A 55,922-nucleotide genomic window follows, 5' to 3' on the forward strand; every position below is an offset into this window, starting at 1 on the left:
CAGTGCGGGGCCATGCCGTAACGGGGCAGATAGCGCGGCATGAGGTTCAGCAGACCGGCCATGGCGGAGGCGCCCGCGAACCACAGGATCGCGATCGTCGAGACGTCGTAGACCGTGCCGAACCCGCCGCCCAGATACTGGTGCGCGAGGTAGGCGAGGGCACGGCCGTTGGCCGGGCCGCCGGCCTTGAAGTCGTTCGCAGGGATCAGCAGAGTCGTGATGAAGCTGGTCGTGATCAGGAAGACGCTCATGATGACGGCGGCGGTGGTCAGCAGCTTTCTGGTGTCCCGGATCCGGCCGGTGGGCCTCTCCTCGGTGTCGTCCGGATCGCCCTGCACATGGGGCATCACGGCGACACCGGTCTCGAAGCCGGACAGGCCGAGCGCCAGCTTCGGGAACACGATCAGGGCGAGGCCGACCATGATGAAGACGTTGCCGTGCTGGGTGGTCAGGGCGCCGGTCCAGTCGGTGACCACGTGTTCGGCCGTGATCACGTGCCACAGGCCCTCGGCGACCACGACGGCGTTGAGGACGAGGTAGATGCCGACGAGGGCGACCGCGACCCCGATCGCCTCCAGGAACCCTTTCAGGAACACCGCGCCCAGCAGCGCCACCAGCAGCAGGGTGATCAGCACCTGGTGGCCGTGGAGGACGCCGGTGAGGTGGGGGTTCTCCACGAGGTGGGTGGAGGCGTCGGCGGCGGAGAGGGTGATGGTGATCAGGAAGTCGGTGGCGGCGAAGCCGAGCAGGGTCAGGACGAAGAGCTTGCCCTGCCAGAAGGAGAGCAGGCGCTCCAGCATGGCGATGGAGCCCTCGCCGTGCGGGCTCTCCTCGGCGACGCGGCGGTAGACGGGCAGGGCGCCGGCCAGGGTGACGATCACCAGCACGATGGTGGCGATGGGGGAGAGCAGACCGGCGGCGAGCGCGGCGATGCCGGGCTGGTAGCCGAGGGTGGAGAAGTAGTCGACACCGGTCAGGCACATCACCCGCCACCAACGCTGCCCCTTGTGCGGGGGTTCCGGCTCGGCATACGGGCCCTGTGAGGTGCCCTTGCCCATGTCGGACAGCCCCTCCAGCATCCACGCCCGCAATCGGCTCGGGCGGGCGTGCTCCGTAGCGGCCATCGGCGTGCTCTCCTGGCGTACGGCTCTACGAACGATTCCGGCCATCGGGAAGACCGCGTTACCAGCCTAGGCAGAGTGCGTGCCGGGGGCCTCCGCACGGGACCGGCCGATGCGCCGAGACCGCCAAGCGGGCTGGGGGACACAGCGGTCCTCGGACAAACCACCCCCCACCACAGCCGAGTTCGACGCGCGCCCGCCCCGGCCGGCCGGGATGTCACGCTGCCGGGTCGGCGACGTCCTTGCCGAGCCGTCCACGGGGTGCTCCGAGGCCGGATCACATGAGGCGAAGGTAAGAACTGGAACCCTCGTAATTACGGAAATGACCTGGGTGTATCACGTTCAGTGACGGCTTTGGGGGTTCTTTCGTTACTGCAATCCAGTGACGGCCGGGTCGCCGCCCGGTCGCCTCCATGGAAGCCTCAAAGGTGCGCGCAGTTGGGGGAATCCGTCAGGGGGGATCTGTCACAGCACAGGAGAGAAACGTGAAATCCTCGCTTCGTACCCGCTCCGCCCGTGTCCTCCCCGCCGGTGTGCTCGCCGCCGCTCTGCTGGCGGCCGGGGCGCCCGGTGCCTTCGCCGCCACGCACACGCAGGCGAAGAGCGTGAACGTGATCGCTGCCTCGATTACCGTGCAGCCCTCCAAGACCGAGCTGACGCTGGGCGAGTCGGTGACCTTCACGGGTCGCACCCAGGGCCTGAAGGCAGGCGACGTACTGAACCTCCAGCGGTTCCACGGTGGCAAGTGGGTCATCGTGAAGACGGTCAAGGTCGCGCAGGGCGACACCTACGCCATCTCGGCCACCAAGCTGCCTGCCAGGGGCACGGAGAAGTTCCGTGTCATCCACGGCAACACCATGTCGCCGACGGTGACCCTCACCGTGAAGTGACCTGACGCCACTGGGTATCACACGCGAGTGACGCCGCGAGGCATCACCTCGAAGTGACGCCGAGAGGCTGAAGGGGCGCCCCGGGCCCGGGGCGCCCCTTCCCGTGTCGAGCGAGTTCAGTCCTCGCTGCAGAACTGTTTGGCGGCCAGGGCCGCTCCGTCCTTGAAGCCCTTCTCGTAGTTGGGGTCGACTCCGACGATGCCCTGCTTCATCTTGCCGCCGCAGTTCTTCCTGATCGTCGTGAAGCCGTCCTTGAAGCCCTTCCTGTACTGGGCCTTGGCGTCCTTGGACTCCTTGGTTCCCTTGGACTTCGGTGTGCTGCCGCAGTTCACCTTCCCGTCCTCGTCGCTGGAGGCGGTGTAGTGGCCCGCGGGCAGGCCGCCGACGGAGAAGGACCCTGTGGAGGTCTTGACCCCTCCCCCTGCCTTGGTGCCGGAGAACGACACGGAGCCGGGCTCGAATCCCGACCCGACGAGGGTGAACGAGGGATTGTCGGCTGTCGACTTGGTGTCCTCGATGAGCAGACACCTCGCCTTGGTGGGAACGGTGGTGGGTGCCTGTCCTGTCGCTGCGTGGGCGGCGACCGCCGGTCCGAGGGCCAGTGAGGAGACCACCAGCGGGGCGATCATCGCGAGACGGCTCGTGCGGATCATGTTCTACCTCCCGTGAACGGGAAGGGGCCTGCCGAGGGGGCGGCGGCCCTCCTTGCGGAAGGCACAGCGCGGCGAAGGGTGTGCAAAAGGTCGCGAGAAACGCGATGACCCGGACTCGGGCGTCACCGCGCGGCCGGCCACCGACCCATGGGTCCGAGCCGCCCTGGAATGCGCCCGCCACGCCCCGTGCCCGGACTCGGGGCACCGGATGTGCGGTCGTACGGGGCGACACGTGTCTGCCGACGCAGCGCGTCCACGCGGTCACCCTCGAACCGGTGTGCCATCGCCTCCATGCTGCGACGCCCTGCCGGGCATGTCCACCGGAGGCCTCAGAAGCCACTCTGTCACCAGGCGTAACGTTACGGGGCTCTGACGTGGGCCGTCCGCGCCCGTACGGCGCTCCGCGGACACGGTCCGGAGATGCCTGCCGTACGGGCTGACGGTTCGTCAACACTCCCTGTCGCTCCGCCTCCCGGCGCCGCCGGACACCCCGCCGTCCGGCGACCGGCCGGTGGAGGCTACCTTCGCCCTGGGAGCCGAGTCGGCTCGCCACGGTACGGGCTGAAGGAGGACGATCCGCATGGTTGATCACGCGGCGGCCGGTATGTCCGCTCTGTCCGCAAGTCCGCTCGCGGAGCTGACCACGGGACGCCTGCTGTCCTCGTGGCAGGTGGACGTCCCCGCGCTGCTGCTGGTCCTCCTCCTGGGCGGACTCTACGGCTGGGGTGTCGCCCGGCTGCGGCGACGGGGCGAGCCCTGGCCCGTCGCCCGTCTCGGCGCCTTCGTGCTGCTCGGACTCGGCGCGCTGGTGGTGGCCACGATGTCCGGGCTGGCCGTGTACGACCATGTGCTGTTCTGGCCGGCGGCCGTGCAGAACATCCTGCTCGACCTGGTCGCGCCCCTCGGCCTGGCCCTCGGCGATCCCCTGCGGCTCGCCGTCGAGGCGCTGCCCGAGACCGCCGCAGGCCGGGTCCGCCAGGCGATGACCGGCCGGGTGGTGCGGATTCTGACCTTCCCCCTGGTCAGCACCGCCCTGGTGCTCGTCACCGAGCTGACCGTCTACTTCACGCCGTACTTCGCCACGGCCCTGCGCCTCGGCTGGCTGCACGAGCTGATGTATCTCCATCTGCTCGCGGCCGGCTGCCTGTTCGTCGTGCCGGTGCTCACCCACGAACAGACCCTGCCCGCCTGGTGCACCCATCCGGTCCGGGCCGCGCTGGTGTTCCTGGACGGCATCGTCGACGCCGTGCCGGGGGTCGTCGTCATGACGCACGGCACGCTGATCGCGGGAGCCTGGTATCTCCACCACGCCCCGTCCTGGGCGCCGGACGTCCACCGCGACCAGCAGATCGGCGGCGGGGCGATGCTCAGCATCGCCGAACTCGTCGCGCTGCCCTTCATGCTGGCCATCCTCGCGCAGTGGGCGCGCGCCGAACGCGTCCAGACGGTGGCCTTGGACCGCCGTCTCGACGAGGAACTCGTCCCCGCCGCCCCCGTGACCACGACCCCGCACCACGACGAGACACAGCCCGCCGAACGCGTACGCCCCTGGTGGGAGACCGAGGAGAACGAGGTGGCGACCCGAATCCGCCGCCAGCACGGCGCCGACTGATCGGACGGAGGGTCAGAGACCGTCCGTCCGAGCGCGCCTTTCACCGCGGGCGACGCCTCACTTGGTCGCCGAACGCGCGCCGTGCGTCAGGGCATCGGCGGCGCCGGCGGCCAGCTTCGTGACCTCGGCGGCCGCGCGGGCGGCCCGGCCGGACACCCGCCAGGCGAGCATGCGCAGTGCGGTGGCCGGAGCCGGCGGGAAGACGCCGAGCTGGCCGAGCATGGTGATGTCGTCGCGGAGTGCCTCGTGCCGGACCACCTTCCCCTCGCGGATGTCGAGCAGATGGACCTGCTCGAAGTCGATCTCGCGTCCGGTAGGGGCGACGGCCTGGTCGAGTCGGCCGTCGCGGAAGCGCACGAACGGGCCGGTGTGCCGACCCTGCATCCGCAGCCGGACCCAGACCTGATGGTCGTTGCGGGCCATGCCGAGAACGGGGAGGCGCAGGTCGCTGAAGGCCGACCGCAGCCACGCGCCGGAGGCCAGGGTGCCCGGCGGGATCCGGTACTCACCAGGTCTTGACTGGCAGCGCGTTACGCGACAGCGAGCCCTTATGTGCGCTTCTCGCGCACCTGCACTCCGTGGGCGCGACGTGTACACATCAAATGTGCAGTTGCGCCGTGATCACCACCCTCCCCCCACTCAGCCTCGCCTGATGTCAGCTGTCGTTCGCGCACAGGAGTCGGGCACCGCCACCGTCACCGGCGAGTCGTCGCACGTCGGACGACCGTGGACTGGCCACTGCTGGTGGTCTGTGCCGTGTCTGGACTCGTGGTGGGCCTGCTGTCGCCCGCCGACACCTCGCAGGAAGCGTGGGGCCTGGCCGCCTCATTGGGTTACGGCTGTGCCGCGCTGGTCGCGGCAAGGTCGTCCGCGCCGTGGGCACCGGCCCCCGCCGTGGCCGCGGTCGTCGGTGCGGTCGTCGTGCCGCTGCTGTACCTGACGGTGATCAGCAAGGAGCAGATGAAGGCCGGCGTCGTGGAACGGGCGGCCGACTTGCTGTTCGCTTCCGGAAGCCCGTACCACCCCACACCGCACGTGGTGCGGGACTTCAATCCCTACCTCCCCGGTATGGCGCTCTTCGGCACACCGCACATGCTGTTCGGCGACATCCCGTTCACCAGCGCCCGGTTGTGGTTCCTCGTCGGTTTCCTGGCGGCCGTAGCGGGCGCGATACGGGTGCTGACCGACGGCCGGGACGCGGACGCCGGTCGGGTCAGCATCCCGCGCGCGGTCACCGGCAGGGCGGGCGTGTTGTGGCTGATCGCCTGTCCCGTCGTCGCGCTGCCGCTCACCATCGGTGGCGTGGACCCTCCGGTCATCGGGTTGATGTGCCTGGCCCTGGCCTTCACGCAGCGGGGCGATGCCGGCCGGGCCGGGCTGGCCTTGGGCGCGGCGGCCGCGCTGAAGTGGACCGCCTGGCCGGCCATCCCGGTGCTCGTCGTGTGCTGGCGGTACGCGGTGGACGGCGTGCCGCGGTCGAGTGCGCAGGGGGAGCCGTGGGGATCGCCCTGCTCGCCGTCCTGCCCGCGGCCCTGGTGGACAGCAGTGCCTTCTACCGCAACGAGGTTCTCTATCCGTTAGGTCTCGGTCCCACGGCATCGTCCGCGCAGAGTCCCTTGTTGGGGCATCTGATCGCTGCGCTGGTCCCACACGGCGAGGCGGTGACGGTGGCACTCATCGCGCTGAGCGCCGCGGGTGTGGGCCTCTCGCTCCTGATCCGCCCGCCGCGGAGTGCCGTGGCCGGTGCCGACCGACTGGCACTCGGTTTGATCCTGGCGATAGTGCTGTCCCCGGCGACCCGCATCGGCTACGCCATCTACCCGATCGTCCTGCTGGCTTGGCCCCGCTTCGCCGCCGACCTGTCGACAGGCCTGCCCAACAGACAGCCTCGCGGGACGGACCGGGCGGCCGACCAGCGGGCCTGACGGCGCGCAACGCCGACAGCGCGGACGGGAAGTGAGTATGGGCATGAGGTGCACATTCCAGATGCCTTGCTGCGCTCCGCGGTTGAACCCGGTGCGAGGGATCCGGTCGCTCCCCAAGCGGTACCTGGCCGACCGCGCTGCGGCTGACCACGGTTCCGCGATGGGCGGCTCGGCACCGTGGTGCTGACCGAGGCCGGTGATGGCCTTGCATGAAGCGACGCCTTCGGCGGTGTGCCTGGTCTGGGCTCGGGCCTTGAGATATCTCCAGGCGGCGCCGGAAAGTGGCATGGGCGCCCTCCGGCACGCGTCGCCTCCGCCCGCCGCTCAGGGCGCATCGGTGTCCTCGCTCGAACCCATGCGCCCTCAATGGGTCCTGGTGCCGCCTGACGGCCCCCTCGGCGCATGAAGAGGGCGGGACCCGAAAGTCCCGCCCGAACCCCACGAAAGCCCGGCTCAGGGCCAGACAAGGCAGTACGGCTGGTGCCCGGCCTCATGCAGCCGATGGCTGAAATCCTGCCATTCGTGCAGCAATTGGTACACATTGAACGCATCCCGCGGGCCACCGCGGTCCGGGACCGTGGACCAGATGAACGCCGCAGCGCCCACCGCCTCCTCGCCGATGCCGCGCAGCGGGTCCACGACCGTCATGGGGAGCTTGACCACCGCGTAGTCGGGGTGCAGGACCACCAGTTCCAGCGGCGGGACCTTGTGCAGCGGGACGCCCTCGATGCCCGTGAGGACCATGGCCGCCATCGTCTCCGGCTTGATCTTGGTGAACATGCCGCCCATGCCGAGCTCGTCACCGCCCAGCTCCTCGGGCCGCATCGAGATCGGGACGCGGGCTGCCGTGGCGCCGTCGGGCGCGCCGAAGTATTTGTACGTCACCCCCACCCGACCACCATTCCCGCTCCCTACCTCGAGCCGATCCACCGCGCGGCCTCTGCGGTCCATACGTGCCGCACGCTCGATTCGCTCAGGATCGGCCGGCGAAGCCTTGGAACCCTGCGCGCCTTGCGCACCCTGTGCATCCTGCGAACCCTGCTGCTCGCGAGCCTCGTAAGGCCCCTGCGTCCGATGTGTCTCCGTCGTCTCCTCCGCGTCGCGCCGGTGCCTTCCCCGCCGGGCACGCCGAGGACCCAGACCATCGGTCCCCTCGCCCAGTCCGCCACCGCGATGCATATCTCCACCCGACTGCTGTTCTAGGACGCGTGGCCCCCGCCGCGCAACCCGATCATCGTGTCAGTGACCTCCCCCACGGCCGCCCGCCGAAACGTGCGGTGAAACACCTGTCCGCAGGTTCTCCGCTGCCTCTGACACCATGGCTAGTGTGAGCTATCCGTACGAAGCCCCAGTTTCGCAGACTCTTTTCGAGCGCGCGGCGGCCGTCACGCCCGGCGGCGTGAACTCTCCGGTGCGCGCCTTCCGCGCCGTGGGCGGTACGCCCCGGTTCATGGTGTCCGGTACCGGTCCCTATCTGACCGATGCCGATGGACGCGAATATGTCGATCTTGTTTGTTCGTGGGGGCCCATGATTCTCGGGCATTCCCACCCCGAGGTGATCGCCGCCGTCCAGGAGGCCGTCTCGCGCGGTACCTCCTTCGGTACGCCCGGCGAGGGCGAGGTCGCGCTCGCCGAGGAGATCGTCGCCCGGGTGGCGCCGGTCGAGCAGGTGCGGCTGGTCTCCAGCGGCACCGAGGCCACCATGTCGGCGATCCGGCTCGCCCGCGGCTTCACCCGGCGGGCCAAGGTGGTCAAGTTCGCCGGTTGTTACCACGGCCATGTCGACTCGCTCCTCGCCGCCGCCGGCAGCGGTGTCGCGACCTTCGCCCTGCCCGACACCCCCGGCGTCACCGGTGCCCAGGCCGGGGACACGATCGTGCTGCCGTACAACGACCTCGACGCCGTGCGTGCCGCCTTCGCCGCGCACCCCGGTGAGATCGCCTGTGTGATCACCGAGGCGTCGCCCGGGAACATGGGCGTGGTGCCGCCGCTGCCCGGGTTCAACCAGGGGCTGAAGGATCTCTGCCACGAGAACGGTGCCCTCTACGTCTCGGACGAGGTCATGACCGGCTTCCGTACCAGCCGCGCGGGCTGGTACGGCATCGACGGCGTCGAGCCCGACCTCATGACCTTCGGCAAGGTCATGGGCGGCGGTTTCCCCGCGGCCGCCTTCGGCGGGCGCGCCGACGTCATGGCGCACCTCGCCCCGGCCGGGCCGGTCTACCAGGCCGGCACCCTCTCCGGGAACCCGGTCGCCACCGCCGCCGGCCTCGCCCAGCTGCGGCTTCTCGACGATGCCGCGTACGAGAAGGTCGACGCGGTGTCGGCCGAGATCCGTACGCTCGTCACGGACGCGCTCACCAAGGAAGGCGTCGCGCACCGGCTGCAGAGCGCCTCCAACATGTTCTCCGTGTTCTTCACCGACCAGCCGGTGGTCAACTACGAGGACGCGAAGGCGCAGGAGTCCTTCCGGTTCACCGCCTTCTTCCACTCCCTTCTCTCGCAGGGCGTCTATCTGCCGCCCTCGTCCTTCGAGTCCTGGTTCGTTTCCACCGCCCACGACGAGCGGGCGGTCCAGCGGATCGCCGACGCGCTTCCGGCGGCGGCCCGTGCAGCAGCGGAGGCCACGGCAGCATGAGTGACATCACCGTCGTCCACCTGATGCGGCACGGCGAGGTCGACAACCCGAGCGGGGTTCTGTACGGGCGGCTGCCCGGCTACCACCTCTCCGAACTCGGCCGGCAGATGGCCGAGCGGGTCGCCGAGCACCTCTCCACCCGGGACATCACCCATGTCGTCGCCTCCCCGCTTGAGCGGGCCCAGGAGACGGCCACCCCGATCGCCAAGGCACACGGCCTCGACCTCGCCGTCGACGAGCGGCTCATCGAGGCCGAGAACGTGTTCCAGGGCAAGACCTTCGGGGTCGGGGACGGCGCGCTGCGGCGGCCGGAGAACTGGAAGCACCTGGTCAACCCGTTCAAGCCGTCGTGGGGCGAGCCGTACGTGGCGCAGGTGGTGCGGATGACGGCGGCGCTGGACGCCGCCAAGGACGCCGCGCGCGGTCATGAGGCCGTGTGCGTCAGCCACCAGCTGCCGATCTGGATCGTGCGCAGCTTCGTGGAGAAGCGGCGGCTGTGGCACGACCCGCGCAAGCGGCAGTGCACGCTCGCCTCCCTTACCACGTTCACGTATCAGGGGGACAGAATCGTGTCCGTCGGGTACAGCGAGCCGGCCCGGGACCTGGTGCCGGCTCATCTGCTGGCGGGCGCCAAGCCGGTGAAGGGCGCGGGCAAGGCGTTCGGGGCCTGACACGTACGGGACCTGAGAGCGTCGTAGGTGTACGCGTTTCGTTGCCGCGTACACCTACGACAAGGCCTGCGGCTTACGCGAAGGCGTACGCTTCGTCACAAAGCGTATTCGGTCCCGTCATCCGTTGGTATCTTCGTAAAATCCGCTACATATAAGCGCGTTCGGGGGAACCGCGATCTCGGTCGGGTCCTCTCATTGTGTGACCACTGAGAGGACGCTATGAGATGGGGACGGGATGCGGGACATCAGCCGACGGGGACTGATAGGGCTCGGCGCGGGCGCAGCGGCCGCCATGGGACTGGCCGCGTGCGGCACCCAGGGAGGGAATGACGCCCAGGCCGGTCATGGATCCGGTAAGGGCGGCTCCGACGCCCCCGACAGCCCCACGGCCAGCGCGCGTCCGCTCGGGGACGGCTCCACCGCCAGCACGGGCAAGCAGCCGCACCAGCCGGACAAGCCGGTGCCCCTGGAGCCGGGCGAGACCCCGCCGCAGTTCGTGGTCTTCTCCTGGGACGGCGCCGGCGAGGTCGGCAACGGTCTCTTCCCGCGCTTCCTGGACCTCGCCAAGGAGCACGGCGCGTCCATGACCTTCTTCCTCTCCGGGCTCTATCTGCTGCCCGAGTCGAAGAAGCGCAAGTACCTTCCGCCGAACAACCTGCCCGGCGCTTCCGACATCGGCTACCTCAACGACACGCATGTCAGGGCCACGCTCGACAACGTGCGCCGTGCCTGGCTGGAGGGCCACGAGATAGGCACCCACTTCAACGGGCACTTCTGTGGCGAGGGTCACGGCTCGGTGAAGTGGTGGACGCCCCAGCAGTGGCACAGTGAGATCCAGCAGGCCAAGGCGTTCGTCAAGGAGTGGAAGACCAACACGGGCTGGCACGACCTGCCGCCCCTGCCCTTCGACTACGACAAGGAGCTCGCCGGCGGCCGTACGCCCTGCCTGCTCGGCCAGGACAACCTGCTGCCCACCGCCCGCGAGCTCGGCTGGCGCTACGATGCCTCCTCGCCCGGCGGCCTTCAGGTGTGGCCGACGAAGCGGCACGGCCTCTGGGACCTGCCGCTGCAGGAGGTGCCCTTCCCGGGGCGCAAGTTCCAGGTCCTGTCGATGGACTACAACATGATGTTCAACCAGTCGCAGAACTCCACCAAGGCGCCCGCCTACAACTACCCTGCCTGGCGCCAGCAGTCCGCCGGAGCCTACATAGCCGGATTTGAGCGGGCATACCAGACAAACCGCGCGCCCTTCTTCATAGGCAACCACTTCGAGCACTGGAACGGCGGCATCTACATGGATTCCGTCGAGCAGGCCTTCAAGCACATCGCGCGTGAGAAGGAGAAGGGCGCCGACGTGCGCCTGGTCTCCTTCCGGCAGTTCGTCGACTGGATCGACGTCCAGAAGCCCGAGGTGATCGCCAAGCTGCGCACACTCGGAGTCGGCCAGCAGCCGATCGGAGGCTGGAAGGAGTTCCTCGCGGACAGCGGCAAGTCCACGTCGAGCGACCCGTCAAAGGCCGCCTGAAATGGGTTTTTCCGCCCGCAAGGGGGGTGCGCAAGATCCCCGGAACGGACATGCGAAACTTTTCACATGAGTGCCGCCTGCCGCGCCCCCCAGCGCCTGAACCGCACCCGTAGCCGCAGCCGCCGCCGCGCCGCCCTCGCCACCGCCGGGGTCGCCGTAGCGGCGCTTGTGCTGTCCGCCTGCGGTTCCGGCGGCACCTCCGGGGGTTCGGGCAACACCAACTTCATCACCGGCAAGGACGGCATCGCGACCGTCAAGAAGGGCGAGCGGGCCGCCGCCCCCGACCTGTCCGGCACGACGATCGACGGTCAGAAGCTGGACGTCGCCTCGTACAAGGGCAAGGTCGTCGTCATCAACGTCTGGGGCTCCTGGTGCCCGCCCTGCCGCGCCGAGGCGTCGAACTTCGTCCAGGTCGCCAAGGACACCGCGGGCAAGGGCGTCCAGTTCGTCGGCATCAACACCCGCGACACCAGCACCGAGCCGGCCCGCGCCTTCGAGAAGCAGTACGGCGTCACGTATCCGAGCCTGTACGACCCGACCGGCCGGCTGATGCTCCGGTTCAAGAAGGGCACCCTGAACCCGCAGGCGATCCCCTCCACGCTGGTCCTCGACCGGGACGGGAAGATCGCCGCGCGGACGCTGCAGCCCCTCACCGAGGAGAAGCTGCGCGAGATGCTCGACCCGGTCGTCGCGGAGAAGTGACGTGAGCGGAGTCTCCCTGCTCGCCGCCGCCGGCGACCCGAACCAGACGGTCCTCAACGGGGCGCTGCTGGTCGCCCTTCCGGTCGCCCTCCTCGGCGGTCTCGTCTCCTTCTTCTCGCCGTGCGTGCTGCCGCTCGTGCCCGGCTACCTCTCGTATGTGACCGGTGTCACCGGCACCGACCTCGCCGAGGCGAGGCGGGGCCGGATGGCCGCCGGTGCCTCGCTGTTCGTGCTCGGCTTCACGGCGGTGTTCGTCTCCGGCGGGGCGCTGTTCGGGTACTTCGGGCAGACGCTGCAGGAGAACAAGGACACCCTGACCAAGGTGCTCGGCGTGCTCATGATCCTCATGGGCGTGTTCTTCATGGGCCTGATGCCCTGGATGACCCAGCGCGAGTTCCGGTTCCACCGCAGGCCCGCCACCGGCCTGGTGGGCGCGCCCCTGCTCGGCGCGCTGTTCGGGATCGGCTGGACGCCGTGCATCGGACCGACCCTCTCCTCCGTCCTGGCGCTCTCCTCCCAGCAGGCGAGCGCGGGCCGCGGGGCGGTACTGACCGTCGCGTACTGCCTCGGCCTCGGCATCCCCTTCGTGCTCGCCGCGGTCGCCTTCCGCAAGGCGCTCGGCGCCTTCGGCTGGGTCAAGCGCCACTATGTCTGGGTGATGCGCATCGGCGGCACGATGATGATCGTGACCGGCCTGCTGCTGCTGACCGGTGCCTGGGACGGGATCGTGCAGCAGATGCAGAGCTGGTCCGGCGGCTTCACGGTGGGGGTCTGATCCATGAGCGACACACGGAGCACCGACGTGCACAGCGAGACGACGGACACCACCCCCGACGGCGATCTCGGTGAGGCCGGCTCGCAACTGTCCACCGCCCCCGTCGAGGTGGCCATGCCCGGCTCCTTCGGCGGCTCCCGGGCACCCGGAGCCTGGGGCTGGATCACCTGGACCGCACGCGAGGTCACCGGCTGGGTCCGCTGGTTCTGGCGGCAGCTGACCTCCATGCGGGTCGCGCTGATCCTGCTCTTCCTGCTCTCGCTCGCCGCGATCCCCGGCTCGCTGATCCCGCAGACCGGCAGCGACGCGCTGAAGGTGCAGGACTTCAAGGACAGCCACAAGACGCTGGGCCCCCTCTACGACAAGGTCGGGCTGTTCCATGTGTACAGCTCGGTGTGGTTCTCGGCGATCTACATCCTGCTGTTCATCTCCCTCGTCGGCTGTATCGTCCCGCGCACCTGGCAGTTCATCGGCCAGCTCCGGGGCCGTCCGCCGGCCGCGCCCAAGCGGCTGACCCGGCTGCCCGCGTACGCGACCTGGCGCACCGACGCCGACCCCGAGCACGTCCGCGAGGTCGCGCTCAAGGCGCTCAGGCAGCGCCGCTTCCGGGCGCATGTGGACGGGGACGCGGTCGCGGCCGAGAAGGGCTATCTGCGCGAGGCCGGCAACCTGGCCTTCCACATCGCCCTGATCGTGATGCTGATCGCCTTCGCCTGGGGCCAGCTCTTCAAGTCCGAGGGCAACAAGCTGATCGTCGAGGGCGACGGCTTCTCCAACACCCTCACCCAGTACGACGACTTCAAGTCCGGCAACCTCTTCACCGACGACGACCTGGTGCCGTTCAGCTTCCGGTTGAACAAGTTCATCGGCACGTACGAGCGCACCGGCCCCAACAAGGGCACCCCGCGCACGTACCAGGCGAACATCACCTACAACGTCGGCGCCTACGGCAAGGACCAGAAGACCGCCGTCAAGGTCAACGAGCCGCTGAACATCGGCGACGCGAAGGTCTATCTGGTCAGCCACGGGTACGCGCCCGTCGTCACCGTCCGCGACGGCAAGGGCGACGTCGTCTACCACGACGCGGTGCCGCTGCTGCCGATCGACTCCAACGTCACCTCCCAGGGCGCCGTCAAGGTCTACGACGGCTACCGGAACGCCCAGGGGCAGACCGACCAGCTCGGCTTCGCCGCCTTCTTCGTGCCGACCTTCGCCGGCGCCGGCAAGGGCACGATGTTCTCCCAGTTCCCGGCGCTGGACTTCCCGGTGCTCGCGGTGTCCGCGTACCACGGCGACCTGGGCGTCAACTCGGGCATCCCGCAGAACGTGTACCAGCTGAACACGAAGAACCTGAAGCCGTTCAAGGACGCCAAGGGCGACCTCGTCAAGGCCCGCCTGCTGCCCGGCGAGACCATGCAGCTGCCCGGCGGCAACGGCTCGATCACCTTCGACAAGCAGGTCAAGGAATGGGCCGGCTTCCAGATCGTGCAGCAGCCGGCGAGCGGCTGGGCGCTCGGCGGTGCCGTCGCCGCCATCTTCGGTCTGGCCGGCTCCCTGTTCATCCAGCGCCGCCGCGTCTGGGTGCGGGCCACGGCCGGCCCCGACGGGGTCACCGTGGTGGAGATGGGCGGCCTCGGCCGCAGCGAGTCCGCGAAGCTGCCCGAGGAACTCGGCGACCTGGCCGGTCTCGTCCACGACCGGGCACCCACCAAGACCGACGAGAAGGAAGACGCCGACCCCGATCAGGAGCCGGGCGCCGAAACCCCCGTACCCGCCGCTGAAGGGGCTCAGAAGAAGTGACCCTCGCCACCGCCACCAACGAACACCTCGCGAATATCAGCAACACGCTGATCTACTCCGCGATGGCCGTCTACACCCTGGCCTTCTTCGCGTACATCGCCGAATGGCTCTTCGGCAGCCGCAGCAAGGTCGCCCGCACCGCCAACGCCCTCACCGCGGGCACCGAGCAGCGGGCCAAGGTGCCCGCCGTCACGGTCAAGAAGGCCGGGGGCACCGCGGTGCTGGAGCGCCCGAAGGTCGTCACCCGCGCCGCGTCCGGCGCCCGTGACGTGCCGGACGGCCCCGGTGCCCACGGCGGTGACGCCCAGGGCGACCTCTACGGCCGGATCGCCGTGTCCCTCACCGTGCTCGCCTTCGTGGTGGAGGTGGCCGGTGTCGTCGCCCGCGCGGCCTCCGTGCAGCGGGCGCCGTGGGGCAACATGTACGAGTTCAACATCACCTTCTCCACGGTCGCCGTGGGCGTGTACCTCACGCTGCTCGGCCTGAAGAAGAACGTGCGGTGGCTGGGCCTCTTCCTCACCACCTCGGTCCTGCTCGACCTCGGTCTCGCCGTCACCGTCCTGTACACGGCCAGCGACCAGCTCGTCCCCGCGCTCCACTCGTACTGGCTGTACATCCACGTCTCCACCGCCATCGTCTGCGGTGCGGTCTTCTACGTCGGCGCGGTCGGCACGCTGCTGTACCTCTTCAAGGAGTCCTACGAGAACAAGCTCGCGAACGGCGGCAAGCCCGGCACCTTCGCCACCTCCGTCCTGGAGCGGCTGCCCGCCTCGGCGTCCCTGGACAAGTTCGCCTACCGCGTGAATGCCGCCGTCTTCCCGCTGTGGACGTTCACGATCATCGCGGGCGCCATCTGGGCCGAGTCGGCCTGGGGCCGCTACTGGGGCTGGGACCCGAAGGAGACCTGGGCCTTCATCACCTGGGTCGCGTACGCCTGCTATCTGCACGCCCGCTCCACGGCCGGCTGGAAGGGCCGCAAGGCCGCGTACATCGCGCTCATCGCCTTCGGCTGCTGGCTGTTCAACTACTACGGCGTGAACATCTTCGTGGGCGGCAAGCACTCCTACGCGGGCGTGTAAGCCCTCTTCGGCGAAGGCCGGTTCCGGTGACCCGAGTCACCGGAACCGGCCTTCGCCGTACCGGCGGACGGGGACTGCGGCTGATCTTCGACCCGAGGGCCTCCGCCTTCCTCGGGGAGTGGCAGGTGGATGCGAAGGGCCAGGTCCGGGCGACCGGGCGGGCCGGCGTCCGTAACACGTGCGGAACCCCGGCCGCCGCGCCAGGCTGGTGTCATGACCAATCCCATCGAAGAGGGCATCGCCGAGCATCGGGGGGATCTGCACGTACGCCATTACCTGCTGCGCCTGGCCCGGCCCGTGGAGGAGGTCTGGCCGGCCCTCGCCACCTCCGCGGGGCTGGGGGAGTGGCTGGCCGCCGCCGAGCCGTTCGAGCCGCGGCTCGGCGGAGCGGTGGCGCTCGGGCTGCCGGAGGGCACGGCCCGGGGCCGGGTCACGGCCTGGGACGTGGAACGGGTCGCCGAGTACACCGTGGAGGGCCGCGGCCGGATCCGCTTCCATCTGGAGCCGGACCGCCCGGCCGGCACCGTCGTGCGGTTCACGCACGAGAGCGAGCAGGACGTCGACCCGGGCTGGCGGGAGCGCTTCGAGCGGCTGCTCGCCGTCGTGGAGGCCGACGTCCTCTGACGGGAGGGGCTCATGCCGGCGGCAGGCAGTCCTTGGCAGGCGGCTTGCCCTCCGGCCAGGCGAGCTTCACGAACCGCGACCCGCCCGACGGTGTCAGCTCCACGATCGCCACGGCCTTGTCGTAGGGGTTGCCGTGCCCGTCGAGACAGATCCATCCGCTCGCCCCGTTCACCCGGTGCGACCCCTTGATGTACGCCCACTCGTTGACCACGTCGGTCAGCGGCGGAACCGCCCGGCCGGTCGGGGTGGCCTCCCGCAGCCCCTGCACCGCGAGCCGCATCCCGTCGTAGGCGATGATCAGCTGACCGTCCTCCAGGGCCGTCGGCCCGATCGGTCCGACCGGCTGGGACGTGCCCCGGGCGATCAGATCGTCCAGCGCCCGTGCGTCCGCGGTGCTGCCGCCCGTCGCCGGGGCCTGCTGCTTCCAGGCGTCCGGGTGGGCCAGCGAGGTGTAGCGGAGGGCGAGGTTACGGGTGAGGGCGTCCCGGTTGAGCTTCTTGTCGCCGGTGAGATACGAGCCCTCGTCGCCCGTGAGCACGGTGAGCTTGCGGTCCGTGCAGCCGCGGTCCCCCAACGCGTTGATGAACTGGCGCAGTTGGGTGTGCCGGCCGGCGAACAGGATCGTGTTCATGGACGGCGGGGTGTCGCACACGACGGACGCGATCTGCCGGAACTGGTTGCCGGTGGTGCCGTCCAGGGTGCGGTCGGCGGGCGGGGCGAAGGACTGCGGCGCGATCCGCGATCCGGTCAGCAGCCGCTGGAAGGAGTCCTGGAGCGTACGGGTGTAGGGGTCGCCCGGCTTGTCGTACACCAGCAGCGCCTGCCCGCCCGACACCCTGGCGAACGACGCGAGGGCGCGGGCCTCGTCCGTGTTGGTGGGGGAGACCCGGGCCAGCCCCGGATAGGGGTCCTTGCCGTCCTGACCGTTGGCCAGGTCGTCGGCGGTGATCGAGGTGCCGATCACGGGGATGCCGTGGCGGGTCAGTGAACCGACCGCCTGCTTGTTGGCATCGGTGCTCTGCCCTATCCCGATCACCGCCCGCAGGGTGTCGGGGCCCTTGGCCATCGCGGCCAGCCGGTCGACGACGGTCTGCCAGTGCGCCCCGTCCGCACCGGGGTTGGCGAGCACGAGCCGGATCGACGGGGACTGGTCCGTGGTGTCGTGGTTGGCCTGGTACTGGGCCAGATAGGCGCCCTGCAACTGGTGCTGGATGTCGTTGAGGCTGGCCGGGGCGGACGCGGTGAACGGCAGGAACAGCGCGACGGTCACATAGCTGCCGGGCTTGAGCCGGCGGTTCTCCCGGTCGATGGCCCGCACGGTGGCGCTGAACGGGGCACGGCCGAAGTCGTACGCCGTCGTCGACACGCCCACACAGTCGTCGCTGTTCTGGGGGCGGGACACCCCCGGCGCGCAGGAACGGTCATCCTTGGTCATCACGAGACCGGACCACACGGCCGCGGCCACGACCACAGCGGTCAGCAGCAGCGCCACATATCGGCGGAAGCGAATCTCCCAGACGTCCTCGCGCAGCCATCTCCACAGCCGTGCCGCCATCACCGACCCCCGTTTTCGTACGAACCCGTCGCCTGCGTGCCGTTCACCCCCGTGGTCCCGCCCGCCTCATCCCCGTTCCCCGTCCTCGTCGTCGGCCGGGATGCGCAGCGGACGGCCGGCCAGCGCGTCCGAGGGCCAGTCGCGCGAGGCGCGCCACAGCAGGGCCGTGCCCCCGGGCCGCAGGTTCGACAGCTGCTCCAGTTCGAAACGCAGCCGCTCGGCCACCGCGGGGTCGGGCAGCACCAGCGGATCGGTCAGCTGCCACACCGCGTGCAGCAGCCGCCTAACGCGCAGGTGCAGAGCGGCGTCCACACCCTCGGGCGGCTGCTGGGCCGAGTCCGTACGGCCGAGCGCCACCGCGGCCCGGTGGTCGTGGCCGTCGAAGTCGCGGCCCTCGGGATCGTGTGCGTGGTAGTAGGGCGCGGAGGCGATGAAGACCAGTTCGGACAGCCAGGCGCCGACCTCGGTGTCCGGGAAGGTGTCCCGCAGCCGGGCCACCGCGAAGTCGGCCTTGCCGAGGGCCAGTTCGTGGTGCAGCCGGTAGCGGGCCGCGTCCGGGGCGTGCCGCTCGCCGTAGTGGTCGATGACCGCCCGGTGGGTCGCCTGCCACTGCGCGTGGCCCGTGCCGAGATGGTGCAGTCGCAGCAGGAGCAGGGCCCGCAGGAACGGGTCGCCGACGAACTGCCCGGCCGCCGTCGGCCACCCCTCCTCGGTCAGCCGCTCCTGGAGGCCGAGCACCCCGGCCGCGCCGAAGTCGTCCGGGAGCCGGTCCTCCGCCAGTGCCAGCGCAGAGTCCCGGTCGTGCGCGGCGGCGAGCACGGTCAGCTCGTCGAGCCGGCCGCCCGGCACCAGCCGGTCGAGCAGTTCCCGGTAGGCGGGGCGGCCGTCGTGCTCCGCGTGCAGGGCGACGTCCGCGGTGAGCAGCGCACCGAGGGACCGGGCCCCGCGCGGCAGGTTCTGCCGGGCGGACTCGGCGAGCAGGGTGATGCCGAGCGGGCTGCCGCCGGTCAGCCGGTGGGTGGCGTGCGGCAGCTCGGGCGGCATCTCGAGGCCCCGGCACGCGGCGCCCACGATGTGCAGGGTGTCGTCGGGTGTGAGCGGCGGCAGCGTGACGAGCAGCGCCCGGGAGGACGGGGAGGCGCCCGGCTCCCAGCTGGTGGCGCGGGCCACCTCGGTGAGGGAGCGGCGCCCGGCGTTGCGCAGCGAGACGGGGGTCCCTCCGCCCGAGTGCGGGCGGGAGTGGGGGAGGCTGTAGCCGCGCAGGGCGGAGAAGAAGACGACCTGGTCACGGATGCCGTCCGCGCGATCGTGCAGCACCGACTCCAGGAGGCCGCGTCCGGCGGGTGCCTGCACGTTGTCGATCAGCACGACCGGGCGGCCCAGCCGGTGGGAGCGCTGCATGACCCCGGTGTAGGCGTCGTCGAGGTCGGCCAGCAGGGCCCGTACGAGATAGCGCTCGGCGTGGGCGCGGGAGTCGCCGCCCGCCCGGAAGTGCCCCGAGAGCAGGATCAGCCCCAGCTTGGGGTTGCCGCCCGCGTTCGGGTAGTCCCGGTACCAGGTGGCGGCCCTGCGTAACCGCCGGTGGGTCGGCGAGACCCCCTCGCTGAAGGACTCCAGGGTCGCCTCGATGATCGGCTCGACGACGGGGCCGGTGTTCGACATGGAGGCGACGAGTTTGGCGACCACCTTGCCGACCCAGCGCCCCGCGAAGCCGTCGAGGAAGGAGCGGGCGTCGTTCAGCAGCAGGATCCGCTCGGCCTCCTGCCGGATCCGCGGCACGTCCCGGTCGCTCCAGCCGCCCGCCGCGACGGCCAGCAGCCCCGAGGCGAGCCGGGGGAAGTTGATCCGCCCGGCTCCCTTCACGGGCTCGGCGAGCTGTTCGGCGACGGTCGTGAGGGCCTGGGCGAGGGGCGACCACGCCTCGGCGGGCCGCTCCGGGGGCGGCGCCGTGAACTGCGCCTCCTCGGCGTCGACCAGCGCGACGGGCGTATGCCCCTGGTAGGCGGTGCGCACCTCGGCGAGCAGGGCGGTCCTGCCGATGCCGCGCCCGCCCGCGAACACCACGAACGGCAGATCGCCCTGGTGTTCCTGCGGCGAGGAGCGGAGCTGGTACGGACGCAGACCGACCAGCCGTGCGGCGAGGCCCGGCGGATCGGCGTCGAACAGCGGCCCCCGGCCGTGCAGCGATCTGTGCACCGCATCTCCCCCCGGAGCGGTCCGATCCGATGTGCTGCTGTGAGGTCTACCAAGAGCAGTGTAAAAAGGGGGAGTTGATTCGGACTAGGGCGCGCGATGTCCGTTGGGTTACGAAAGCCGCCCGAGGTTGTCCGTCGGCGGGCCGTGAATGATCGCCCCGCGCTTCAGCCGATCGTCAGCCGTGGCAGATGAGGTGCAGACCGGCCCAGGAGTTGTTGGCGTACCCCCTGGGGTTCCAGACCGTCGCCGGCGATTCGGGCTCCACGGTTCCGGTGGAGTCCCAGGCGCGGGCGAGGAGCTCCGTCTCGCCCACGGGCAGCGTGAACGTGGTGCGCCAGTGCTGCCAGGTCCAGGGGTTCTCCGGGGCGTCCAGATGGGCGTGGGTCCAGCTTCTGCCGTTGTCGGGGGAGACGTCCACGCGTGCCACGGTCCGGTCCTCCCCGGCGAGGGCGTACCCGGTGACCTCGGTCGGCCCTGCGGGCAGCCGGGCGTCCCGGTCGGGCTGCAGGATGGCGCAGTGGAGGGCGAGCGGGCCCAGCGTGATGCCGTCGTCCGGTCCGGCCGTGCGGGGGTCGGCCTCCGGCGGCAGGATGCTGTACTCGGTCTGGAAGTGGTTGTCGGACGGTTCGAGCTGTGCGGTGATGCGCCGGAGCCATTTGACGCTGCGGGCGCCGATCCAGCCCGGGACGACCACGCGCAGCGGGGCGCCGTGTGCGGCGGGCAGTGCCTCGCCGTTCATCACCCAGGCCAGCAGGACCTCGTCGGAGGTCGCCTTCGCCACCGGGACGGAGCCGCCGAAGGGCTCCGGCGGGTCGGTCTGCGGTGACACGTCGGTGCCGGTGAAGGCGATGTGGGCGGCCTCCTCGCGCAGTCCGGCCGCCGCCAGCACATCCGCCAGGCGTACGCCGCTCCAGCATGCGGTGGAGGTGGCCGCCGGGCCCCAGGGGACCTGGCCCGGGATGTCGCGGAACTCCATGAGATCGGCGCGGCGGTTGCCCGCGCACTGCAGGGTCGCCACCACCGTCCGCTCGGGGAAGCGGTGCCGCAGCTCGTCGAACGACAATTCAAGCGTGTGCTCGACAAGCCCCTCCACTCGCAGCCGCCAGCGGGTCACGTCGACACGGGGGATCGGCGCGTGGTTGCGGCCGTAGAAGCTGTCCAGAGGGGTGAGCTGGGCGAGAAGGGCGGCGGGAGGAGGCTCGGCGTTGTACGGCTCGACCTCATGCACCAGCATATTGTCGCGCTTGTTCCATATGCCCATATAGTTCCCGTTCCCCGAACCGGCCGAGGCGATACGTTCGCCTCCTCCTGGGTTCGGTCCCTCCGGGACACGGCGGCCGCGGCCATCGGCGGTGCCGATGGGCCCATCGGGAGGACGCCCCAGCGGCGCGTGGACCGGTCGTGCGGCCCGCTCGTAGCGTCCTGGGCATGACCCCTGAGAACAAGGGCACGGCCCAGCTGACGACCGCGATGGTGCTCTCCGGCACCCTCGGTGTCTTCGTCGTCGAGTCGGGCGCCTCGCCTTTCGACGTCGTCTTCTTCCGCGTGCTGTTCGGCGCCCTCGCCCTCGGCACCTATGTCGTCGCCCGCGGCTGGCTGCGCGGCCACGGCTTCACCCCGCGCACCCTGGGACTGGCCGTCCTCGGCGGTGTGTTCATCGTCTTCAACTGGGTCCTGCTGTTCGAGGCGTACCGGAACACGTCCATCTCCGTGGCCACGGTCGTCTACCACACCCAGCCGTTCTACGTGGTCCTGCTGGGCGCCCTGCTGTTCCGCGAGCGGCTCACCGCCGCGAAGGTCGGCTGGGTGGCCGTCGCCTTCGCCGGGCTGATCCTCGTCTCGGGCGTCACGCCCCGCGACCTCGCGAACGGCGGCTCGTACCTCCTGGGCGTGGGCCAGGCCCTCCTCGCCGCGCTGCTGTACGGGCTGTCGACCCTGGTCACCAAGCGCATCACCGGCGTACGGCCCCACCTCATCGCGCTGGTGCAGGTCCTCGTCGGCATCCCGCTGCTCCTGCCCTTCGCCGACTTCGGCGCGATGGGCGGTGTGGGCGTGGACTGGGGCTGGCTGGTCGGGCTGGGCGTCATCCACACCGGTCTGATGTACGTCCTCATGTACGCCGCCTACGCCGAGCTGCCGACCGCGAAGATCGCCGTACTGGCCTTCGTCTACCCGGCGGTCGCGATGGTCGTGGACTGGGCGGTGTACGGCCACCACATCGGACTCGTCCAGGCCCTCGGCGTCCCGCTGATCGTCCTGGCGAGCCTGCGCGTCACCCTTGCCTCGGCTCCTCGGCCTCCTCGGCCACGAGCCGGCGCGCCTGATCCACGAACAGCCGGGCATGCGCCGGAAGCCGCTTCCCGGCCCGCCACGCCAGCTGCGTGCGAAGCGTGAACGGCGGCTCCCACGGCAGACGTACGAGAGAGCCCTCCGCGAGTTCGGCGGCGACCGTCACCTCGGGCAGCAGCGAGATCCCGAGACCGGCCGCCGCCGCGCGTTTGGTGGCCTCGATGGTGCCGAACTCCCTGAAGTCCACGGGCGCGAGAGCGCCGAGTTCCCGCTCGAACAAGTCCCGGTAGGCGCAGCCGGGTTCGGTCGCCAGCAGGGGCTGCCCCACGAGATCGGCCGTCGTGACCGGCCCCAGGGCCAGGGGATGTCCGGGCGCCGCCACCAGGGCCAGCGGCTCCTCGGCCAGCACCACCGTCTCCAGCCCGGCGTGCCCGGTCTCCTCCTCCATCAGGAAGCCCAGGTCGTACGTCCCCAGCCGCAGCGCCTGCCGGGTCTCGTCACCGATGGTGGTCCGCAGCGACAGCCTCACCCTGGGGTAGCGGTGGTGGAACAACTCCAGCAGCGGGGGCAGCCGGTACGAGGTCAGCGACTCCATGGTGCCGACGGTGAGGGCGCCGGCCGGCTCCTCCGCACCGGTCACCGCCGCCCGCGCCTCCTCGCTCAACTCGATGATCTGCCGCGCGTAGGGCAGCAGCCGCTCGCCGGCCTCGGTCAGCCGGATGCGGCCGCCGAGCCGGTCGAAGAGCTCCGTGCCGAGCGAGGACTCCAGCGCGCGGACCTGACCGGTCACGCTGGACTGCGCGTAGGCCAGTTCCGTCGCGGCCCGGGTGAAGCTGAGGAGGGTGGCGACCTTCTCGAAGGTGACGAGCAGCCGGAGTTCCATCGGACGGTCCCGGTTCGCTCAGTCCTTGGGGTCCTCGCCGCGTTCCCGGCGGCGCAGCTCCTCCTCGCGGCGGCGCAGATCGGCCTCCCAGTCCTTCAACAGCGCCTCGTCCTTCTTGGTCTCTTCCTTCAGCGACTTGAGGAACTCGGGATTGTCGTCGGGCGCGACCCAGTCCATACGGTGGTTGCGGTGCCACTCGGAGGGGGTGGAGCCGTTCGCCGGGGCCTGGCGCACCTTGCCCGCCACGAGCCAGGCGATCGGTCCGACCAGCACCTCGCCGAAGAGCAGGATGATGATGACCCACACCACCTTGGGCAGCCCCCGGACCTGCTCCTCGGGGGTGTTCAGGCAGTCGATGAAGGCGTATATCCACAGCGCCAGGACCAGCAGGTAGGGCAGATACCTGAACATGGTGGTGGGATCCCCCAGGAGACGACGGCGGGGCGTGGGACGGCCCCGGTGACGGGGTCAGGTTAGCCGGTACCGGATACTGGACCGCATGGCTTACGACGATCTTCGGACCCTGCTCCGGGCGCTGGAACGCGAGGGCGACCTCAAGCGCATCAAAGCCGAGGTCGACCCCTGTCTGGAGGTCGGGGAGATCGTCGACCGGGTGCAGAAGTCGGGCGGACCCGCGCTGCTCTTCGAGAACGTGCGCGGGTCGCGCATGCCGCTCGCCATGAACGTGTTCGGCACCGACCGCCGTCTGCTGAAGGCGCTCGGCCTGAAGTCCTACGGCGAGATCTCCGAGAAGATCGGCGGCCTGCTCCGCCCCGAGCTGCCGCACGGGTTCGTCGGCATCCGCGAGGCCTTCGGGAAGCTCGGCGCGATGGCCCATGTGCCGCCGAAGAAGGTCAAGGCGGACAGCGCTCCGGTGCAGGAGGTCGTGCTGCACGGCGACGACGTCGACCTCGACGGCCTCCCGGCCCTGTTCACCTGGCCCCAGGACGGCGGCTCCTTCTTCAACCTCGGGCTCACCCACACCAAGGACCCCGAGACCGGGATCCGCAACCTCGGGCTGTACCGCCTCCAGCGCCACGACAAGCGCACCATCGGCATGCACTGGCAGATCCACAAGGACAGCCGCAACCACTACCAGGTGGCGGCCCGGCGCGGCGAACGGCTGCCGGTCGCCATCGCCTTCGGATGCCCGCCCGCAGTGACGTACGCCTCGACCGCGCCGCTGCCCGGTGACATCGACGAGTACCTCTTCGCCGGGTTCATCGCGGGCCGGCGGATCGAGATGGTCGACTGCAAGACGGTCCCGCTCCAGGTGCCCGCCAACGCCGAGGTCGTCCTGGAGGGCTGGCTGGAGCCCGGCGAGATGCTCCCCGAGGGGCCGTTCGGCGACCACACCGGCTTCTACACGCCGCAGGAGCCCTTCCCGGCCCTGAGGATCGACTGCGTCACCATGCGCAAGCGCCCGCTGCTCCAGTCGATCGTCGTGGGCCGTCCCCCGACGGAGGACGGTCCGCTGGGCCGGGCCACCGAGCGCTTCTTCCTGCCGCTGCTCAAGATCATCGTGCCGGACATCGTGGACTACCACCTGCCCGAGGCGGGCGGCTTCCACAACTGTGCGATCGTGTCGATCGACAAGAAGTACCCCAAGCACGCCCAGAAGGTGATGCACGCCGTCTGGGGCGCGCACATGATGTCGCTGACGAAGCTGATCGTGGTGGTCGACTCCGACTGCGATGTGCACGATCTGCACGAGGTCGCCTGGCGCGCCCTCGGCAACACGGACTACGCCCGCGACCTCACCGTCGTCGAGGGTCCCGTCGACCATCTCGACCACGCCTCCTACCAGCAGTTCTGGGGCGGCAAGGCGGGCATCGACGCAACGCGGAAGTGGCCCGAGGAGGGCTACACGAGGGACGGCGGCTGGCCCGAGATGGTCCTGTCGGACCCGGATACGGCGGCGAAGGTGACCCGCCGCTGGAAGGAGTACGGCCTGTGAGCAGCGCCTCCGCCGCGATCCCGCAGCCGGGACGCACCAAGGCGTTTCTGCGCCTGGTCATGATCGAGCACTCGGTCTTCGCCCTGCCCTTCGCGTACATCGCCTCGCTGACCGCGATGTACCAGTGGGACCGGAACATCCACTGGGGACGGCTGCTGCTGGTCACCGTCTGCATGGTGGGTCTGCGTACGTTCGCCATGGCGGTCAACCGGATCATCGACCGGGAGATCGACGCCCGGAACCCGCGCACGGCGCACCGGGAGCTGGTGACCGGAGCGATGTCGGTCCGCCATGCCTGGACCGGCGCCCTGATCGCCCTGGTGATCTTCCTGGGCGCGGCGGCCCTGCTGAACCCCCTCTGCCTGGCCCTGGCCCCCATCGCGGTGATCCCGATGGTGGTGTACCCGTACGGCAAGAGGTTCACGAACTTCCCGCAGGCCATCCTGGGCCTCGCCCAGGCCATGGGCCCGATCGGCGGCTGGCTGGCGATCAGTGGCAGGTGGGACTGGGACGGGGTGATCCTCGGTCTCGCGGTCGGCGTCTGGATCGGCGGCTTCGACCTGATCTACGCCTGCCAGGACGTGGAGACGGACCGTGAGATCGGGGTCATGTCGGTGCCGGCCCGCTTCGGCATCCCGGCGGCGATCCGGGCGGCCCGGGCCTGCCACGCGATCGTGACGGCGCTGTTCGTCTGGTACGCGGTCGTCACCGGCGCGGGCTTCTTCTTCTGGTTCGGCCTGGCGATCGTGGCGGGTGCCTTCGTCTACGAGCACTCGATCGTGCGGCCCCACGACCTGAGCCGCCTCAACCGGGCGTTCTTCAGCGTCAACGGGTTCATCGGGATTGCCCTGTTCGTGTGTGCGCTGCTCGATCTTCTGGTTCGGGGTCTGAGCGTCTGAGCACGGTGCGGCCTACCATCGAGGGCAGGAACCCAGGGAGGCCACCGTGACCGTCTCGGGCATCGACCGCCTGCACTCGCAGCTCAGCAAGCTGGAGGACATGTTCCCCGGCTATGTGACGGAAATTGTCGAGGGCAGCATCGTGATGAACCCGGTCAGGCCTTTCCACGGGAAGACGATCCAGAGGGTGTGGGCACTCCTCGAGGACCAGTTGCCGTCGGCGTGGGCCCTGGTGAGCGATGTGGCGTTCCCGTTCGACGACGCCAACGAGTTCTGCCCGGACATCGCGGTCATCCCGGTCGAGGCGGAGGCCGAGAACCGCAGCGCGTACCCGGCCGACCTGATCGAGTTCGTGGCCGAGGTGGTCTCTCCGGAGAGCGTGCGCCGCGACTACGAGGTCAAGCCCCGCTGGTACGCCTCCCGGGGCATCGCCAACTACCTGGTCCTCGACCCGCTCAAGGGCCATGTCGTCACGATGTGGAACCCCGCGTCCGACGGCTACCGCGGTCGCGACACCATCCCGTACGGCCCCGACCTGACCGTCGACTCCCCGCTGGGCAAGCTGACGCTCGCGACCCGCCGTCTGCCGGTGGACCCGAAGGCGCGCGCCAGCTCCTGACCCCGGCCCCGGTCGGGGCCCCGAGCCGGGACCTTGGCCGGTCGGTCGTGTGCGACGCCGGATAGGCTCGGGGGCGTGAACCCAGTCAAGCCAGGAGAGACGGCGCGTACGCCTTGGATCGTGGGGGTTTCGGGTGCTTCGGGCACCCCCTACGCCGCTGCCGTGCTGCGCGGACTCCTCGACGCGGGCGAGAGCGTCGATCTCGTGGTCAGCCGGGCCTCCCGGCTCACGCTGCTCGACGAGACGGGCCTGCCGTTCCGGGACGCCCACTGGCAGGACGATCTGCGGGCCTGGCTGTCCCGCGGCGCCGACGGAAAGCCCGGGACCTTCGACGTGGACATCACGGGGGTACGGCACTGGAGTGCCGGGGACCTGGCCGCCGGGCCGTCCTCGGGCTCCTATCCGGCCAAGGGGATGCTGATCGTGCCGGCCTCGACGGCGTGCGTGGCGGGGGTCGCGCTCGGGCTGTCGAAGGACCTGCTGCAGCGGGCGGCGAGCGTGACCCTCAAGGAGGGCCGTCCGCTGGCCGTCGCCGTACGGGAGACCCCGCTGAACGGTCAGACGCTGCGTCACCTGGTGACGCTGGACGACGCGGGCGCGGTCGTGGTGCCCGCCTCGCCCGCCTTCTACGCCGGGGCCACGCACATCCAGGACCTGGTGGACTTCGTGGCCGGGCGGGTGCTCGACACGGTGGGCGTGGAGCACGGGCTCTACCGCCGCTGGAAGGGCGAACTGGGCGGGGGAAGCCGTACGACGTGAGAGCCGGCCGAGCGCCTCACGGGGCAGGCCACGGCGGCCCGCGACACCTTCAGGACCTCTTCGCACCTCTGCAACAGATCTCTTCGGACCCTCTGCAACAGATCTCTCCAGATCTCTGCATCAGACCTCTTCAGTGGAAGGCTTCGATCGCATGGACGCGGTGGACAGGCAGCTCATCCAGGCCCTGAGGGAGAACGGCCGGGCCTCCTACGCGGAGCTGGGACGTCTTGTCGGCCTGTCCGGGCCCAGCGTCACCGACCGCATCAACCGGCTCGAGGCGGCCGGGGTCATCACCGGTTACCGTGCCACCGTCGATGCGGCCTCCCTCGGACTCGGGGTCACCGCCCTCATCGGCATCTCGCTCTCCGACGCCGCGGACCACGAGGACGTGGCGCACCGGCTGAAGGACCTTCAGGAGATCGAGGACTGCTGGTTCATCGCCGGCGACGACTCCTTCATGCTCAAGGTGCGCGCGAACGACGTGGACGGTCTGGAGAAGACCATCCGCCGGCTGTCCGGCACCAAGGGCGTCTCCCGTACGCGGACCACGATCGTGCTGTCCACCAAGTGGGAGAACCGGGTGGGGGAGCTTCCGGAGACGCGCTAGTGCCCCGGCGGGCAACGTTTGCCCGCGACGGGGCGAACGTTGCCTGTTGGGGCACTAGACGCAGGTGCCGTACGAGGGCCGCCCGGTGGAGGTGCCGGGTGGGGCGCGGGCCGTTCGCGCGGCGGAGGTACGGTGGGGTCGGTTTTGTCCAGAGGGAGAGGCAGAAGCATGGATGTCGGGCTCAAGCGCGAGCTGGAGGACAAGGTCCGGGCCGGTGAGCGGCTGACCCGCGAGGACGGCATCGCGCTGTACGAGTCGGACGACCTGGCCTGGCTCGGCGGCCTCGCGCACGAGGTGCGGACCCGTAAGAACGGCGACGTGGTCCACTTCAACGTCAACCGTCACCTCAACATGACCAACGTGTGCACCGCGTCCTGCGCGTACTGCTCGTTCCAGCGCAAGCCGGGCGAGAAGGACGCGTACACGATGCGCATCGAGGAGGCGGTCAAGCTCGCCAAGGCGATGGAGTCGGACAACCTCACCGAGCTGCACATCGTCAACGGGCTGCACCCGAACCTGCCGTGGCGTTACTACCCGCGGTCGCTGCGCGAGCTGAAGGCCGCCCTGCCGAACGTCTCGCTGAAGGCGTTCACCGCGACGGAGATCCACCACTTCGAGACCATCTCCGGCCTGAGCGCGTCCGAGATCCTGGACGAGCTGATCGACGCGGGTCTGGAGTCGCTCACCGGCGGCGGCGCCGAGATCTTCGACTGGGAGGTCCGGCAGCACATCGTCGACCACCGGACCCACTGGGAGGACTGGTCGCGCATCCACCGCCTGGCGCACGAGAAGGGTCTGAAGACCCCGTGCACCATGCTGTACGGCCACATCGAGGAGCCGCGCCACCGCGTCGACCATGTGCTGCGGCTGCGTGAGCTGCAGGACGAGACGGGCGGCTTCCAGGTCTTCATCCCGCTGCGCTACCAGCACGACTTCGTGGACATGCAGGACGGCAAGGTCCGCAACCGCCTCCAGGCGCGCACCCAGATGGCGACGGGCGCGGAGGCGCTGAAGACCTTCGCGGTCTCCCGGCTGCTCTTCGACAACGTCCCGCACGTCAAGGTCTTCTGGGTCATGCACGGTGTGCAGACGGCGCAGCTGGCCCTCCAGCACGGCGCGGACGACATGGACGGCTCGGTCGTCGAGTACAAGATCACGCACGACGCGGACAACTACGGCACGCCGAACAAGCTGACCCGCGAGGACCTGCTCGACCTGATCCGGGACGCGGGCTTCCGCCCGGTGGAGCGGAACACGCGGTACGAGATCATCCGCGAGTACGACGGTCCCGACGCGGCCCGCCGTGACGCGCCCCAGCCGATGCGGTTCTGACCCTTGACCCATGTTGTCGAGCAGGCCCCGGTACCCGCCGGGGCCTGCTCGTCTGTGGAGGCCGGGGGTCCTGAGTGAGGGGCGCCACACTTGCTTGAGCCCGCAACCAGGTAATGGATAGCCTCGCCGCATGCCCCTTACGTTCGTCCTCGATCCGCCCATGACGCCCGCCCTGCGCGACGGCGTCCTCGAACTGTGGACGGACGTGTCCAACGCCGGCGGGGCCGTCGGGTTCGTGCCGCCCGTCACCCGGGAGACGGTACGGCCGGAACTGCTGAGGCATCTGACGGCGATGAGCGAGGGGCGCACCCGGCTGCTCGTCGGCCACGACGAGCAGGGGCGGGTGGCCGCGAGCACGTTCCTCACCCTCAACACCCACCGGCTGATGACGCACTGGCTGTGGCTCTACACGGTGATGGTGCACCCGCGCCACCAGGGCAAGGGCTACGGCCGCGATCTGCTGGCGGCCGCCGCGGACTCGGCCCGCGGTATCGAGGGCATCGAGGCGATAAGGCTCACCTGCCGCGGCGGCCTCGGCCTGGAGCACTTCTACGGCTCCTGCGGCTACAAGGAGGTCGGCCGGGTGCCCGGAGCGATACGGGTGGCGCCCGGGGACGACCGCGACGACATCACGATGCTGCTGCCGCTGGGATGACGGGACGGCCCGCACCCCGGTGCAAGATCGGGGGCCGCGCGTGCTTCACTGGACGGTGACCAACAGGGAGATTCCCACCGAACGGAAGAGTGGATTGAGATGCTCCGCTACACGCTGATGCGCCTCGGTATCTTCGCGGGCTGCCTCGTGGTCGTCTGGGGCCTCGTCTACTCGGGTCTCGCCCCGCGCGGCCTCGGTGCCTCCAACGGCCTGTGGATGGTGATGCTCGCCCTGCTGATCTCGGCGCCGCTCAGCTTCGTGCTGCTCCGCGGGGAGCGTGACCGTGCCTCGGTGCAGGTGGTGCGCAGGGTCGACCGCATGAAGGCCAACATCGACGCGAACCGCGCCCAGGAGGACGCCGCCGACGACACGGCGCGGGTGCAGGGCCAGGCCTCCTAGCAGACCGCCGGTCCGGCCCAGGGTGCGCTCGTCGGGACGGTGAGCCGCCGCCGAGTGCGCAACCGGCGTTGTCGGGGCGCCTTACGCTACGGCTATGGGTTCCGTGAAGACCAAGCGGATGCCGCGGGCCGTGCGCGAGCAGCAGATGCTGGACGCCGCCGTGCGGATCTTCGGCCGGCGTGGCTACACGGCCGCGTCGATGGATGAGATCGCGGAACTGGCGGGCGTCTCCAAGCCGTTGGTGTACCTGTATCTGAACTCCAAGGAAGATCTCTTCACCGCCTGCATCCGCCGCGAGGCCGCCGCGCTCACGGCGGCCGTCCGCTCCGGCGTCCGGCCGGGTCTGCCCGCCGACCGCCAACTCTGGGAGGGGCTGTGCGCGTTCTTCACGCACACCGCGCGGAACCCGGAGGGCTGGACGGTGCTGCACCTCCAGGCTCGCACGCACGGTGAGCCCTTCGCGGCCGAGGTCGACGCGATGCGCGAGGGGATCGTCGCGTTCGTGACACAGCTGATCGACGTCGCCGCGCGCGAGGCCCGCCCGCAGGCCCTCGGCTGCGCCCGCCCGGGGAGGCACCCCCAGGACCCCGGGCTGCCCGAGCGTGAGACGGCCGGGCTCGCCGAGGCCCTCGTCGGCGCGGCGGAGTCCCTCGCGGCATGGGCGAACGCCACCCCCGGCGTCTCCGCCCGGCAGGCCGCCGCGACCCTCATGAACTTCGCCTGGGCGGGCCTCGGCAACCTCATGGAGGGCCGCCCCTGGTCGCCGCCGGACCACGACTAGCCGCCCTCGGGTGGCGGGTGGCCGTCCTTCGGGTCGCCGTCGGACGGCGGGTGGCTCTCCGGTGTGCCGCCGTCGAAGGGTGGGGGCGGGGGATGGTCGAAGTGGACCGTGATCTTCTCGAAGCCCTTGAAGGACTCCGTGGCCGCGTAGGACCGGTAGGCGCGCAGATCGCCCGGGCTGAGATGCACCCGGTCGGTGAAGGGGCTCAGCAGGCTGCGGGGCCACAGATGCAGGCACCGCACCGCGCAGATCTCCGCGGTGGTGAGATACACGAACGCGCCGAGATAGAGCCAGGCGATCAGGCCCAGCACGATCCCGAACAGCCCGTACGTCGCAGTGGCGCCCTTCAGGACGTGGCCGACGTAGTACGAGCCGCCCCACTGGAGCACCTGCCAGGCACAGGCACCGCCGAGGGCCGGGCCGTACATCAGGCGCACCGGCAGCCGGCGGCGCGCCAGGATGCGGTAGCTGAGCATCAGCAGTCCGGCGTTGAGCACGACGGCGGTGGCCGCGGCGGCCAGGCGCAGGCCGACGGCCAGCCGGGTGCCGAACACGCTGGCCTGGGACTCCCCGGCGGACAGCGCCGTGGTGACCAGCAGCCCGAGCGCGAGCAGCGACAGGAACTTCAGGCCCTTCAGCCGTGAGCGGAAGGGATCGGGGCGGGCGTGCCGGGGCACCGCGAAGATCTTGTTCAGGGCGAGCTGGGCGGCCTGAGCGATGCCCAGGGCGCCGTAGAGACTGCCCACCACACCCACGCCGAGAGCGAAGCCGTTTCCGTGGAAGGAGTGGATGTTGTGCCCGAGCTGGTCGCCGATCACCGGGAACTCGCCCAGTGCCGAGTTCAGCACCGCATGCTGGAGCTGAGGGTTGCCGCTGAGCAGGGTACCCAGCAGGGCGACGAGGAAGAGCAGTAGCGGGAACAGGGACACAAAGCCGTAGTACGTCAGCAGCGCGGTCAGATAGGCGGCCTGGTCGTCGAAGAACTTGTAGGCCACGGCCAAAGAAAATCCCGTCCAGCGATGCCGGCGCTGGTAACCGTCCAGGCGGGCCAGCACACCCATGTTCCCCCCGGTACCCCTCCGGGCCGGACCCATGCGGATTCCGGGCCGTGCCGACGGGGGGCTCCGCCGGGATTCCGCACGGGCTCCGACCGGTATTCCGGCCGGTGATTCCCCGGGGATTTCCGAGGGGAACCGAGGGGTCCGCCGGACTTCCGCTTGGGCCGGGAAGGCGTCCGCCCGGAACTCCCGGCCGGAGCGCACCTCCTGCGGCGGACGCTCACTCCCGCAGCCGCCGTATCTCGCCGCTGAGGTGGAGCCGGTCCCCGCCGCGCAGGGCGAAGCGTCCGTCATCCGCCGCGTAGGTCACGGTGCCCGGCAGCAGGATGGGCGCCCGGAACTCGGTGCGCAGGTGCACGGCGGTGCCGGCGGGCTGTTCGGCGAGGCACCGGGCGACCGTCCACATGCCGTGCGCGATGGCCCGTGGGAAACCGAACAGGCGGGCGGTGAGGGGGTGCAGATGGATGGGGTTGCTGTCCCCGGAGACGGCCGCGTAGCGCCGCCCCACGTCGTCGGCGAGACGCCATTCGGCGAGGGCGGGCAGCGGGGGGTGTCCGGACGGCGGGGGCGCCTCGGCCGGGGCGGCGGAGGTGCGGTGCCGGGCCAGGTACGTGCTGGCCGACTCCCACAGCAGCCGTTCCCCCCGGTGGGCCTCGGTAACGACGACGGCCTCGGTGCCGCGCCGATGCGGCGCGAGCTCTCGCACCCGTACACCGATGTCGTACTCCCCGTCCGGGGCGAGCGGCTCGTGCTGGGTGATCTCGACGGACGTGTGCACGAGCCCGAGCAGGGGCAGCGGGAACGCCCGGCTCGCCATGATCCGCATGGCGAGCGGAAACCCGAGGACATGGGGATAGGTGACGGGCAGCGCGTCGATCCCGGTCGGGAAGCCGCAGACCCGCTCGTAGGCGGCGAGCAGGTCCGCGTCGATCCGCACCCCGGGCCGCACGAGCCGGGCCCGGGGGAAGGGGGCGTCGGGCCGGGGGCGCTTGAAGGGGGAGAGGAGGGCGCCCCGGGCCAGCAGCGGGGCCAGCGCGGGGGAGCCGGTGCGGGCGGTCATGGTCTACGCCCCCAGCAGGCTCTGGCCGCAGACCCGTACGACCTGCCCGTTCACCGCTCCGGAGCCCGGGTGGGCCAGCCAGGCCGTCGTCTCGGCCACGTCCACCGGCAGTCCGCCCTGCCCCAGCGAGTTCATCCGCCGCCCCGCCTCCCGTATGGCGAAGGGAATCGTGGCCGTCATCCTGGTCTCGATGAATCCGGGGGCCACGGCGTTCACCGTCACCCCGTGCTCCGCGAGCGCCCGCGGGGCCAGCGACCGTACGAGCCCGATCACGCCCGCCTTGCTCGTCGCGTAGTTCGTCTGCCCCGCGTTCCCGGCGATCCCGGCGATCGACGCGGTGGCCACGATCCGACCCCCGGTCCGCAGCACCTTCCGGGCCAGCAGGGCGTCCGTCGTGCGCAGCACGCTCGCGAGGTTCACGTCGAGCACCGGACTCCACCGGTCCGCCGCCATGTTCGCCAGCCTGCGGTCCCGGGTGATGCCCGCGTTGTGGACGAGGACGTCCAGCCCGTCGGGGAGCGCGTCGGCGATCCGCGCGCCCGCGTCCGCCGCCGCGATGTCGAGCGTCAGCGCGCTTCCGCCGAGCCGCTCGGCCACCCGCCCCACCTCCGCCGCTGCGGCCGGCACGTCCAGGCACACCACCCCTGCCCCGTCCCGCGCCAGCACCTCCGCGACCGCCTCGCCGATCCCGCGCGCGGCCCCGGTCACCAGCGCGGTCCGCCCGGCGAGCGGCCGTGCCTCGTCCTCGGGCGCGGCGACGGGCCCCTCACCCACCTCAACGACCTGCCCGCTCACATACGCGGAACTCGGCGACAGCAGGAACCGCAGCGTCGACTCGGCGGCCTCCGCGTCGGTCAGCCGCAGCAGGGTCACGGTCCGCCCCCGCCCGATCTCCTTGCCGAGGGAGCGGGTGAACCCCTCCAGGCCCTGCTGCACCGCCGCCTGGTGGTGGTCGGCCCCGTCGAGCGGCGCGCCCAGCACCACCACGCGCCCGCCGGCGGCGACCGAGCGCACGACCGGGTGCAGCGCGGCGTGCACCTCGGCCAGCGCCTCGACCTCCCGTACGCCGGTGGCGTCGAGCACCACCGCGCCGGGATGGCCGTCGTCCCCGCCGGCCGGTCCGGTCCGGGCCAGCACCGGGGCGAGGTCCAGTGCGGACGTGCCCGCGGTCAGATGCAGCAACGGCCCGTCCAGGGAGGGGTGTTCGGCCGACCAGCGATGCAGCGTCACGGGCTGGGGCAGACCGAGTCGCCGGGTGAGGAACCGGCCCGGGGCGGTCCCCGTGAAGCGCAGATAGCGGTCGGTCATCGTCAGGCTCCCAGCTCGCTCGACTGCTTACTCTGAAGTAAGGTTACCGGGGGTAAGACTATGCCCCGGGTGAGGAGCGAGTCGAGATGAGCGGTTCCCTCAGGATCGGTGAGGTGCGGAGAGTCGCCGTGGTCGACGGCAGCCGCATCCCCTTCGCCCGCTCCGACGGGCCCTACGCCACGGCCGGCAACCAGGAGATGCTGACCGCCGTGGTCGACGCTCTCGTGCGACGCCATGGGCTCCAAGGGCCGGGCGCCGTCGGCGAACTGGTCGCCGGGGCGGTGCTCAAGCACAGCCGCGACTTCAACCTCGCCCGGGAGACCGTGCTGGGCTCCGCGCTGGACGCCCGGACTCCCGCCTACGACATCCAGCAGGCCTGTGGCACCGGTCTGCAGGCCGTGATCGCCGCCGCCAACAAGATCGCGCTCGGGCAGACCGAGTCCGCGATCGCGGGCGGCGCGGACACCGCGAGCGATGTGCCCCTCGGGGTGAACGACACCCTGCGCCGGATCCTGCTCCGGGCCCGCCGGGCGAAGTCGCCCGCCGCCCGGCTGAAGGCCCTGGCCGGGATCCGCCCCGGCCATCTGGTCCCCGACGTCCCGCGCAACGCCGAGCCGCGCACCGGCCTGTCCATGGGCGAGCACGCCGCCGTCACCGCCCGCGCGTGGGGCATCACCCGCGAGGCGCAGGACGACCTGGCGGCGACGAGCCACCGGCGGCTGGCGGCGGCGTACGACCGGGGCCTCCTGCGGGAGTCGGTGGTCCCCTTCCGCGGCCTCGACCGCGACCAGAACCTCCGCCCCGACTCCACGCCGGAGAAACTCGCCCGCCTCAAGCCGGTGTTCGGCACCGACAGGCCCGATCCGACCATGACCGCGGGGAATTCGACCCCGCTCACGGACGGCGCCGCCGTCGTCCTGCTCGCGAGCGAGGAGTGGACCGGGGCGCGGAGGCTGGAGCCGCTCGCGTATCTGACGGCGTACGAGACCGCGGCCGTCGACTTCGCCGACGGGGACGTCGCAGGCGGCGAGGACGGGCTGCTGATGGCGCCCGCGTACGCGGTCCCGCGCATGCTGGAGCGGGCGGGGCTCGGCATCGGCGACTTCGACCTCGTCGAGATCCACGAGGCCTTCGCCTCCCAGGTGCTGGCGACACTCGCCGCCTGGGAGCGGCGCGGGCTCGCCCCGGTGGACCGCGCCCGGCTGAACGTCGCCGGATCCTCCCTCGCCACCGGCCACCCCTTCGCCGCCACGGGCGCCCGGATCGTGGCGACACTCGCGAGGCTGCTGGCCGAGCGGAACGCCCCGGGCCGCGGCCTGATCTCGGTCTGCGCGGCCGGGGGACAGGGGGTGACGGCGATCCTCGAACGCCCCTGACCGGCACCGCACGAACGCCGGACCGACGCGGGGCAACCCGCACACCCCCGCCTCCGGACCATCCCCGAACCCGCACAGACTCCCCACGTGCGCCCCGTACGATCCGGGTCCTGACCGGCGGTAACAGTGAGCCGCGCCGCCGTTGAACATCTCGGTGCGTACGGCGCGTACCCCATGCAGCGAAGCAGTGCACCGCTGCAGGTCCCAGGAGCTGCCCATGCCCATCTCGTACTCGTCCGCTCCCGTTCCCGCCGCCCCGGTCGACCTCGACCACGACGGCGGCCCGGTTCTCGTGGAGCCGGAGACCCGGCGGCTGAACGGTGAGGTGCGGGAGGCGTATGTGCCCCCGCTGGTGCCGCAGGTGACCCACGGCTCGCTCGCCGACCTGCCGTTCGAGAACGCGGCCGAGGCGCCCGAGCACCGGGCCCTCAGCCGCCGCGACGCGGACGGCGGCTGGACGGATGTGACGGCGGCTCAGTTCGCAGACCAGGTCCTGGCCGTGGCGAAGGGGCTGATCTCCGAGGGGCTGAAGCCGGGCGACCGTATCGCCGTCATGGCGCGTACGACGTACGAGTGGACGCTTCTCGACTTCGCGGCCTGGGCGGCGGGCCTGGTGACGGTCCCCGTCTACCCCACCTCCTCCGTCTTCCAGACCCGCTGGATCCTCCAGGACGCGGGCGTCGCGGCCCTGGTGACGGAGACGGTCGCCCAGGCGGCGGCCCTCGGCCCCGAACGCCCCCACATGCCCGACCTGCGCCGGGTGTGGGTGATGGAGAAGGGGCACGTCGAGAGCCTGGCGCAGGTGGGGCAGTCGGTCCCCGACCAGGAGATCTCCGTACGCCGGGGCGTGCTGGGCCCGGACACCCTGGCCACCCTCGTCTACACCTCGGGCACGACGGGCCGCCCCAAGGGCTGCGCGCTGACCCACGGAAACTTCCTCGCCGAGGTCGACAACGCCACCGAACTCCTCCACCCGATCTTCAGCGCGAAGAGCAGCGACGAGCCGTCCACGCTGCTGTTCCTGCCCCTGTCGCACGTCTTCGGCCGGATGGTGGCGGTCGCGTGCGTCCGCGCCCGGGTACGGCTCGGCCACGCACCGAGCCTCCAGGCGGAGGACCTGCTCGCCGACCTGGCGAGCTTCCGGCCGACGTTCCTGCTGGTCATCCCGTACATGCTGGAGAAGGTCTACAACAACGCCCGGGCCTCCGCCGAACGCGCCGGCCGGGCGACGCTGTTCGACCGCGCCGCGGACGTGGCCCGCCGCTACGGCGAGGCGACGGAGGCCCGCCAGCACCGCACCGGCTCCGGCCCGGGCCGCGCCCTGAAGACGGCCCGGGCCTTCTACGACCCCCTCGTCTACCGCCGTATCCGCAACGCCCTGGGCGGCAGGGTCCGCCATGTCATCTCCGGCGGCTCCCCGCTCGGCCAGCGCCTCGCCGCCTTCTACTCGGGTGCCGGCATAGGGATCTACGAGGGGTACGGCCTGACGGAGACGACCGGTGCCGCCACCGTGACCCCGCCGCTCAAACCCCGGCTGGGCACGGTCGGCTGGCCGCTGCCCGGCACGCGGGTGCGCATCGCGGCCGACGGCGAGGTGCTGCTGTCCGGCGGCCAGGTCTTCCGCGGCTACTGGGACCCGCAGGCGGGCGGGGTGGTCCCGGCCGGCCCCGACGGCTGGTTCCCCACCGGTGACATCGGCCGTCTGGACGACGAGGGCTACCTCACGATCACCGGCAGGAAGAAGGAGATCCTGATCACCGCGGGCGGCAAGAACGTGGCCCCGGCCCCGCTGGAGAACTGGCTGCGCTCCCACCCCCTGATCTCCCAGTGCCTGGTCCTCGGCGACGGCCGCCCCTACGTCAGCGCCCTGATCACCCTCGACCCGGAGGGCATCACCCACTGGCGCCAGATGATCGGCAAGCATCCGGTGCCGCCGGAACTCCTGGTCGACGACGAGGAGTTGTACGTGGTCCTGCAACGCGCGGTGGACGAGGCCAACCAGCTGGTCTCCCGCCCCGAGTCGATCCGCCGCTTCGCGGTCCTCCCCGTGGACTTCACACAGGAGGCCGGCCATCTGACCCCGTCGCTGAAACTCCGCCGCGAGGCGATCCTGCGGGACTTCACACGGGAGGTGGAGGGGCTGTACACGCCGTAGGCCCCGGCGCGGCGACGGCGCCTGGCGCCGACGCGTGTGTGCGGTGTCGTCGGCCGCACCACCCGCTTCACCGACGGGTGATTGGGCCACCTGGCCCAGGGCGGCGGCGGTGCTGGCCGGTGTGGAGGACCCTGCGTGCTTCCATCCCGTCAGGAGGCGCACATGATGGCTGAGCACCGACCGCAGGACGCCCGACCCGAGACCGGCACCGTCACGTCACGGCGACGGATGGTGGCCGCGGCCGCTGTGACACCGTTGCTGGCCGTGGCGCCGGCCGACGCCCGCGCCTGGTCCGCCGAGGCGACGAGGGGACGGGTCCGGGAGCCGGTCCGTCCCGTGTCCACCGCGCTGTCGGACTGGAAGGCCGTCGCGGACGCGCTCGGCCGGCCCGGCGACATGAAGCGGAACGTGATGTACCACACGGGTTTCGCCCGCCGGGACCTCGCTGTCCTCTCCCATGGGGTCCACGTCAAGCCCGCGCTCGCCCTGGCGTCGCACATGGCGTTCGTCCGCTACGCCGACGGCGGCACGATGGTGATGGGCGACATGGTGGTCACCGAGACCGAACTCCAGGGGTTCGCCGACGTCCTGCACCGGCGGGGCATCGAGCAGACCGCGCTTCACAAACATCTGCTCGCCCAGCGCCCGGACGTCTGGTGGGTGCACATCCACGCCCACGGCCACGACCCGGTGGCCCTCGCCCGGGGCCTGCGCGCGGCGCTCGACCGCACCGGCACCCCGCCCCCGGCCCGCCCCTCGTCTCCCCTCCGGCCGCGCCCCCTCGACCTGGACACCGCCGGCATCGACGCCGCGCTGGGCGTCAGGGGCAGCGTCGACGACGGGATCTACAAGAGCCTCTTCGTCCGCCGGGAGACCGTCACCGACGGCGACCGGGTGCTGCCACCGGGCCTGGGCTCCACCACCGCGATCAACTGGCAGCCGCTGGGCGGCGGTCGGGTCGCCGTCAGCGGCGACTGCTGCCTGGTCGCCGGGGAGGTGCAGGACGTCCTCGCGGCTCTGCGGAGGGCCGGGGCCGAACTCGTAGAACTGCACAACCACGGCCTCAGGGACGAACCCCGTCTGTTCTTCGTCCACTTCTGGGCCGTCGGCGACGCCGTGAAGCTCGCCCGGGGCCTGCGCGCCGCGGTGGCCGCCACCGACGTCAGGCCGGTGACGGAGGCCTGACCGGCCCACGGACCGACGGGCCCGGGAACCGACAGGCCCGAGGAATCACGGGGCTCGCGAAGCACGGATGGCAGGCGCACGGAACACGAAGGCCGCTCGAAACGGAGACCGCACGATGACCGCAGGCAACGAACCCCTCCTGTGCCCGTTCGACTTCAGCGAGGGCCTGGAGTTCGATCCCTCGCTCGCGAAGCTCATGGGCCGCGACTCCCTCACCCGGATCCGGCTGCCGTACGGCGAAGGCGACGCCTGGCTGGTCACCGGGTTCGAGGGGGTGCGGCAGGTGACCAGCGACCAGCGGTTCAGCCGGGCGGCGATCATCGGCACCGACTACCCGCGGCTGACGCCGGAGCCCATCGTCTCCCCGGAGTCCATCAACGTGATGGACCCGCCGCACAGCAGCCGGCTGCGCCACCTCGCCTCCCAGGCCTTCTCCCAACGGCAGGTGGAGCGGATGCGGGAGCGCATCACGCTACTCGCGGACACCCTGCTCGACGAGATGGAGGCCCAGGGGCCGCCGGTGGACCTGGTCGAGCATCTGTCGAACCCGCTGCCCCGGCGCACCATCTTCGACGTCCTCGGCATCCCCGAGGCGGACTGGGACCGGATGCAGGAGTACGTCCACCAGCTGCTCGCCACCGGCCCGGACAGCCGGGAGCAGGCCGCGGCCGCCAAGGCGGAGCTGCGGGCGTACTTCGGCGAACAGGTCGAACAGCGCCGGCGGGCCCCCGGCCCCGACCTGATCAGCGCGCTGGCCGCCGCGCGGGAGGGCGAGGACGCGCTCGACGACCAGGAACTCGCGGTCATGGCGCTGACGCTGGTGCTCAGCGGCCAGGACACGGCGACCTGCCAGATCAGCGACATCGTCTATCTGCTGCTGACCCGCCCCGCGCTGATGCAGCGGCTCCGCGACCGGCCGGAGACCCTGACGGCCACGCTGCACGAGATCCTGCGCTACATCCCGTTCCGCAAGGGGGTCGGCATTCCGCGGGTGGCGCTGGAGGACGTGGAGATCGACGGGGTACGGATCCGGGCGGGCGACTACGTCCATGTGTCGTACCTGACCGCGAACCGTGACCCGGGGCGCTACCCCGACCCGGACCTCATCGACCCCGAGCGGCCCACCCTGCCCCATATGACCTTCGGCTGGGGCGGCCACCGGTGCATCGCCGTACCGATGGCCATGGCGGAACTGGAAGTGGCCATCGGCCGGCTCCTGGACCGCTTCCCCGAACTGCGGCTCGCGGTACCGCCGGGGGAGATCCGCTGGGACACGGAGACGATCCGCCGCTTCCCGCTGGAGCTGCCGGTGGAGTGGTAGCGGCTCACCCGGCCGGGACGGTTCAGTCGAGCAGGCCCGCCGCCGTCAGCAGACGGGTCAGGTCCGTTCGGGAGCGGACCTGGAGCTTGCGGTAGATACGGGTGAGGTGCGCTTCCACCGTCTTGCGGGAGACGAAGAGCGACGCCGCCGCCTCCACGTTGTTCAGGCCCCGGGCCACCGCCCGGGACACCTGGAACTCCTGGGGCGTCAGCAGGGAGAGCGCGTCGGCCGTCGACGGGCGGTCGGCCGTCACGATGCCGCCCGTCGCCGCCAGTTCACCCGCCGCCCGCCGCGCCCAGGGCTCGGCGCCCAGCCGCTGGAAGCAGGCCAGGGCCGCCGTCAGGGGTGCGCGGGCGGCGGCCGGGCGGCGGTGGTGGCGCAGCACCTCCGCCGCGCACAGCTGGGTGCGGGCGAGGTCGAAGGGGCCCGTGGTGCGGCCGTGGGCGTCCAGCGCGCGGACGAAGTGCGCCTCCGCCTCCTCGGGCGTGGCCGCCAGCAGTCCCCGGCAGCGGGCGGCGGCCGCCTCCGCCGACGCGAGGCCCGTCCGCCGGGCCAGTTCCTCCAGCCAGGCGGTCACGTGGGCGGCCCGTGTGACCTGCCGCTGTTGAACGCGGGGGTGATCCTGCGGCTGCGGGACGGGGGCGGGCGAGGCGGTGACGTCACGGCCAGGCTGAGACCGTGCCGGCGGTCCTGGATAGGCGACCGGTGGCTGGACTTCCGGGCGCAGGGACCGGACTCCTTCGGTCTGACGGGGGACTGGTCGGGGGAGCACCGGACGCTGTCGGCGTCGTTCACGACCGACTGCGGCAGTGCTGCGGTGGCGGCCGTGGCGTCCGGTGCGCAGCAGCCGCTGTGGGCCCTGTCGGAGCGGCAGCGGGCGTTCCTGGCCGACTGCGCGGACGTGGTGGTGGCCGCCGGGCCGCTGGACGTGCTCGGGCCGGTGCACTCCGTGCGCTGGGAGGGCGTACGCCTGGACCATCACGAAGTGACCCTGGAGAGCTGGACCCTGGACGGTCCGCGGCCCCTGCGCCGGCTGGAGGTCTCCGAGCGGGTGCCGCCCCAGGGCGCGGAGGTCGTCCAGGCGTCCCTGACGGCCCTCCTGCGCAGACAGGGCCTGGACCCCGCCCAGGGCAGGGGCCCGAGGACCCGGGACGTCCTGGAGGCCCTGACGCACGGCGCCCGCCCGCCGCAGCGGATCTTCTAGCGCTGTGGCCGGTCGCAGCACTAGACACCTACGGGCCTTCCACACCTTCGGGCGCCCTCGCGTGTCTTTCGCTCGCGGTGCGGGAGCGCCGGGTGATCCGTGGCGGGACCTCGGCGCCGGTGGGGTTTATGTGCGCCTGGCGGGGAACCGGTGGGAAACCGGCGGGAAAAGGTCTGTGCAAAAAAGCAGGAGCCCCCTGCGCCGGATGGCGCGTGGGGCTCCTTGGGTACTGCTGTCCGTTCCGGATCAAAGCATCGGACTCGATGGGCCGGAAGGCCGGTGAGCCGAAGGCCTGGAACCGAAGACCGAAAACTCCGGGTCAGCGACTCAGATGGCCGTGACGTTCTCCGCCTGCGGACCCTTCGGGCCCTGGGTCACGTCGAAGCTCACCTGCTGGTTCTCCTCGAGCGAGCGGAAACCGTTCGCGTTGATCGCGGAGTAGTGGACGAAGACGTCGGGGCCGCCGCCTTCCTGGGCGATGAAACCAAAGCCCTTTTCGGCGTTGAACCACTTCACGGTTCCGGTAGCCATAAGCCCTCCTTGGGCCCAAAGGGTTGCCCTGCTCCAGAACCTGCAAGTGTGAAAACTGAAGCGCCGCACAACTGCATGTCTCTGAAAACGACGAGAGCCCGCGGTCACATGCTCCGCAGGCTCTGTACTGCAAGGAAACCAAACTGCAACTTGCGGCGAGCCTAGCACGCGGGCAGCCGAAAGCAATAGAGGCCAAGATCACTTCACCCGAATGTTTGAACGGGTGTGAGTTGAACTGACGACACAGTGTCGCATAGTGGACGTAGAGGTTGACATCAGTGGTCCGGAAGGTATGCAAGGTGACTTCTGGACCCGGAAGCCAGCACCGTATCGCACGAGGTCTAGTCTCGCGATGTGGACAATTCTCGCACCAGGCCGCGCGTCGGCCACATCCAGTTCCTGAACTGCCTGCCCCTGTACTGGGGGCTCGCGAGAACCGGAACGCTCCTGGACATGGAGCTGACCAAGGACACCCCCGAGAAGCTCAGTGAGCAGCTGGTGCGGGGCGATCTCGACATCGGCCCCATCACCCTCGTCGAGTTCCTCAAGAACGCCGACGACCTGGTGGCCCTGCCCGACATCGCGGTCGGCTGCGACGGCCCCGTGATGTCCTGCGTGATCGTCTCCCAGGTCCCGCTGGAGCAGCTCGACGGCGCCCGTGTCGCCCTCGGCTCCACCTCCCGGACCTCCGTGCGCCTGGCCCAGCTGCTGCTCTCCGAGCGGTACGGGGTCACGCCGGACTACTACACGTGCCCGCCCGACCTCAGCCTGATGATGCAGGAGGCGCAGGCCGCGGTCCTCATCGGCGACGCCGCCCTGCGCGCCAACCTCCACGAGGGCCCCCGCTACGGCCTCGCCGTGCACGACCTCGGCACGCTGTGGAAGGAGTGGACGGGCCTGCCGTTCGTCTTCGCGGTGTGGGCCGCCCGCCGGGACTACCTGGAGCGCGAGCCGGAGGTCACCCACCGGGTGCACAAGGAGTTCCTGGCCTCGCGCGACGTGTCCCTGGAGGAGGTCGCCAAGGTCGCCGAGCAGGCGGCCCGCTGGGAGGCCTTCGACGCGACCGTGCTGGAGAAGTACTTCACGACGCTCGACTTCCGCTTCGGCGGCCCGCAGTTGGCGGCGGTCACCGAGTTCGCCCGGCGGGTCGGGCCGACCACGGGCTTCCCCGCGGACGTGAAGGTGGAGCTCCTGGGCTCCTAGCAGCGGGCCCCAGGGGCGGCACTACCCTGCTGGGAAGTCGTACGGGGGAGGAGTGGCGCCATGGAGCCACTGGAGGCCGGTGCACCCACCACGATGGGGCCCTACCGGCTGCTCGGCAGACTCGGCTCGGGCGGGATGGGCCGGGTCTACCTCGGGCGCAGCGCGGGCGGACGCACGGTCGCGGTCAAGATCGTGCATCCGCACTTCGCGCTGGACGAGGAGTTCCGTGCCCGCTTCCGCCGCGAGGTGGAGGCCGCGCGGCGGGTCGGCGGCGCCTGGACCGCGCCCGTGCTGGACGCGGACCCCGAGGCGCCGGTGCCGTGGGTCGCGACCGGGTACGCGGCGGGGCCGTCCCTGACCGCCGCGGTGACGGACGGCGGCGCGCTGCCCCCGCATTCCGTACGGGCGCTGGGCGCGGGTCTCGCGGAGGCGCTGGCGGCGGTGCACGGACTGGGCCTCGTGCACCGGGACGTGAAGCCGTCCAACGTCCTGCTCACCCTCGACGGACCCCTCCTGATCGACTTCGGCATCGCGCGGGCCACGGACGGCACGGCGTCGCTGACCTCCACGGGCGTCTCCGTCGGTTCGCCCGGCTACATGTCCCCCGAGCAGATCCTCGGCAAGGGCGTCACCGGCGCGGCGGACGTCTTCTCCCTGGGCGCGGTGCTGGCGTACGCGGCGACCGGGGAGCCCCCGTTCCCCGGCGACTCCTCGGCGGCGCTGCTGTACAAGGTCGTCCACGAGGAACCGGAGCTCGGCGCCCTGGACGGTGAGGTGCGGGAGCTGGTGGCCGGCTGCCTGGCCAAGGACCCGGCGGCGCGCCCCGCGCCGGAGGACGTGGCCCGGCGCCTCGCCCCGGAGGGCGCGTCCCGCCTGGTGAGCGGCGGCTGGCTGCCCGGCCCGCTGGTGGAACAGGTCAGCCGTCAGGCCGTACAGCTGCTGAACCTGGAGGCCTCGGGGGCACATCCGGCGCGGACACCCCCCTCGGGGCCGGTGGGATTCACCAAGACGTCGGTGAACGACTCGCCCGGGACGCCTGCGGACGCGGGCGCGATTACCGACGCAGGCGCCGCCTCCGCGCGCCGTCCCGCTCCGGCGCACGAAGTCCCGCTGCCCGCCGGGGTCTTCGGCCCTCCGCCCGCCATGAGCGTCCCTCCCTCCCCGCGCCCCGAGGCGCAGACCCAGGACGCCGTGACCGTCCCCGGGGGCCCCGGAAAGCTCTCCGTGAGCGTCGCCGCGACCTCCACCCCCACTCCCGGCGGTCGTGGCCGCCGCGTGAGCTGCACGGTCGCGCTGGCGGTGGCCGGGGCGCTGGCCGTGGCGACGCTCGGTTCGCACTTCGTCTTCCGGCTGCTCGACGGCGGCCGCTCCGGCGACAACACCGCCGGTGGAGCCCCCACGTCCCCGTCGGCCACGGGCAGCGCGTCCGCCCCGGCGAGCGGGAACGCCGCCGTGCCCGCCTTCTATCTCGGCACCTGGGAGGGCGACGCCCTCGCGCTCGGCGGCGCGCTGCCCGCGGGCAAGTTCCGGTTGACCATCGGCCAGGCGGCCGTCGGCGGGCGGATCGGCACCTTCCGGTCCACCGACCAGATCGGCGGCGTCTGCGACGACGTGCTGATCCTGAAGCAGGCCACGGCCGGGCAGCTCGTCGCCACGAGCGTCGCCGAGGAGTCCAACCCGTCGCAGTGCACGACCGGAAGTCACGAGGTCCGGCTGACCCCCACCGGCTCGGACCTCAGGTACGAGACGGACAACGCGGAGGCCGGGAACCCGACAGCAGTCCTGCAAAAGGTCAAGTAGCCCTCCTGCCGGGCCACTCGGAGCTCTTACCCTGTGCCCGTGGATCTGGACCTCTGGGTGGCCCTCGGGGCCGCGGTGTGGGGCGTGGGCGTCGGGCTGCTGGTGCCCCGGGCCGCGTACCGGCTCTGCGTCGAGCCCGAACAGCCATGGCGGGACCGGTGTCCCGAGGGGCACCCGATCGACGGGTGGCTCGGCCGGGCCCGGTGTCCCGACGGGCAAGCGTACGGCCCCGGGACCGTCCTGGTGTGCGTGGCCACCGCCCTGGTGTGCGCCGCCCTCGCCCTGGCCACCGGCACCCGCCCCGAGGTGGCCGTCTGGCTGCTGCTCGCCCCCGTCGGCGTTCTGCTGGCGATCGTGGACTTCCGGGTGCAGCGGCTGCCGGACGTGCTCACCCTGCCGCTCGCGGCCGCCGCCCTGGTCCTGCTCGCCCCGGCCGCGGCCCTGCCGGGGCACGCGGGGCACTGGCGCACCGCGCTGTTCGGCGCCCTCGTCCTGGGCGGCGCGTACTACGTGCTCTTCCTCGTCAACTCGAAGGGCATGGGCTTCGGCGACGTCAAACTCGCCCTCGGGCTCGGCGCGGTGCTCGGCTGGTACGGCTGGTCGGCCGTGGTCCTCGGCACCTTCACCGGATTCCTCCTCGGCGGGCTGTACGGACTCGCGCTCGTGCTGGCGCGCCGCGCCGGGCGGCGGACCACGATCCCCTTCGGGCCGTTCCTCATCGCCGGCGCCCTGGTGGGGCTGCTGACCGGCGCGGGTGCAGCCTGACGTCGGCGCGGTGAAACCCCTGGCGTAGGCTGGTCCGGTCTGTCCACAACCCTTACGAAAGGGACGCCCGGTGACCGAGAAGGCCGACCTCACGCCCATTGATGTCACAGCCGTCCTCGACCGTGCCGCAGCCGGTGGGCGGATCACCCCCGAAGAGGCGCTCCTCCTGTACCGGGACGCCCCGCTGCACGCGCTGGGCGCCGCCGCCGACGCCGTACGCCGCCGCAAGTACGCCGGTGTCGAGCACATCGCGACGTACATCATCGAGCGCAACATCAACTACACGAACGTCTGCGTGACGGCGTGCAAGTTCTGCGCCTTCTACGCGGCCCCGAAGGACACCGCCAAGGGCTGGACCCGCGACCTCGACGACATCCTGCGCCGGTGCGCGGAGACCGTCGAACTCGGCGGCACCCAGATCATGTTCCAGGGCGGCCACCACCCGGACTACGGCGTCGAGTACTACGAGAAGCACTTCCGCGCCATCAAGGAAGCCTTCCCGCAGCTGGTCATCCACAGCCTGGGGGCGTCCGAGGTCGAGCACATGGCGCGGATCTCGGGCGTCTCGGTGGAAGAGGCCATCACGCGCATCCACACCGCCGGGCTCGACTCCTTCGCCGGCGCCGGCGCCGAACTCCTGCCCGAGCGGCCCCGCAAGGCGATCGCGCCTCTCAAAGAGAGCGGCGAGCGCTGGCTGGAGATCATGGAGGCCGCGCACAACCTCGGCGTGGAGTCCACGTCCACCATGCTCATGGGCACCGGCGAGACCAACGCCGAGCGCATCGAGCACCTGCGGATGATCCGTGAGGTACAGGACCGCACGGGCGGTTTCCGGGCCTTCATCCCCTACACCTACCAGCCCGAGAACAACCATCTGAAGGGTCGCACCCAGGCGACCATCTTCGAGTACCTGCGGATGATCGCGATCGCCCGCCTCTTCCTGGACAACGTCCGGCACATCCAGGGCTCGTGGCTGACCACCGGCAAGGAGGTCGGCCAGCTGTCGCTGCACTACGGCGCGGACGACCTCGGCTCGATCATGCTGGAGGAGAACGTCGTCTCCTCGGCCGGTGCCAAGCACCGCTCCAACCGCCAGGAGATCATCGACCTGATCCGGAAGGCCGGCCGGGTCCCGGCGCAGCGCGCGACGACGTACGAGCACCTGGTCGTCCATGACGACCCGGCGAACGACCCGGTCGACGAGCGGGTCGCGTCCCACATCTCGTCGACGGCGATCGAGGGCGGCACGGCCCACCCCGAGCTGAAGCTGCTCGCCTCCAACTAGGTCGCGCATGCTGACGATCCACACCGCCGGTCTCCTGGTCACCGGGGACCGGCGGCCCGCCCTGCCCGACGGCGCGGTGCTCGTCGACGGCCGGGCGTGCGCGGCCATGGGCCCCTACGAGGAACTGGCGGCGGCACACCCGACTGCCCGGGTCCGGCGCTGGCCGGGGCTCCTGACCCCGGGTCTGCTGAACCCGTACGGGCCCGAACTGCTGGAGCAGGCCTACCATCCGGATCCCCGCGAGGCCGACGAGCTGGGCACCCGGCCGATCGTGGGCGAGGCCCTCGCGGAACTGGCGCTGAGCGACACCCGCCGGGGCGCGAGCGCACGGCGGGGAGTGCAGCGGATGCTGGCGCACGGCACGGTCGCCGTGGCCGGAACCCTGACGAGGCCCGCCGTGGTGGACGCCGTGTACCGAGCGGGGCTGACGCAGGAGGAGCGTTTCGAGCGTCCCGAGAGCCCGCCGTCCCTCGACCCGCTGGCCGGGCGCAGCCTGGCGGAGGCGATGCTGCTGCCGCTTCCGCCGCACGGCGCCGACGGCTGGGACGCGACGTTCGCCGTCTTCGACGTCCCCGACGAGGCCGCCCTCACCGAGCGCGGGGCCGGGACATGTGTGGCGACGGTCGTCGCCGGGCGGCTCGTGCACCGGCGCCGCTGACGGTTGACCCCGCCAAGGCCTGTCCGAAGGCTCCCGAAGTCTGCCTGACGCCACTGCAGTTCGTGGCCGCGTCGCCCTTGGAGGAGCTGCCGTCCACGCAGCTCCGGTCGCGGAACGTCGACCACATCGACAGCCACGCCAGGTCCTTCCGCTCGGCGAACGACCGCACCTGGACCGCGTCGGAGAGCGTGAACGTCTCTCCCGAGACGTCGTTGACGCCGATCATCGAGGTCAGCGCCAGGCCCTGCCACGCGCCCCGGGAACCCAGCCCGAAGGTGTCCGCGAGCTGGTCGTGGGCCGCCTCGGCGGAGGTGATCGCGTAGTCGCCCATGTCGCCGGTGTACGACTCGCCGTAGTTCATCGTCATGATGTCCACGGCGGAGACCCGCACCCCGTGGTCGTTGGCCGACTCCAGCAGCGCCTTGCCGTCGGCGTCCAGGCCCGAGGGCATCACGGGCAGGGTGAACGAGACGTCGAGCCCGGGGCGCTCCTTCTGCAGCAGCGCGATCGCCTTCGAGCGCAGCGCGCCCGACGCCGTGTCCGTGAGCCGGCCGCCCTCGATGTCGAAGCCCGCCCGGGTCGCGCCCGCCGCGTCCAGCGCCTTCGCGTACACACCTTCACCACGATCAGCGGCGCCCTCGCCGAGGACCGCGCGACCGGACGGACGGCAACGGGCGCCGGGGCCTCCGCGGATGCGGGGAGGGGTGCTTTTGCGGGTGCGGGTGCCTTGGCGGAGGGTGCCGGTCCGGACGGGGCGGGCGCCGGCCGGACCCGGTCCGGGACGCCGGTGCTCCAGGCCGCGCACCGCACCGCCACCGGCGCCATCCTCTACGAGGGCGTACGGGGGCTGGTAGGCCCTCACCCACCAGCAGAAGACGGACAGTTACGACCTGGAGACATCCCGCTCGCCCAGGCGTTCTGTCGGCCGGCTATGTGACGCTGCTCATGTACGCCAAGGCGTACTTCCGTATCGACCTCGCGTGGCCGGCCCGCCTCCGGCGGACCGACCGGGTGGTGACGATCTTCAACGCGCGCGCGGTGACGATCTACCTCTGGCACGAGATCGCGCTCGTCCTCGCCGTGCCGCTGATCGACCGGTTCTGGGACGTGCCTGCGTTCGAGAAGTGGCTGCCGCTGGACAGCCAGTGGTTCATGTACGGCGTCGGCTGGGTGCTGATCTGAGCCGCGATTCCCCTCGTGGGATGGGTCGAGGACGTGGCCGCGCGGAAGAAGCCGAGGCTGCTGCCGTGACGCCGTACCCCGTACTGCCACAATGGGACCGTGACCCGCGCATCCCTGGACAAGCAGCCGCACGAAGTCGCCTCGATGTTCGACGACGTGGCGGAACGGTACGACCTGACGAACGACCTGCTGTCGCTCGGCCAGGACCGGGTGTGGCGCAAGGAGGTCGCGAGGGCGGTCGACGCGCGTCCCGCGCAGAAGGTCCTGGACCTGGCGGCGGGCACGGCGACCTCGTCGCTGCCGTTCACGCGCGCGGGGGCCTATGTGGTGCCCTGCGACTTCTCGCTCGGGATGCTCCAGGTCGGCAAGAAGCGGCACCCCTGGATGCCGTTCACGGCGGGCGACGCCACGCGGCTGCCCTTCCGGGACGATGTCTTCGACGCCGTGACGATCTCCTTCGGGCTGCGCAACGTGCAGGACACCGACGCGGCGCTGAGCGAGCTGTACCGGGTGACCAAGCCGGGCGGGCGCGTCGTGATCTGCGAGTTCTCGCATCCCACGTGGACGCCCTTCCGCACGGTCTACACCGAGTACCTGATGCGGGCGCTGCCGCCGGTGGCGCGGGCGGTGTCGTCCAACCCGGACGCGTACGTCTACCTCGCCGAGTCCATCCGCGCCTGGCCCGACCAGCCGGCCCTCGCCGAGCGGCTGCGCAAGGCGGGCTGGTCGAAGGTGGCGTGGCGCAATCTGACAGGCGGCATCGTCGCGCTGCACCGCGGGTTCAAGGAGAGCTGACGCAAGCCGACGGCGCCGGACGGCGAGCCAGGGCCGGGCGGCTCACCTGAGCAGTTCGAAGGTGTCTCCCGGTTCGTCGAGTTCGCGGCGCAGTCCGCCCGGCGGCGGGATGGGCAGCCGTGGCTCGCGGACCCCGGCGCCTCCGCCGCCCTCGCCCTCACCGAGGTCGAACCACACGGTGACCACGGCGCCGCGCGGGACCTCGGCGCCGGGCAGGGGATATTGGCGTACGACGTAGTCGACGACGGTGCGGTGGAAGTCCGGCCGGTCGGGTGCGGCGAGAGCCACGCCCTGCAGCGCGGCTGTCTCGCGTGCGTCCATCGCCATCAGTCCGACCAGGCGCGGCACGCGAACTTCGGGTGTTTTGGGTGTTATAGGCACAGATGTCACCCCCAGCGGTACTGGAAGGGTAACCGGCCGAGGGTGCCACCCGGAAGCGCTGCGTTTCTTTCTGTAGCAGTTGGCTACGCTACGTCACAACGCCAGTCGGTAGCAGTGTGCTTCCTGCTTCGACACCGGCGTCGTGAGGACCTCTGCGAGGCTCATGCCGAGCCGCCGGGTGACCGCGATCGATCTGGCGTTCCGGGCGTTGACCATGGCCACCACGCCGCCCACGCCCGCCGTGCGGACCCGCTCCAGGGTCATCCGCGTGGCCGCCGTGACATACCCCTTGCCCCAGTGCTCCCGCCCGAGCCGCCAGCCGATCTCGATCTCGCCCCGCGGCCCCCACTCCTGCGGCCACGGCTGGGCGCCGGTGAAGCCGAGGACCTGACCGGATTCGTCGAGCACGGTCCACAGGCAGAAGCCGCGCTCGGCGTCGTGCCGCCGCTGCCGGGCGGTGAGTTCCTCGTAGACGGACAGCTCGGCGGAACGGCCGCCGTGGAACTCCATCACATCCGGGTCGTCGAAGACCCGGTGCCAGGTCACGGCATCCTCGTCGGTGGGAACGCGCAACCGTACTACGGGCAGAGCTCGGTTCACGGGGGCAGCCCTTCAGCCGGGTGATCAATTCTGCTGAATAGACTGCCCATGTCCAGTGCCCGTCAGCACGCAGATTTCGAACCCTGGGGAGATCCCGCCGTGACCGAGCCCCTCTCCGACAACACCGCCGATGTGATCGTCGTGGGCGCGGGGCCAGCCGGCTCCACGACCGCGTACCACCTGGCCAGGGCCGGGCTCGATGTCCTCCTGCTGGAGAAGACCGAGTTCCCGAGGGAGAAGGTCTGCGGCGACGGCCTCACCCCGCGCGCCGTCAAGCAGCTCGTGGCGATGGGCGTCGACATCTCCGAGGAAGCCGGCTGGCTGCGCAACAAGGGCCTGAGGATCATCGGCGGCGGTTCCCGCCTCCAGCTCGACTGGCCGGATCTCGCCTCCTACCCGAACTACGGACTCGTCCGCAAGCGCGACGACTTCGACGAGCAGCTGGCCCGGCAGGCCCAGAAGGCCGGCGCGCGCCTGTACGAGCGCTGCAACGTCAGCGGGCCGGTCGTCGACGACCGCACCGGCCGGATCACCGGCGTCACCGCCAAACTGGGCGAGGAGAAGCGCGAGGTCACGTTCCACGCGCCGCTCGTCGTCGCCGCGGACGGCAACTCCACCCGGCTCTCCCTGGCGATGGGGCTGCACCGCCGCGAGGACCGGCCGATGGGCGTCGCGGTGCGCACGTACTTCACCTCCCCGCGCCACGAGGACGACTACCTGGAGTCCTGGCTGGAACTGTGGGACCGGCGCGGCGGCCAGGAGCGGCTGCTCCCGGGCTACGGCTGGATCTTCGGCATGGGCGACGGCACGAGCAACGTCGGCCTGGGCGTCCTGAACACCTCCGAGTCCTTCAAGGAGCTGGACTGGCGCGAGGTGCTCAAGGCGTGGTGCGCCTCGATGCCCGAGGACTGGGGCTACACCCCCGAGAACATGACCGGCCCGATCCGAGGCGCCGCCCTGCCCATGGCCTTCAACCGCCAGCCGCACTACACCAAGGGCCTGCTGCTCGTCGGCGACGCGGGCGGCCTGGTGAACCCGTTCAACGGCGAGGGCATCGCGTACGCCATGGAGTCCGGCCAGATCGCCGCGGACGTCATCGTCCAGGCCATGGCCCGCGCGACCCCCGCCCAGCGCGAACTGGCCCTGCACAACTACCCGAAGATCCTCAAGGACACCTACGGCGGCTACTACACACTGGGCCGCGCTTTCGTGAAGCTGATCGGCAACCCGAAGGTGATGAAGATCGCGGCCCAGCGGGGCCTGACGCACCCGATGCTGATGAAGTTCACGCTGAAGCTCCTGGCCAACCTGACGGACCCGACGGGCGGCGACGCGATGGACCGCGTCATCAACGGCCTGTCCAAGGTGGCCCCGAAGGCGTAGCCCTCCGGGGGTTCGGCGGGGGAGTGGCGCACGCGGGGGCGTGAAGGGCTTGTGCACGGGCGTGAGCGCTCCCAGGGCGCCGGAGCCCGCCCGGGGGCGGTGAGCGCCGTCGACGGGGCGTGAGGGCGCGCGCAGCCGTCGCGGGCCGGTTCTCGGTCCCCAAGGACCGGGGCGCTCCTACGGGGCGCCCAACTCGGCCGCCCTGGCCGAGCGTCGTGCGAGCACCTCCTGGCGCCGTCCGCCATCTGCCGGAGCGCGTCCCTGCGGTCGCGCTCCGAGAGGTGGTCCAGACGGATGTGACCGCCCGAAAGGTCCGTCTCATGGAGGAGTCGGCGGGCGAAGCAAACGGCCCCGCCGGGCCCGTCCCGTCGCCGTCGGCACGCGGGTGTTCCCTTTGGGGTGAATTCTGCCCGGCCAACGGGCGGCGCTCGCGGGCGTCATGGGCGTCATGGGCGCTGTGGGCGCGCCGGAGCGGCCCAGAGCGGAGATGCCGGCTGTACCCCCGATGGGCGCGTCAGGGCAGCCGTAAGGGCCGCCGCGCCCGGTGGCAGCGGCGGCCCTCAGTCCATGACGCCGGTGACGCGCATGCGCGTCACCGGCGCCCGTACGGGTCGTGCTGCGGGTCAGAGCACCCGGACCGCGCCGGTCGGCGGGTCGTACGACAGCGGCTTCTCCACGACGCCGCTGGAGGGGTTCTGCGCGCCGACGAACATGCCGTCGCCGACGTAGACCGCCACGTGGTACGCGCTGCCCGCGCTGCCCCAGTACAGGATGTCGCCCGGCTGCAGGTTGCTCAGCGAGACCTGGGTACCGGAGGTCGACTGGTCCTGCGACACGCGCGGCAGGCTGACGCCGATCTGCTTGAACGCGGTCTGCACGAGGCCCGAGCAGTCCCACGAGTTCGGGCCGGTGCTGCCCATGACGTACGAGTCGCCGATCTGCGCCTTGACGAAGGCGACGACCGCGGCGGCGGACCCGGTGGCCGTGGACGTGCTGGTCGAGGCGGCGTCGGACGTGGCGGCCAGGACGGTCCGGTCGGCGCTGCGCGAGGCGGCGGCTGCCGTCTTGCGCTCGGCCTCGGCCTTCCGCTGAGCCTCCGCTTCCTTCTTCTTGGCCTCCGCGAGGTCCGCCTTGGCCTGCTTTGCGGCATTTGCGGCGGCTGCGTCGCGCTCGGCCTGAAGCTGGTAGTCGGCGGCTGCCTGCTGGGTGGCTTCCGCGGACTGCGCGACCTGCGTGGCCATGTCGGCAGTCAGGGTGGGCAGTTCAAGGGTCTGCGTCACCGGCTCGGCGGCGTTCGCCGAGGCCGACGCGCCGGCGACGGCCAGCGTGCCGAGGACGCCACCCGCAACTCCGGCCCGCATCGCGATCGTCGACGAGCTGCGGTTGCGGGGCTTCCGGTGGCTGCGTATGTGAGCGGTGTGGGACATGAGTCCAACGGGTATCAGGGGCTCCTCCATACCTTCAAGAAACGTGTGGTGCGCCACAGTTGTTCAATCGGGCCCCGAAACCCCGGGCGTGTCACTCTTTATTGACGCCGTAACGGGCATTGCGGACACCAGTGATCAAGCCTGTGATCACGGGTTTTCTTCGTTACGTCCGGATTGCGCTGCGCTTATCACCGGTCACGCTCCATGGCCAAGCCCCCTTTATTTCGATCTCATACAGATGTGGCGCAGGTCACGGAACGGTCTCCGGCAGGGCGGCGTCTCGCGCACGAAAGTCATGTCTCGTTCGCCATCGGTGCGCGTCCTTCACGCTTGATCACATCTGCTCACGCTTGTGAACGTGTGCACGCGTCCACATTCCTCCCCGCCCCTCACTCCCGGGTGTGAACGCGCTCCTTTATCAAGCGATCCGGTCCGGGGCGAATTTGCCTTGAGTCGATGGTCTTTGATAGTGCAAGGCGCCGCCGACCAGCGAGGACGAGCGAAAATGTCACCTCTTGGTGATCACTTGACTGCTTCGCGTATGAAGGTCACCGCTCATCCGACTTCATGATCCTTCGCCGGGTGGTGGAGATCACAAAGTACGTGGTGACCCCCGTGTCGCAGATCACATACCGCCGGGCATAAGATGCGGGGCAGTTGGGCTTGTGACCTGCTTCACATGTCCGCGATCTTCGCCGGGGCGGGCGGGGCTCGTGGGACTGATGAGGCCGGAGTGAGCCCAGTGCAACCGCCAGTCAGTGCCGACTGAGAGGAGCGAGGAGCGGTGAACGCGTATGCGCCCATCCTCGTACTGGGAGCCCTCGGGGCAGGCTTTGCGATCTTCTCCGTGGTCATGGCCACGCTGATCGGTCCGAAGCGGTACAACCGCGCCAAGCTCGAGGCCTACGAGTGCGGCATCGAGCCGACCCCCACGCCGGCCGGCGGCGGGCGCTTCCCCATCAAGTACTACCTGACGGCGATGCTCTTCATCGTCTTCGACATCGAGATCGTCTTCCTCTACCCCTGGGCCGTCACCTTCGACGCCCTGGGGATCTTCGGGCTCGTGGAGATGCTGCTCTTCGTGCTCACCGTCTTCGTCGCGTACGCGTACGTATGGCGGCGCGGCGGCCTGGAATGGGACTGAGGGGCCTTTAGTCATGGGACTCGAAGAAAAGCTGCCGAGCGGTTTCCTACTGACGACCGTCGAGCAGGCCGCGGGCTGGGTGCGCAAGGCATCGGTCTTCCCCGCCACGTTCGGCCTCGCCTGCTGTGCCATCGAGATGATGACCACCGGCGCCGGCCGTTACGACCTGGCGCGCTTCGGCATGGAGGTCTTCCGCGGCTCGCCCCGGCAGGCGGACCTGATGATCGTCGCCGGCCGGGTCAGCCAGAAGATGGCGCCGGTCCTGCGGCAGGTCTACGACCAGATGCCGAACCCCAAGTGGGTGATCTCCATGGGGGTCTGCGCCTCCTCGGGCGGCATGTTCAACAACTACGCGATCGTGCAGGGCGTCGACCACATCGTCCCCGTCGACATCTATCTGCCGGGCTGTCCGCCGCGGCCGGAGATGCTGATGGACGCGATCCTCAAGCTCCACCACAAGATCCAGACCTCGAAGCTCGGCGTGAACGCCGAGGAGGCGGCCCGTGAGGCGGAGGAAGCGGCCCTCAAGGCCCTCCCGACGATCGAGATGAAGGGGCTGCTGCGATGAGCGACGCGAAGAGCAACGGCGCGGACACGCCCCGCGACGGCGCGAACGGCGCCGCGGCGAACGGCAACGGCGTCAACCCCGAGAAGGACCTCGGCGCCGCCAACCTCCCGGGCATGCGCGGCGACCACGGTGAGGAGATCCGCGTCCAGCGCGGCATGTTCGGCGCCAACAACGGCGGCGACACCTCCGGCTACGGCGGCCTGGTCCGCTCCGTCCGGCTCCCCGGCGCCGCCGCTCGCCCCTACGGCGGCTGGTTCGACGAGGTGGCCGACGAGCTGGAGGGCGCCCTGGAGGAACAGGGACTCGTCCCCGAGAGCGCGATCGAGAAGACCGTCGTCGACCGTGGCGAGCTGACCTTCCACATCGAACGCGAGTACCTCGTCGCCGTCGCCCAGACCCTCCGCGACGACCCGGCGCTCCGCTTCGAACTGTGCACCGGTGTCAGCGGGGTGCACTACCCCGGCGACAAGGGCCGGGAACTGCACGCCGTCTACCACCTGCGGTCGATCACCCACAACCGGTTGATCCGCCTGGAGGTCAGCGCCCCCGACGCCGACCCGCACATCCCGTCGCTCGTCCCCGTCTAT

Annotated in this window: 52 protein-coding genes and 4 pseudogenes (1 of these 56 running past the window's edge); 38 read left to right on the forward strand and 18 right to left on the reverse strand. The window is 70.9% G+C overall.

Annotation, left to right across the window (positions count from 1 at the left end):
- Window positions 1–1,124: pseudogene (locus ACFYX0_RS33005) on the reverse strand (amino acid transporter); the annotation flags it as partial.
- Window positions 1,125–1,606: 482 nt separating this feature from the next.
- Between ACFYX0_RS33005 and ACFYX0_RS33010 the strand changes: the two are divergent.
- Entirely contained in the window at window positions 1,607–2,011 is a 405-nt protein-coding gene (locus ACFYX0_RS33010) for a hypothetical protein (RefSeq protein WP_355908672.1), read from the forward strand.
- 116 nt (window positions 2,012–2,127) lie between these two features.
- Here ACFYX0_RS33010 and ACFYX0_RS33015 read toward each other — a convergent pair whose 3' ends face one another.
- Entirely contained in the window at window positions 2,128–2,664 is a 537-nt protein-coding gene (locus ACFYX0_RS33015) for a hypothetical protein (RefSeq protein WP_388975837.1), read from the reverse strand.
- Between the two features lie 580 nt (window positions 2,665–3,244).
- Here ACFYX0_RS33015 and ACFYX0_RS33020 point away from each other — a divergent pair.
- Window positions 3,245–4,276 carry a cytochrome c oxidase assembly protein gene (locus ACFYX0_RS33020; RefSeq protein ID WP_388975840.1) on the forward strand — a complete coding sequence of 344 codons (1,032 nt, stop codon included), beginning with the start codon at window positions 3,245–3,247 and terminating at the stop codon, window positions 4,274–4,276.
- A 57-nt stretch (window positions 4,277–4,333) separates the two neighbouring features.
- Here the strand turns inward: ACFYX0_RS33020 and ACFYX0_RS33025 are convergent, their stop codons facing one another.
- Window positions 4,334–4,873 carry an ester cyclase gene (locus tag ACFYX0_RS33025; RefSeq protein WP_388975843.1) on the reverse strand — a complete coding sequence of 180 codons (540 nt, stop codon included), beginning with the start codon at window positions 4,871–4,873 and terminating at the stop codon, window positions 4,334–4,336.
- Between the two features lie 159 nt (window positions 4,874–5,032).
- On the opposite strand from ACFYX0_RS33025, the gene ACFYX0_RS33030 reads away from it, so the two are divergent.
- Together ACFYX0_RS33030 and ACFYX0_RS33035 are read left to right on the forward strand one after the other, a co-directional pair.
- Window positions 5,033–5,857: a glycosyltransferase 87 family protein gene (locus tag ACFYX0_RS33030; RefSeq protein WP_388975846.1), complete on the forward strand. Its 825-nt coding sequence runs from the start codon at window positions 5,033–5,035 to the stop codon at window positions 5,855–5,857.
- 38 nt (window positions 5,858–5,895) lie between these two features.
- On the forward strand, window positions 5,896–6,201 hold the full coding sequence (locus ACFYX0_RS33035) for a hypothetical protein (RefSeq protein WP_388975849.1): 306 nt from the start codon (window positions 5,896–5,898) through the stop codon (window positions 6,199–6,201).
- 453 nt (window positions 6,202–6,654) lie between these two features.
- Here the strand turns inward: ACFYX0_RS33035 and ACFYX0_RS33040 are convergent, their stop codons facing one another.
- Window positions 6,655–7,380 carry a hypothetical protein gene (locus tag ACFYX0_RS33040; RefSeq protein WP_388975852.1) on the reverse strand — a complete coding sequence of 242 codons (726 nt, stop codon included), beginning with the start codon at window positions 7,378–7,380 and terminating at the stop codon, window positions 6,655–6,657.
- Between the two features lie 139 nt (window positions 7,381–7,519).
- Between ACFYX0_RS33040 and hemL the strand changes: the two genes are divergently transcribed.
- The 8 genes from hemL (at window position 7,520) to ACFYX0_RS33080 (ending at window position 16,015) form a co-directional block, all read left to right on the forward strand.
- Window positions 7,520–8,839 (forward strand): glutamate-1-semialdehyde 2,1-aminomutase, encoded by a 1,320-nt coding sequence (gene hemL, locus ACFYX0_RS33045; protein WP_388975855.1) that lies wholly within the window; start codon window positions 7,520–7,522, stop codon window positions 8,837–8,839.
- Entirely contained in the window at window positions 8,836–9,510 is a 675-nt protein-coding gene (locus tag ACFYX0_RS33050; RefSeq protein WP_388975858.1) for a histidine phosphatase family protein, read from the forward strand. Before hemL ends, ACFYX0_RS33050 begins: the two co-directional genes overlap by 4 nt.
- 235 nt (window positions 9,511–9,745) lie before the next feature.
- Window positions 9,746–11,035: a hypothetical protein gene (locus ACFYX0_RS33055; protein ID WP_388975860.1), complete on the forward strand. Its 1,290-nt coding sequence runs from the start codon at window positions 9,746–9,748 to the stop codon at window positions 11,033–11,035.
- Window positions 11,036–11,101: 66 nt separating this feature from the next.
- Window positions 11,102–11,737: a TlpA disulfide reductase family protein gene (locus ACFYX0_RS33060; protein ID WP_311697501.1), complete on the forward strand. Its 636-nt coding sequence runs from the start codon at window positions 11,102–11,104 to the stop codon at window positions 11,735–11,737.
- Window position 11,738: 1 nt separating this feature from the next.
- Complete coding sequence (locus ACFYX0_RS33065; RefSeq protein WP_355908642.1) at window positions 11,739–12,512, forward strand: cytochrome c biogenesis protein CcdA; 774 nt, start codon at window positions 11,739–11,741, stop codon at window positions 12,510–12,512.
- Between the two features lie 3 nt (window positions 12,513–12,515).
- Window positions 12,516–14,312, forward strand: coding sequence for a cytochrome c biogenesis protein ResB (locus tag ACFYX0_RS33070; RefSeq protein ID WP_388975863.1), 1,797 nt, complete (start codon window positions 12,516–12,518; stop codon window positions 14,310–14,312).
- A complete protein-coding gene (gene ccsB / locus ACFYX0_RS33075; protein WP_388975865.1) occupies window positions 14,309–15,391 on the forward strand; it encodes a c-type cytochrome biogenesis protein CcsB in 1,083 nt (360 codons plus the stop codon). Before ACFYX0_RS33070 ends, ccsB begins: the two co-directional genes overlap by 4 nt.
- A gap of 213 nt (window positions 15,392–15,604) precedes the next feature.
- Entirely contained in the window at window positions 15,605–16,015 is a 411-nt protein-coding gene (locus ACFYX0_RS33080; protein WP_388975867.1) for an SRPBCC domain-containing protein, read from the forward strand.
- 10 nt (window positions 16,016–16,025) lie between these two features.
- On the opposite strand, the gene ACFYX0_RS33085 is transcribed toward ACFYX0_RS33080, so the two are convergent.
- The 3 genes from ACFYX0_RS33085 to ACFYX0_RS33095 form a co-directional block, all read right to left on the reverse strand.
- Window positions 16,026–17,570: a hypothetical protein gene (locus ACFYX0_RS33085; RefSeq protein WP_388975870.1), complete on the reverse strand. Its 1,545-nt coding sequence runs from the start codon at window positions 17,568–17,570 to the stop codon at window positions 16,026–16,028.
- 66 nt (window positions 17,571–17,636) lie between these two features.
- The gene (locus tag ACFYX0_RS33090) at window positions 17,637–19,766 is read right to left on the reverse strand and encodes a hypothetical protein (RefSeq protein WP_388975873.1); all 2,130 of its coding nucleotides are present in this window, start codon (window positions 19,764–19,766) and stop codon (window positions 17,637–17,639) included.
- Window positions 19,767–19,941: 175 nt separating this feature from the next.
- Window positions 19,942–21,000, reverse strand: coding sequence for a sulfite oxidase (locus tag ACFYX0_RS33095; RefSeq protein ID WP_388975875.1), 1,059 nt, complete (start codon window positions 20,998–21,000; stop codon window positions 19,942–19,944).
- 194 nt (window positions 21,001–21,194) lie between these two features.
- Here ACFYX0_RS33095 and ACFYX0_RS33100 point away from each other — a divergent pair, with 194 nt between their 5' ends.
- The gene (locus tag ACFYX0_RS33100; RefSeq protein ID WP_388975878.1) at window positions 21,195–22,160 is read left to right on the forward strand and encodes a DMT family transporter; all 966 of its coding nucleotides are present in this window, start codon (window positions 21,195–21,197) and stop codon (window positions 22,158–22,160) included.
- On the opposite strand, the pseudogene ACFYX0_RS33105 reads toward ACFYX0_RS33100, so the two are convergent.
- A pseudogene (locus ACFYX0_RS33105) lies at window positions 22,063–22,938 on the reverse strand (LysR family transcriptional regulator); the annotation flags it as partial. The gene ACFYX0_RS33100 and the pseudogene ACFYX0_RS33105 sit on opposite strands and share 98 nt — an antisense overlap.
- A gap of 18 nt (window positions 22,939–22,956) precedes the next feature.
- The gene (locus tag ACFYX0_RS33110; RefSeq protein WP_355908618.1) at window positions 22,957–23,349 is read right to left on the reverse strand and encodes a PLD nuclease N-terminal domain-containing protein; all 393 of its coding nucleotides are present in this window, start codon (window positions 23,347–23,349) and stop codon (window positions 22,957–22,959) included.
- 88 nt (window positions 23,350–23,437) lie between these two features.
- Here ACFYX0_RS33110 and ACFYX0_RS33115 point away from each other — a divergent pair, with 88 nt between their 5' ends.
- From ACFYX0_RS33115 to ACFYX0_RS33155, 9 genes are all read left to right on the forward strand, one after another.
- Window positions 23,438–24,895, forward strand: a complete 1,458-nt coding sequence (locus tag ACFYX0_RS33115) for a menaquinone biosynthesis decarboxylase (protein WP_388975880.1) — start codon at window positions 23,438–23,440, stop codon at window positions 24,893–24,895.
- On the forward strand, window positions 24,892–25,794 hold the full coding sequence (mqnP, locus tag ACFYX0_RS33120; RefSeq protein ID WP_388975882.1) for a menaquinone biosynthesis prenyltransferase MqnP: 903 nt from the start codon (window positions 24,892–24,894) through the stop codon (window positions 25,792–25,794). The genes ACFYX0_RS33115 and mqnP overlap by 4 nt, the downstream gene beginning before the upstream one ends.
- A 46-nt stretch (window positions 25,795–25,840) precedes the next feature.
- On the forward strand, window positions 25,841–26,413 hold the full coding sequence (locus tag ACFYX0_RS33125; protein WP_388975884.1) for a Uma2 family endonuclease: 573 nt from the start codon (window positions 25,841–25,843) through the stop codon (window positions 26,411–26,413).
- A 75-nt stretch (window positions 26,414–26,488) separates the two neighbouring features.
- Entirely contained in the window at window positions 26,489–27,172 is a 684-nt protein-coding gene (locus ACFYX0_RS33130; RefSeq protein ID WP_355908606.1) for a UbiX family flavin prenyltransferase, read from the forward strand.
- A 151-nt stretch (window positions 27,173–27,323) separates the two neighbouring features.
- Complete coding sequence (locus ACFYX0_RS33135) at window positions 27,324–27,779, forward strand: Lrp/AsnC family transcriptional regulator (protein WP_355908603.1); 456 nt, start codon at window positions 27,324–27,326, stop codon at window positions 27,777–27,779.
- A gap of 168 nt (window positions 27,780–27,947) precedes the next feature.
- Window positions 27,948–29,111, forward strand: a complete 1,164-nt coding sequence (mqnE, locus tag ACFYX0_RS33140) for an aminofutalosine synthase MqnE (RefSeq protein WP_355908600.1) — start codon at window positions 27,948–27,950, stop codon at window positions 29,109–29,111.
- A 130-nt stretch (window positions 29,112–29,241) separates the two neighbouring features.
- Window positions 29,242–29,766, forward strand: a complete 525-nt coding sequence (locus tag ACFYX0_RS33145; RefSeq protein ID WP_388975887.1) for a GNAT family N-acetyltransferase — start codon at window positions 29,242–29,244, stop codon at window positions 29,764–29,766.
- Window positions 29,767–29,865: 99 nt separating this feature from the next.
- Window positions 29,866–30,165, forward strand: coding sequence for a DUF4229 domain-containing protein (locus tag ACFYX0_RS33150; protein ID WP_388975890.1), 300 nt, complete (start codon window positions 29,866–29,868; stop codon window positions 30,163–30,165).
- A gap of 94 nt (window positions 30,166–30,259) precedes the next feature.
- Complete coding sequence (locus ACFYX0_RS33155; protein ID WP_388975893.1) at window positions 30,260–30,946, forward strand: TetR/AcrR family transcriptional regulator; 687 nt, start codon at window positions 30,260–30,262, stop codon at window positions 30,944–30,946.
- Here ACFYX0_RS33155 and ACFYX0_RS33160 read toward each other — a convergent pair.
- The 3 genes from ACFYX0_RS33160 to ACFYX0_RS33170 form a co-directional block, all read right to left on the reverse strand.
- Window positions 30,943–32,007 carry a YihY/virulence factor BrkB family protein gene (locus ACFYX0_RS33160; protein WP_388975896.1) on the reverse strand — a complete coding sequence of 355 codons (1,065 nt, stop codon included), beginning with the start codon at window positions 32,005–32,007 and terminating at the stop codon, window positions 30,943–30,945. The two genes, ACFYX0_RS33155 and ACFYX0_RS33160, sit on opposite strands and share 4 nt — an antisense overlap.
- Before the next feature lie 217 nt (window positions 32,008–32,224).
- Entirely contained in the window at window positions 32,225–33,064 is an 840-nt protein-coding gene (locus ACFYX0_RS33165) for a MaoC family dehydratase (protein ID WP_388975899.1), read from the reverse strand.
- A 3-nt stretch (window positions 33,065–33,067) separates the two neighbouring features.
- Window positions 33,068–34,372, reverse strand: coding sequence for a 3-oxoacyl-ACP reductase (locus ACFYX0_RS33170; protein WP_388975902.1), 1,305 nt, complete (start codon window positions 34,370–34,372; stop codon window positions 33,068–33,070).
- A gap of 86 nt (window positions 34,373–34,458) precedes the next feature.
- Between ACFYX0_RS33170 and ACFYX0_RS33175 the strand changes: the two genes are divergently transcribed.
- From ACFYX0_RS33175 to ACFYX0_RS33190, 4 genes are all read left to right on the forward strand, one after another.
- Window positions 34,459–35,748, forward strand: a complete 1,290-nt coding sequence (locus ACFYX0_RS33175) for an acetyl-CoA C-acetyltransferase (RefSeq protein ID WP_388975903.1) — start codon at window positions 34,459–34,461, stop codon at window positions 35,746–35,748.
- A gap of 217 nt (window positions 35,749–35,965) precedes the next feature.
- Entirely contained in the window at window positions 35,966–37,903 is a 1,938-nt protein-coding gene (locus tag ACFYX0_RS33180) for an AMP-dependent synthetase/ligase (protein WP_388975906.1), read from the forward strand.
- A 162-nt stretch (window positions 37,904–38,065) separates the two neighbouring features.
- Window positions 38,066–39,088: a DUF1259 domain-containing protein gene (locus ACFYX0_RS33185; RefSeq protein WP_388975909.1), complete on the forward strand. Its 1,023-nt coding sequence runs from the start codon at window positions 38,066–38,068 to the stop codon at window positions 39,086–39,088.
- Between the two features lie 115 nt (window positions 39,089–39,203).
- Entirely contained in the window at window positions 39,204–40,409 is a 1,206-nt protein-coding gene (locus ACFYX0_RS33190) for a cytochrome P450 (RefSeq protein WP_388975910.1), read from the forward strand.
- A gap of 22 nt (window positions 40,410–40,431) precedes the next feature.
- On the opposite strand, the gene ACFYX0_RS33195 is transcribed toward ACFYX0_RS33190, so the two are convergent.
- Window positions 40,432–40,986 (reverse strand): response regulator transcription factor, encoded by a 555-nt coding sequence (locus tag ACFYX0_RS33195; protein WP_388975913.1) that lies wholly within the window; start codon window positions 40,984–40,986, stop codon window positions 40,432–40,434.
- Between ACFYX0_RS33195 and ACFYX0_RS33200 the strand changes: the two genes are divergently transcribed.
- Window positions 40,987–41,613 (forward strand): hypothetical protein, encoded by a 627-nt coding sequence (locus ACFYX0_RS33200; RefSeq protein ID WP_388975916.1) that lies wholly within the window; start codon window positions 40,987–40,989, stop codon window positions 41,611–41,613. It abuts the gene before it with no gap.
- Between the two features lie 327 nt (window positions 41,614–41,940).
- Here ACFYX0_RS33200 and ACFYX0_RS33205 read toward each other — a convergent pair whose 3' ends face one another.
- The gene (locus tag ACFYX0_RS33205; protein WP_043442843.1) at window positions 41,941–42,144 is read right to left on the reverse strand and encodes a cold-shock protein; all 204 of its coding nucleotides are present in this window, start codon (window positions 42,142–42,144) and stop codon (window positions 41,941–41,943) included.
- A 354-nt stretch (window positions 42,145–42,498) separates the two neighbouring features.
- Between ACFYX0_RS33205 and ACFYX0_RS33210 the strand changes: the two genes are divergently transcribed.
- The 5 genes from ACFYX0_RS33210 (at window position 42,499) to ACFYX0_RS33230 (ending at window position 47,855) form a co-directional block, all read left to right on the forward strand.
- Window positions 42,499–43,347 (forward strand): menaquinone biosynthetic enzyme MqnA/MqnD family protein, encoded by an 849-nt coding sequence (locus tag ACFYX0_RS33210; RefSeq protein WP_388975919.1) that lies wholly within the window; start codon window positions 42,499–42,501, stop codon window positions 43,345–43,347.
- Between the two features lie 60 nt (window positions 43,348–43,407).
- Window positions 43,408–45,147, forward strand: coding sequence for a serine/threonine-protein kinase (locus ACFYX0_RS33215; protein WP_388975921.1), 1,740 nt, complete (start codon window positions 43,408–43,410; stop codon window positions 45,145–45,147).
- Between the two features lie 39 nt (window positions 45,148–45,186).
- The gene (locus ACFYX0_RS33220) at window positions 45,187–45,912 is read left to right on the forward strand and encodes a prepilin peptidase (RefSeq protein WP_388975923.1); all 726 of its coding nucleotides are present in this window, start codon (window positions 45,187–45,189) and stop codon (window positions 45,910–45,912) included.
- Window positions 45,913–45,982: 70 nt separating this feature from the next.
- A complete protein-coding gene (gene mqnC, locus ACFYX0_RS33225; protein ID WP_355908551.1) occupies window positions 45,983–47,197 on the forward strand; it encodes a cyclic dehypoxanthinyl futalosine synthase in 1,215 nt (404 codons plus the stop codon).
- Window positions 47,198–47,204: 7 nt separating this feature from the next.
- Complete coding sequence (locus ACFYX0_RS33230) at window positions 47,205–47,855, forward strand: hypothetical protein (protein WP_388975926.1); 651 nt, start codon at window positions 47,205–47,207, stop codon at window positions 47,853–47,855.
- Window positions 47,856–47,862: 7 nt separating this feature from the next.
- Here the strand turns inward: ACFYX0_RS33230 and ACFYX0_RS33235 are convergent.
- Window positions 47,863–48,465, reverse strand: a pseudogene (locus ACFYX0_RS33235) (hydrolase); the annotation flags it as partial.
- A 229-nt stretch (window positions 48,466–48,694) separates the two neighbouring features.
- On the opposite strand from ACFYX0_RS33235, the pseudogene ACFYX0_RS33240 reads away from it, so the two are divergent.
- Window positions 48,695–49,106, forward strand: a pseudogene (locus ACFYX0_RS33240) (acyltransferase); the annotation flags it as partial.
- Window positions 49,107–49,136: 30 nt separating this feature from the next.
- Window positions 49,137–49,832, forward strand: a complete 696-nt coding sequence (locus ACFYX0_RS33245) for a demethylmenaquinone methyltransferase (protein WP_388975928.1) — start codon at window positions 49,137–49,139, stop codon at window positions 49,830–49,832.
- A 42-nt stretch (window positions 49,833–49,874) separates the two neighbouring features.
- Here ACFYX0_RS33245 and ACFYX0_RS33250 read toward each other — a convergent pair whose 3' ends face one another.
- On the reverse strand, window positions 49,875–50,213 hold the full coding sequence (locus ACFYX0_RS33250) for a PASTA domain-containing protein (RefSeq protein ID WP_388975931.1): 339 nt from the start codon (window positions 50,211–50,213) through the stop codon (window positions 49,875–49,877).
- Window positions 50,214–50,306: 93 nt separating this feature from the next.
- A complete protein-coding gene (locus tag ACFYX0_RS33255) occupies window positions 50,307–50,813 on the reverse strand; it encodes a GNAT family N-acetyltransferase (RefSeq protein WP_388975933.1) in 507 nt (168 codons plus the stop codon).
- A gap of 48 nt (window positions 50,814–50,861) precedes the next feature.
- Between ACFYX0_RS33255 and ACFYX0_RS33260 the strand changes: the two genes are divergently transcribed.
- Complete coding sequence (locus tag ACFYX0_RS33260; protein WP_355908538.1) at window positions 50,862–52,196, forward strand: geranylgeranyl reductase family protein; 1,335 nt, start codon at window positions 50,862–50,864, stop codon at window positions 52,194–52,196.
- Between the two features lie 623 nt (window positions 52,197–52,819).
- On the opposite strand, the gene ACFYX0_RS33265 is transcribed toward ACFYX0_RS33260, so the two are convergent.
- Window positions 52,820–53,623 carry a C40 family peptidase gene (locus tag ACFYX0_RS33265; RefSeq protein ID WP_388975936.1) on the reverse strand — a complete coding sequence of 268 codons (804 nt, stop codon included), beginning with the start codon at window positions 53,621–53,623 and terminating at the stop codon, window positions 52,820–52,822.
- Window positions 53,624–54,407: 784 nt separating this feature from the next.
- Between ACFYX0_RS33265 and ACFYX0_RS33270 the strand changes: the two genes are divergently transcribed.
- The 3 genes in view from ACFYX0_RS33270 to ACFYX0_RS33280 are tightly spaced (at most 13 nt apart) and all read left to right on the forward strand, a layout consistent with a single transcriptional unit that may run on beyond the window.
- Complete coding sequence (locus ACFYX0_RS33270) at window positions 54,408–54,767, forward strand: NADH-quinone oxidoreductase subunit A (RefSeq protein WP_003992243.1); 360 nt, start codon at window positions 54,408–54,410, stop codon at window positions 54,765–54,767.
- 13 nt (window positions 54,768–54,780) lie between these two features.
- Window positions 54,781–55,335 carry an NADH-quinone oxidoreductase subunit B family protein gene (locus tag ACFYX0_RS33275; RefSeq protein ID WP_023547484.1) on the forward strand — a complete coding sequence of 185 codons (555 nt, stop codon included), beginning with the start codon at window positions 54,781–54,783 and terminating at the stop codon, window positions 55,333–55,335.
- Window positions 55,332–55,922: the 5' portion of an NADH-quinone oxidoreductase subunit C gene (locus ACFYX0_RS33280; RefSeq protein WP_388975939.1), read on the forward strand. The gene runs 201 nt beyond the window's last position; 591 of the gene's 792 nt are visible here — the first part of the coding sequence; the start codon lies at window positions 55,332–55,334; its stop codon lies beyond the right edge, outside the window. Before ACFYX0_RS33275 ends, ACFYX0_RS33280 begins: the two co-directional genes overlap by 4 nt.

The sequence above is a fragment of the Streptomyces sp. NPDC002573 genome (genome assembly GCF_042889625.1).
Taxonomy (GTDB): Bacteria; Actinomycetota; Actinomycetes; order Streptomycetales; family Streptomycetaceae; genus Streptomyces; species Streptomyces gibsoniae.

What these genes read in the sequence shown, in the direction of transcription:
- ACFYX0_RS33110 (WP_355908618.1), bottom strand. Translation starts at nt 23,349, where the DNA reads ATGTTCAGGTATCTGCCCTACCTGCTGGTCCTGGCGCTGTGGATATAC.
- ACFYX0_RS33230 (WP_388975926.1), top strand. Translation starts at nt 47,205, where the DNA reads ATGCTGACGATCCACACCGCCGGTCTCCTGGTCACCGGGGACCGGCGG.
- mqnE (WP_355908600.1), top strand. Translation starts at nt 27,948, where the DNA reads ATGGATGTCGGGCTCAAGCGCGAGCTGGAGGACAAGGTCCGGGCCGGT.
- ACFYX0_RS33275 (WP_023547484.1), top strand. Translation starts at nt 54,781, where the DNA reads ATGGGACTCGAAGAAAAGCTGCCGAGCGGTTTCCTACTGACGACCGTC.
- ACFYX0_RS33145 (WP_388975887.1), top strand. Translation starts at nt 29,242, where the DNA reads ATGCCCCTTACGTTCGTCCTCGATCCGCCCATGACGCCCGCCCTGCGC.
- ACFYX0_RS33040 (WP_388975852.1), bottom strand. Translation starts at nt 7,380, where the DNA reads ATGCATCGCGGTGGCGGACTGGGCGAGGGGACCGATGGTCTGGGTCCT.
- ACFYX0_RS33100 (WP_388975878.1), top strand. Translation starts at nt 21,195, where the DNA reads ATGACCCCTGAGAACAAGGGCACGGCCCAGCTGACGACCGCGATGGTG.
- hemL (WP_388975855.1), top strand. Translation starts at nt 7,520, where the DNA reads ATGGCTAGTGTGAGCTATCCGTACGAAGCCCCAGTTTCGCAGACTCTT.
- ACFYX0_RS33205 (WP_043442843.1), bottom strand. Translation starts at nt 42,144, where the DNA reads ATGGCTACCGGAACCGTGAAGTGGTTCAACGCCGAAAAGGGCTTTGGT.
- ACFYX0_RS33160 (WP_388975896.1), bottom strand. Translation starts at nt 32,007, where the DNA reads ATGGGTGTGCTGGCCCGCCTGGACGGTTACCAGCGCCGGCATCGCTGG.
- ACFYX0_RS33015 (WP_388975837.1), bottom strand. Translation starts at nt 2,664, where the DNA reads ATGATCCGCACGAGCCGTCTCGCGATGATCGCCCCGCTGGTGGTCTCC.
- ACFYX0_RS33150 (WP_388975890.1), top strand. Translation starts at nt 29,866, where the DNA reads ATGCTCCGCTACACGCTGATGCGCCTCGGTATCTTCGCGGGCTGCCTC.
- ACFYX0_RS33170 (WP_388975902.1), bottom strand. Translation starts at nt 34,372, where the DNA reads ATGACCGACCGCTATCTGCGCTTCACGGGGACCGCCCCGGGCCGGTTC.
- ACFYX0_RS33265 (WP_388975936.1), bottom strand. Translation starts at nt 53,623, where the DNA reads ATGTCCCACACCGCTCACATACGCAGCCACCGGAAGCCCCGCAACCGC.
- ACFYX0_RS33020 (WP_388975840.1), top strand. Translation starts at nt 3,245, where the DNA reads ATGGTTGATCACGCGGCGGCCGGTATGTCCGCTCTGTCCGCAAGTCCG.
- ACFYX0_RS33095 (WP_388975875.1), bottom strand. Translation starts at nt 21,000, where the DNA reads ATGCTGGTGCATGAGGTCGAGCCGTACAACGCCGAGCCTCCTCCCGCC.
- ACFYX0_RS33175 (WP_388975903.1), top strand. Translation starts at nt 34,459, where the DNA reads ATGAGCGGTTCCCTCAGGATCGGTGAGGTGCGGAGAGTCGCCGTGGTC.
- ACFYX0_RS33085 (WP_388975870.1), bottom strand. Translation starts at nt 17,570, where the DNA reads ATGGCGGCACGGCTGTGGAGATGGCTGCGCGAGGACGTCTGGGAGATT.
- ACFYX0_RS33080 (WP_388975867.1), top strand. Translation starts at nt 15,605, where the DNA reads ATGACCAATCCCATCGAAGAGGGCATCGCCGAGCATCGGGGGGATCTG.
- ACFYX0_RS33185 (WP_388975909.1), top strand. Translation starts at nt 38,066, where the DNA reads ATGATGGCTGAGCACCGACCGCAGGACGCCCGACCCGAGACCGGCACC.
- ACFYX0_RS33260 (WP_355908538.1), top strand. Translation starts at nt 50,862, where the DNA reads ATGTCCAGTGCCCGTCAGCACGCAGATTTCGAACCCTGGGGAGATCCC.
- ACFYX0_RS33215 (WP_388975921.1), top strand. Translation starts at nt 43,408, where the DNA reads ATGGAGCCACTGGAGGCCGGTGCACCCACCACGATGGGGCCCTACCGG.
- ACFYX0_RS33060 (WP_311697501.1), top strand. Translation starts at nt 11,102, where the DNA reads ATGAGTGCCGCCTGCCGCGCCCCCCAGCGCCTGAACCGCACCCGTAGC.
- ACFYX0_RS33190 (WP_388975910.1), top strand. Translation starts at nt 39,204, where the DNA reads ATGACCGCAGGCAACGAACCCCTCCTGTGCCCGTTCGACTTCAGCGAG.
- ACFYX0_RS33055 (WP_388975860.1), top strand. Translation starts at nt 9,746, where the DNA reads ATGCGGGACATCAGCCGACGGGGACTGATAGGGCTCGGCGCGGGCGCA.
- ACFYX0_RS33165 (WP_388975899.1), bottom strand. Translation starts at nt 33,064, where the DNA reads ATGACCGCCCGCACCGGCTCCCCCGCGCTGGCCCCGCTGCTGGCCCGG.
- ACFYX0_RS33070 (WP_388975863.1), top strand. Translation starts at nt 12,516, where the DNA reads ATGAGCGACACACGGAGCACCGACGTGCACAGCGAGACGACGGACACC.
- ACFYX0_RS33135 (WP_355908603.1), top strand. Translation starts at nt 27,324, where the DNA reads ATGGACGCGGTGGACAGGCAGCTCATCCAGGCCCTGAGGGAGAACGGC.
- ACFYX0_RS33115 (WP_388975880.1), top strand. Translation starts at nt 23,438, where the DNA reads ATGGCTTACGACGATCTTCGGACCCTGCTCCGGGCGCTGGAACGCGAG.
- ACFYX0_RS33050 (WP_388975858.1), top strand. Translation starts at nt 8,836, where the DNA reads ATGAGTGACATCACCGTCGTCCACCTGATGCGGCACGGCGAGGTCGAC.
- ACFYX0_RS33155 (WP_388975893.1), top strand. Translation starts at nt 30,260, where the DNA reads ATGGGTTCCGTGAAGACCAAGCGGATGCCGCGGGCCGTGCGCGAGCAG.
- ACFYX0_RS33180 (WP_388975906.1), top strand. Translation starts at nt 35,966, where the DNA reads ATGCCCATCTCGTACTCGTCCGCTCCCGTTCCCGCCGCCCCGGTCGAC.